Source organism: Acinetobacter geminorum, from assembly GCF_013009345.1.
GTDB classification, from domain to species: Bacteria; Pseudomonadota; Gammaproteobacteria; order Pseudomonadales; family Moraxellaceae; genus Acinetobacter; species Acinetobacter geminorum.
In genome coordinates, this window is sequence record NZ_JABELE010000003.1 from 173,014 (window position 1) to 230,684 (window position 57,671).

General features: G+C 39.6%; 55 protein-coding genes and 2 tRNA genes (2 of these 57 only partly in view). 34 read left to right on the plus strand and 23 right to left on the minus strand.

Annotation, left to right across the window (positions count from 1 at the left end):
- Positions 1–70, minus strand: the beginning of a protein-coding gene (locus HJG58_RS04165; RefSeq protein ID WP_170248023.1) for a cysteine hydrolase family protein. Its footprint begins 473 nt before the window's first position; only the first 70 of its 543 coding nucleotides appear in the window; its start codon is at positions 68–70; its stop codon lies off the left edge, out of view.
- A gap of 105 nt (positions 71–175) precedes the next feature.
- On the opposite strand from HJG58_RS04165, the gene HJG58_RS04170 reads away from it, so the two are divergent.
- The gene (locus HJG58_RS04170) at positions 176–589 is read left to right on the plus strand and encodes an Lrp/AsnC family transcriptional regulator (RefSeq protein WP_170248024.1); all 414 of its coding nucleotides are present in this window, start codon (positions 176–178) and stop codon (positions 587–589) included.
- Between the two features lie 95 nt (positions 590–684).
- On the opposite strand, the gene sfnG is transcribed toward HJG58_RS04170, so the two are convergent.
- A complete protein-coding gene (sfnG, locus tag HJG58_RS04175; RefSeq protein ID WP_170248025.1) occupies positions 685–1,797 on the minus strand; it encodes a dimethylsulfone monooxygenase SfnG in 1,113 nt (370 codons plus the stop codon).
- A 44-nt stretch (positions 1,798–1,841) separates the two neighbouring features.
- Complete coding sequence (gene msuE, locus HJG58_RS04180; protein WP_016142782.1) at positions 1,842–2,579, minus strand: FMN reductase; 738 nt, start codon at positions 2,577–2,579, stop codon at positions 1,842–1,844.
- Positions 2,580–2,955: 376 nt separating this feature from the next.
- Between msuE and HJG58_RS04185 the strand changes: the two genes are divergently transcribed.
- Positions 2,956–3,606, plus strand: a complete 651-nt coding sequence (locus HJG58_RS04185; RefSeq protein WP_170248026.1) for a response regulator — start codon at positions 2,956–2,958, stop codon at positions 3,604–3,606.
- Positions 3,607–3,648: 42 nt separating this feature from the next.
- Here HJG58_RS04185 and HJG58_RS04190 read toward each other — a convergent pair whose 3' ends face one another.
- Positions 3,649–4,416 (minus strand): hypothetical protein, encoded by a 768-nt coding sequence (locus tag HJG58_RS04190; protein WP_216076502.1) that lies wholly within the window; start codon positions 4,414–4,416, stop codon positions 3,649–3,651.
- A 389-nt stretch (positions 4,417–4,805) separates the two neighbouring features.
- A complete protein-coding gene (locus HJG58_RS04195) occupies positions 4,806–8,303 on the minus strand; it encodes a hybrid sensor histidine kinase/response regulator (protein ID WP_170248028.1) in 3,498 nt (1,165 codons plus the stop codon).
- A gap of 181 nt (positions 8,304–8,484) precedes the next feature.
- Between HJG58_RS04195 and HJG58_RS04200 the strand changes: the two genes are divergently transcribed.
- The 4 genes from HJG58_RS04200 to HJG58_RS04215 all read left to right on the plus strand — a co-directional run bounded on the left by HJG58_RS04200 (position 8,485) and on the right by HJG58_RS04215 (position 13,533).
- Positions 8,485–8,817 carry a DUF485 domain-containing protein gene (locus tag HJG58_RS04200; protein WP_170248029.1) on the plus strand — a complete coding sequence of 111 codons (333 nt, stop codon included), beginning with the start codon at positions 8,485–8,487 and terminating at the stop codon, positions 8,815–8,817.
- 1 nt (position 8,818) lies between these two features.
- Positions 8,819–10,534 (plus strand): cation acetate symporter, encoded by a 1,716-nt coding sequence (locus HJG58_RS04205; protein ID WP_086264737.1) that lies wholly within the window; start codon positions 8,819–8,821, stop codon positions 10,532–10,534.
- Positions 10,535–10,705: 171 nt separating this feature from the next.
- Positions 10,706–11,398 carry an ion channel gene (locus tag HJG58_RS04210; protein WP_171545211.1) on the plus strand — a complete coding sequence of 231 codons (693 nt, stop codon included), beginning with the start codon at positions 10,706–10,708 and terminating at the stop codon, positions 11,396–11,398.
- A 167-nt stretch (positions 11,399–11,565) separates the two neighbouring features.
- On the plus strand, positions 11,566–13,533 hold the full coding sequence (locus HJG58_RS04215; RefSeq protein ID WP_170248030.1) for a BCCT family transporter: 1,968 nt from the start codon (positions 11,566–11,568) through the stop codon (positions 13,531–13,533).
- A 61-nt stretch (positions 13,534–13,594) separates the two neighbouring features.
- Here HJG58_RS04215 and omp33-36 read toward each other — a convergent pair whose 3' ends face one another.
- A complete protein-coding gene (gene omp33-36 / locus HJG58_RS04220) occupies positions 13,595–14,497 on the minus strand; it encodes a porin Omp33-36 (protein ID WP_170248031.1) in 903 nt (300 codons plus the stop codon).
- A 1,005-nt stretch (positions 14,498–15,502) separates the two neighbouring features.
- Here omp33-36 and HJG58_RS04225 point away from each other — a divergent pair.
- Complete coding sequence (locus tag HJG58_RS04225; RefSeq protein ID WP_170248032.1) at positions 15,503–17,212, plus strand: GGDEF domain-containing protein; 1,710 nt, start codon at positions 15,503–15,505, stop codon at positions 17,210–17,212.
- Positions 17,213–17,247: 35 nt separating this feature from the next.
- On the opposite strand, the gene uvrA is transcribed toward HJG58_RS04225, so the two are convergent.
- Positions 17,248–20,079, minus strand: a complete 2,832-nt coding sequence (uvrA, locus tag HJG58_RS04230) for an excinuclease ABC subunit UvrA (RefSeq protein ID WP_170248033.1) — start codon at positions 20,077–20,079, stop codon at positions 17,248–17,250.
- Between the two features lie 293 nt (positions 20,080–20,372).
- On the opposite strand from uvrA, the gene HJG58_RS04235 reads away from it, so the two are divergent.
- The 4 genes from HJG58_RS04235 to HJG58_RS04250 all read left to right on the plus strand — a co-directional run bounded on the left by HJG58_RS04235 (position 20,373) and on the right by HJG58_RS04250 (position 22,767).
- A complete protein-coding gene (locus HJG58_RS04235; RefSeq protein WP_170248034.1) occupies positions 20,373–20,975 on the plus strand; it encodes a TetR/AcrR family transcriptional regulator in 603 nt (200 codons plus the stop codon).
- A 3-nt stretch (positions 20,976–20,978) separates the two neighbouring features.
- Positions 20,979–21,956 (plus strand): zinc-binding dehydrogenase, encoded by a 978-nt coding sequence (locus tag HJG58_RS04240; protein WP_086264741.1) that lies wholly within the window; start codon positions 20,979–20,981, stop codon positions 21,954–21,956.
- Positions 21,957–22,020: 64 nt separating this feature from the next.
- On the plus strand, positions 22,021–22,374 hold the full coding sequence (locus tag HJG58_RS04245) for a DUF1304 domain-containing protein (protein WP_086264742.1): 354 nt from the start codon (positions 22,021–22,023) through the stop codon (positions 22,372–22,374).
- A 51-nt stretch (positions 22,375–22,425) separates the two neighbouring features.
- On the plus strand, positions 22,426–22,767 hold the full coding sequence (locus HJG58_RS04250; protein WP_005804458.1) for a GlpM family protein: 342 nt from the start codon (positions 22,426–22,428) through the stop codon (positions 22,765–22,767).
- 50 nt (positions 22,768–22,817) lie between these two features.
- On the opposite strand, the gene tenA is transcribed toward HJG58_RS04250, so the two are convergent.
- Positions 22,818–23,492 (minus strand): thiaminase II, encoded by a 675-nt coding sequence (gene tenA / locus HJG58_RS04255; protein WP_005066884.1) that lies wholly within the window; start codon positions 23,490–23,492, stop codon positions 22,818–22,820.
- 262 nt (positions 23,493–23,754) lie between these two features.
- Here tenA and HJG58_RS04260 point away from each other — a divergent pair, with 262 nt between their 5' ends.
- The 3 genes from HJG58_RS04260 (at position 23,755) to ssb (ending at position 26,988) form a co-directional block, all read left to right on the plus strand.
- Complete coding sequence (locus HJG58_RS04260) at positions 23,755–24,837, plus strand: DUF475 domain-containing protein (RefSeq protein ID WP_017399821.1); 1,083 nt, start codon at positions 23,755–23,757, stop codon at positions 24,835–24,837.
- Positions 24,838–24,984: 147 nt separating this feature from the next.
- Positions 24,985–26,349 carry an MFS transporter gene (locus tag HJG58_RS04265; RefSeq protein WP_005078603.1) on the plus strand — a complete coding sequence of 455 codons (1,365 nt, stop codon included), beginning with the start codon at positions 24,985–24,987 and terminating at the stop codon, positions 26,347–26,349.
- Between the two features lie 51 nt (positions 26,350–26,400).
- On the plus strand, positions 26,401–26,988 hold the full coding sequence (gene ssb / locus HJG58_RS04270; protein ID WP_005066890.1) for a single-stranded DNA-binding protein: 588 nt from the start codon (positions 26,401–26,403) through the stop codon (positions 26,986–26,988).
- A gap of 40 nt (positions 26,989–27,028) precedes the next feature.
- Here the strand turns inward: ssb and HJG58_RS04275 are convergent, their stop codons facing one another.
- A complete protein-coding gene (locus HJG58_RS04275; RefSeq protein ID WP_170248035.1) occupies positions 27,029–27,352 on the minus strand; it encodes an AzlD domain-containing protein in 324 nt (107 codons plus the stop codon).
- On the minus strand, positions 27,349–28,044 hold the full coding sequence (locus HJG58_RS04280; RefSeq protein WP_170248036.1) for an AzlC family ABC transporter permease: 696 nt from the start codon (positions 28,042–28,044) through the stop codon (positions 27,349–27,351). Before HJG58_RS04280 ends, HJG58_RS04275 begins: the two co-directional genes overlap by 4 nt.
- 68 nt (positions 28,045–28,112) lie before the next feature.
- Between HJG58_RS04280 and HJG58_RS04285 the strand changes: the two genes are divergently transcribed.
- Entirely contained in the window at positions 28,113–28,661 is a 549-nt protein-coding gene (locus HJG58_RS04285; RefSeq protein WP_002117406.1) for a helix-turn-helix domain-containing protein, read from the plus strand.
- A gap of 305 nt (positions 28,662–28,966) precedes the next feature.
- On the plus strand, positions 28,967–30,409 hold the full coding sequence (locus HJG58_RS04290) for an amino acid permease (RefSeq protein WP_170248037.1): 1,443 nt from the start codon (positions 28,967–28,969) through the stop codon (positions 30,407–30,409).
- Positions 30,410–30,473: 64 nt separating this feature from the next.
- Here HJG58_RS04290 and pdxR read toward each other — a convergent pair whose 3' ends face one another.
- The gene (gene pdxR, locus HJG58_RS04295; protein WP_022576043.1) at positions 30,474–31,973 is read right to left on the minus strand and encodes a MocR-like pyridoxine biosynthesis transcription factor PdxR; all 1,500 of its coding nucleotides are present in this window, start codon (positions 31,971–31,973) and stop codon (positions 30,474–30,476) included.
- Positions 31,974–32,129: 156 nt separating this feature from the next.
- Here pdxR and gabT point away from each other — a divergent pair, with 156 nt between their 5' ends.
- Positions 32,130–33,422: a 4-aminobutyrate--2-oxoglutarate transaminase gene (gene gabT / locus HJG58_RS04300; RefSeq protein ID WP_002117401.1), complete on the plus strand. Its 1,293-nt coding sequence runs from the start codon at positions 32,130–32,132 to the stop codon at positions 33,420–33,422.
- Positions 33,419–34,867 carry an NAD-dependent succinate-semialdehyde dehydrogenase gene (locus tag HJG58_RS04305; RefSeq protein ID WP_017402824.1) on the plus strand — a complete coding sequence of 483 codons (1,449 nt, stop codon included), beginning with the start codon at positions 33,419–33,421 and terminating at the stop codon, positions 34,865–34,867. Before gabT ends, HJG58_RS04305 begins: the two co-directional genes overlap by 4 nt.
- 104 nt (positions 34,868–34,971) lie before the next feature.
- Here the strand turns inward: HJG58_RS04305 and HJG58_RS04310 are convergent, their stop codons facing one another.
- A complete protein-coding gene (locus tag HJG58_RS04310; RefSeq protein WP_005066903.1) occupies positions 34,972–35,946 on the minus strand; it encodes a LysR substrate-binding domain-containing protein in 975 nt (324 codons plus the stop codon).
- A 20-nt stretch (positions 35,947–35,966) separates the two neighbouring features.
- Entirely contained in the window at positions 35,967–36,593 is a 627-nt protein-coding gene (ycaC, locus tag HJG58_RS04315) for an isochorismate family cysteine hydrolase YcaC (RefSeq protein WP_002052204.1), read from the minus strand.
- 277 nt (positions 36,594–36,870) lie between these two features.
- Between ycaC and HJG58_RS04320 the strand changes: the two genes are divergently transcribed.
- From HJG58_RS04320 to HJG58_RS04335, 4 genes are all read left to right on the plus strand, one after another.
- Positions 36,871–37,743, plus strand: coding sequence for a pirin family protein (locus tag HJG58_RS04320; protein ID WP_068564491.1), 873 nt, complete (start codon positions 36,871–36,873; stop codon positions 37,741–37,743).
- 439 nt (positions 37,744–38,182) lie between these two features.
- A complete protein-coding gene (locus HJG58_RS04325; RefSeq protein ID WP_171545221.1) occupies positions 38,183–39,481 on the plus strand; it encodes an FAD-dependent oxidoreductase in 1,299 nt (432 codons plus the stop codon).
- 4 nt (positions 39,482–39,485) lie between these two features.
- Positions 39,486–40,313 (plus strand): SAM-dependent methyltransferase, encoded by an 828-nt coding sequence (locus tag HJG58_RS04330; protein ID WP_078224929.1) that lies wholly within the window; start codon positions 39,486–39,488, stop codon positions 40,311–40,313.
- Positions 40,314–40,321: 8 nt separating this feature from the next.
- Positions 40,322–40,744: a GFA family protein gene (locus tag HJG58_RS04335; protein WP_004789959.1), complete on the plus strand. Its 423-nt coding sequence runs from the start codon at positions 40,322–40,324 to the stop codon at positions 40,742–40,744.
- Positions 40,745–41,384: 640 nt separating this feature from the next.
- Here the strand turns inward: HJG58_RS04335 and HJG58_RS04340 are convergent.
- Positions 41,385–41,460: transfer RNA gene (locus tag HJG58_RS04340), tRNA-Thr, on the minus strand.
- A 124-nt stretch (positions 41,461–41,584) separates the two neighbouring features.
- Positions 41,585–42,829: a multidrug efflux MFS transporter SxtP gene (gene sxtP / locus HJG58_RS04345; RefSeq protein ID WP_170248038.1), complete on the minus strand. Its 1,245-nt coding sequence runs from the start codon at positions 42,827–42,829 to the stop codon at positions 41,585–41,587.
- A 137-nt stretch (positions 42,830–42,966) separates the two neighbouring features.
- On the opposite strand from sxtP, the gene sxtR reads away from it, so the two are divergent.
- Positions 42,967–43,878, plus strand: coding sequence for a multidrug efflux pump transcriptional activator SxtR (gene sxtR, locus HJG58_RS04350; protein WP_170248039.1), 912 nt, complete (start codon positions 42,967–42,969; stop codon positions 43,876–43,878).
- A gap of 6 nt (positions 43,879–43,884) precedes the next feature.
- Here the strand turns inward: sxtR and HJG58_RS04355 are convergent, their stop codons facing one another.
- The gene (locus HJG58_RS04355) at positions 43,885–44,772 is read right to left on the minus strand and encodes a DMT family transporter (protein WP_170248040.1); all 888 of its coding nucleotides are present in this window, start codon (positions 44,770–44,772) and stop codon (positions 43,885–43,887) included.
- 228 nt (positions 44,773–45,000) lie between these two features.
- Here HJG58_RS04355 and HJG58_RS04360 point away from each other — a divergent pair, with 228 nt between their 5' ends.
- From HJG58_RS04360 to HJG58_RS04375, 4 genes are all read left to right on the plus strand, one after another.
- A complete protein-coding gene (locus HJG58_RS04360; protein WP_170248041.1) occupies positions 45,001–45,744 on the plus strand; it encodes a hypothetical protein in 744 nt (247 codons plus the stop codon).
- Between the two features lie 46 nt (positions 45,745–45,790).
- Complete coding sequence (locus HJG58_RS04365) at positions 45,791–45,988, plus strand: hypothetical protein (protein ID WP_170248042.1); 198 nt, start codon at positions 45,791–45,793, stop codon at positions 45,986–45,988.
- A gap of 41 nt (positions 45,989–46,029) precedes the next feature.
- Positions 46,030–46,449, plus strand: a complete 420-nt coding sequence (locus HJG58_RS04370; RefSeq protein WP_170248043.1) for a hypothetical protein — start codon at positions 46,030–46,032, stop codon at positions 46,447–46,449.
- Between the two features lie 82 nt (positions 46,450–46,531).
- Complete coding sequence (locus tag HJG58_RS04375) at positions 46,532–46,924, plus strand: hypothetical protein (protein WP_000789146.1); 393 nt, start codon at positions 46,532–46,534, stop codon at positions 46,922–46,924.
- 46 nt (positions 46,925–46,970) lie between these two features.
- Here the strand turns inward: HJG58_RS04375 and HJG58_RS04380 are convergent, their stop codons facing one another.
- The 3 genes from HJG58_RS04380 to HJG58_RS04390 all read right to left on the minus strand — a co-directional run bounded on the left by HJG58_RS04380 (position 46,971) and on the right by HJG58_RS04390 (position 49,911).
- Complete coding sequence (locus tag HJG58_RS04380) at positions 46,971–47,972, minus strand: aldo/keto reductase (protein WP_170248044.1); 1,002 nt, start codon at positions 47,970–47,972, stop codon at positions 46,971–46,973.
- 112 nt (positions 47,973–48,084) lie between these two features.
- Positions 48,085–48,987 carry a helix-turn-helix domain-containing protein gene (locus HJG58_RS04385; protein WP_170248045.1) on the minus strand — a complete coding sequence of 301 codons (903 nt, stop codon included), beginning with the start codon at positions 48,985–48,987 and terminating at the stop codon, positions 48,085–48,087.
- 123 nt (positions 48,988–49,110) lie between these two features.
- Positions 49,111–49,911, minus strand: coding sequence for a GNAT family N-acetyltransferase (locus tag HJG58_RS04390; protein WP_170248046.1), 801 nt, complete (start codon positions 49,909–49,911; stop codon positions 49,111–49,113).
- A 693-nt stretch (positions 49,912–50,604) separates the two neighbouring features.
- On the opposite strand from HJG58_RS04390, the gene HJG58_RS04395 reads away from it, so the two are divergent.
- The gene (locus tag HJG58_RS04395; protein WP_170248047.1) at positions 50,605–51,153 is read left to right on the plus strand and encodes a TetR/AcrR family transcriptional regulator; all 549 of its coding nucleotides are present in this window, start codon (positions 50,605–50,607) and stop codon (positions 51,151–51,153) included.
- 34 nt (positions 51,154–51,187) lie between these two features.
- On the opposite strand, the gene HJG58_RS04400 is transcribed toward HJG58_RS04395, so the two are convergent.
- Positions 51,188–51,862: an Ntn hydrolase family protein gene (locus HJG58_RS04400; RefSeq protein ID WP_170248048.1), complete on the minus strand. Its 675-nt coding sequence runs from the start codon at positions 51,860–51,862 to the stop codon at positions 51,188–51,190.
- Positions 51,863–51,942: 80 nt separating this feature from the next.
- Here HJG58_RS04400 and HJG58_RS04405 point away from each other — a divergent pair, with 80 nt between their 5' ends.
- The 3 genes from HJG58_RS04405 to HJG58_RS04415 are packed head-to-tail and all read left to right on the plus strand — an operon-like array spanning position 51,943 to position 54,318.
- Positions 51,943–52,305 (plus strand): hypothetical protein, encoded by a 363-nt coding sequence (locus HJG58_RS04405; protein WP_032038659.1) that lies wholly within the window; start codon positions 51,943–51,945, stop codon positions 52,303–52,305.
- Positions 52,302–53,453: a DUF2515 family protein gene (locus HJG58_RS04410; protein WP_170248049.1), complete on the plus strand. Its 1,152-nt coding sequence runs from the start codon at positions 52,302–52,304 to the stop codon at positions 53,451–53,453. The genes HJG58_RS04405 and HJG58_RS04410 overlap by 4 nt, the downstream gene beginning before the upstream one ends.
- Positions 53,437–54,318 carry a hypothetical protein gene (locus HJG58_RS04415; protein WP_170248050.1) on the plus strand — a complete coding sequence of 294 codons (882 nt, stop codon included), beginning with the start codon at positions 53,437–53,439 and terminating at the stop codon, positions 54,316–54,318. Before HJG58_RS04410 ends, HJG58_RS04415 begins: the two co-directional genes overlap by 17 nt.
- 61 nt (positions 54,319–54,379) lie before the next feature.
- Here the strand turns inward: HJG58_RS04415 and HJG58_RS04420 are convergent, their stop codons facing one another.
- Both HJG58_RS04420 and HJG58_RS04425 read right to left on the minus strand, forming a co-directional pair.
- A complete protein-coding gene (locus HJG58_RS04420; RefSeq protein WP_086264758.1) occupies positions 54,380–54,598 on the minus strand; it encodes a DUF6500 family protein in 219 nt (72 codons plus the stop codon).
- A 27-nt stretch (positions 54,599–54,625) separates the two neighbouring features.
- Positions 54,626–54,961 carry a winged helix-turn-helix transcriptional regulator gene (locus tag HJG58_RS04425; protein WP_170248051.1) on the minus strand — a complete coding sequence of 112 codons (336 nt, stop codon included), beginning with the start codon at positions 54,959–54,961 and terminating at the stop codon, positions 54,626–54,628.
- Positions 54,962–55,077: 116 nt separating this feature from the next.
- Between HJG58_RS04425 and HJG58_RS04430 the strand changes: the two genes are divergently transcribed.
- Together HJG58_RS04430 and HJG58_RS04435 are read left to right on the plus strand one after the other, a co-directional pair.
- Positions 55,078–55,635: an NAD(P)H-dependent oxidoreductase gene (locus HJG58_RS04430; RefSeq protein WP_170248052.1), complete on the plus strand. Its 558-nt coding sequence runs from the start codon at positions 55,078–55,080 to the stop codon at positions 55,633–55,635.
- A 150-nt stretch (positions 55,636–55,785) separates the two neighbouring features.
- Entirely contained in the window at positions 55,786–56,127 is a 342-nt protein-coding gene (locus HJG58_RS04435) for a DHCW motif cupin fold protein (RefSeq protein ID WP_170248053.1), read from the plus strand.
- A gap of 62 nt (positions 56,128–56,189) precedes the next feature.
- Here the strand turns inward: HJG58_RS04435 and HJG58_RS04440 are convergent.
- Positions 56,190–56,279, minus strand: a tRNA-Ser gene (locus HJG58_RS04440).
- 118 nt (positions 56,280–56,397) lie between these two features.
- On the opposite strand from HJG58_RS04440, the gene HJG58_RS04445 reads away from it, so the two are divergent.
- Positions 56,398–57,671 carry the 5' portion of a potassium transporter Kup gene (locus HJG58_RS04445; RefSeq protein ID WP_170248054.1) on the plus strand. It continues 604 nt past the right edge of the window, so the window shows 1,274 of its 1,878 coding nt (coding positions 1–1,274); it begins with the start codon at positions 56,398–56,400; its stop codon lies beyond the right edge, outside the window.

Sequence of the window (57,671 nt, forward strand, 5' to 3'; positions counted from 1 at the left end):
CGACTAATTCCATTTTGCCATTTTTAAAATAATCATTTTGTACATCGATAACTAGTAGTGCTTGTTTCATGAGGTCACTCTTGTTGATATGAGATAAAACAAGATTATTCTCTGCTTGAAAAATCGGCTATAGTCAGATGAAAGCATTACCGCCAGTTTTCTTTCGCTATGAAAAATGAATATTGAATTAGACCCGATTGATCTAAAAATTATTGCATTGCTTAAACAAGATTCCCGTCTGACAAATAAAGAAATTGGGCAACGCGTGCACCGGACAGGGCAGGCGGTGGGTGCACGAATTGCTCAATTAATGGATGCTGGTGTTATCAAAAACTACACCATTGCCGTTCAATATTCGCATAAACAATTTATTCATTTGCATTTAAATGAACAACGCGCATTTGAAGAAATTGAAAATTTAGTGAAGCAATACGAACAAATCGATGAATGTTTTAAAGTCATGGGTAATGCTTGCTATATGATTGTCAGCCATTTTGAACCCGCAGCATTAAATAAATTTATCGAAAAACTTTCAAAATGGTGCCGTTACTCAGTTGAAACTGTGATTCGAGAAGTCGAGAAATCCTAAAAAATAAAAGCTCCAAGCCGAGTCTTGGAGCCAATAAATTCTTTATTTTTAATTTATTGTTTTTATTATCTTGCGCTGTTTTAACTGTGGGGTGTTTAGGCTGATTTAGCTTGAATTTCTACCTCCTTTTCCTGTTGAAGTTCTAACTGGCGAACGAGTGGTAGAACCTTTTCTCCAAAATATTCCACCTCTTCAATAAAATGTAAGAATCCGGACAGAATCAAATCAACACCTACATTTTTGAGTGCCACAATACGCTCTGCAATTTGCTGCGGCGTACCAATTAAATTGGTTTTAAAGCCATCATTGTATTGCACTAGATCTTCAAAAGTTGATTTTGCCCAGTTACCTTGTTGCTCTGGTGAGGCTGCTCCAGCTTCACGAGTTGCATCGCCAAATGCATTTACGGCTTCAGTGTTGGCTTTATCAATAATTTCTTGAAGTACTGCTTTTGCTTCTTCTTCAGTATCTCTAGCAATAATGAAAGCATTTACCCCAATTTTGACATAGTGATTATTTACTTTTGCTTTAGTACGAATGTCTTCTACTTGTTTTTGAATTTCTTCGACCGTATTGCCGTTGGTAAAGTACCAGTCAGAAACACGAGACGCCATGTCACGTGCAGCACGTGAACTACCACCTTGGAAAACTTCTATATAAGGCTTTTGCAGAGGTTTTGGTTTAAGTGTGTAGTTTTGGAACTGATAGTATTTACCATCGAAACTAAAGTTATCGGTGGTCCAGATTCCTTTTAGAGTGCGAATAAATTCTTCAGAGCGAACATAACGTTCATCATGCTCAGGCCACTCTTCACCAATGGCATCAAACTCGCCTCTGAACCAGCCACTAACAACATTAATAGCAATACGACCTTGTGTTAGATAATCAATCGTTGCAAGTTGTTTAGCGGCAAGCGCCGGTTTCCAAGGGCCGGGTAGAATAGCCGCAATGACCTTTAATTTTTCAGTTTTTGCTAGTAATGCATGACTGAAACTTACCGATTCATGTTGGTTTTCTGCCCCGTACCCCGCCGTAAAACGAATTTGGGTGAGCGCATATTCAAACCCATTGTTTTCGGCAGCCTGTGCAAGACGGACATTGTAGTCATAACTCCAGTCTGTACGCTGTTCGATGTTACTTACTACAAGGCCACCGCTTACGTTTGGTACCCAATAAGCAAATTTAATAGGTTGTTGTAATTGCGTCATGGTTCACTCTCCCCATTCGTTATTTTTATTTAGCGATATTGCATTTAGGCAACATGCGTTAATGATTTGCCAGACTTGTGGTGCAAGCGAGATTCTGCCGCATCAAGGTCTGGTACAGCCGCTGAAGGCAATACTTCTTCTTGCTCAATTTGCTTGTTAATACCAAGCTCTTGATTTGCTTGTTGAGATTTAGGTTTAACTACTTCAGCACGTTTACCTTTCGCTGGTGCCCATTCTAAAATCGGTAATGCGCGTGCTACTGCTAACGTAATACGGTCTGATAATTGCTCACTTTTCACCGTATATTCAGGGGTAAAGTCACGATCAGTCGCATATACGCCAATTGGTAAAGTTTGTGCTTGGAAGAAACTGAACAGTGGACGAAGTTGATGCTCAAGTACGAGTGCATGACGATCACTACCGCCCGATGCTGCTAAAAGTACTGGTACATCGACCAACGCAGTTTGTTCAACAAAATCGAAGAAATGTTTGAAAAGACCTGTAAAAGAAGCACGGTAAACGGGTGTACCTACAATTAAAGCATCTGCTGCTTCAACTGCTGCAAGGTCATCTTGCACGCGCTGTGGAAGTTGGTTGCGATAAAATGCGCCGCCTAATAGAGGCCCGATTTCGCTTAATTTAATAAAGTGAACTTTAATATCGATTGCTTCTGATAATTCATCAAGAATGGCTTGAACCAGACTTTCCGTTTTAGATGGGGTATTTAATCCACCAGAAACAGCAACGATATTTAAAGGTTTTGGTGATGTGATACCAGTCATAATTTGGTTCCTAAGCCTAAAACAAGAGATTGGACTTATTAATCAACAATGACGGTGAACTGTAAAATAACGAAATTGATCAACCTTATCAGTTTTAAATATAAAAGATAAATAGTGGATTTTTATACTTTGCTTTTTTATTAAGTTGCTGTTTTTATTTTATATAATTATAGGTGATATATTTTTTATAATAAAAAAGAAGCTTATATAAAAAACAGATTAATTTTGATTAAAAGTTAAAAAACATCTGAAAATATGGGCTAAGTTCTGCATTTATCAACATTTTACATAAAAATGGATAAGATGAACGTATCTTTCATCTAAATAGTATGGTTACAATAGGCCATACTTATGCTCAAGATTACTTTAATCGCTTATGAATATTTTAATCGTTGATGATCATCCTTTGTTTCGTCATGCTTTAATTCAAGCAGTACGTTATAGCCTGCCACAGGCACAAATTCATGAAACAGCCTCGGTTGATGAGTTTTATGAGCGTTTGGAAAATGGGGCAGAACCTGATCTAGTATTACTCGATTTAAATTTACCGGGTGCTTCAGGCTTTTCGGCTCTGGTTTATGTAAGAGCACAGTATCCATCTATTCCGATTATTGTGGTTTCTGCACATGAAGAAACTTCAATTATTCAGCGTGCAATTGCACATGGTGCAATGGGTTATATTCCTAAGTCGGCTCATCCAAGCCATATTGGTGAAGCGATTCGTCAAGTCTTAGAAGGCGATATCTGGTTACCACCTAACTTGCCATCTAATCTTAACCTTGACCCAAGAGCAGCAGATGAAACTGCTTTAGTCGAACGTATTCAATCGTTAACACCTCAGCAATTCCGTGTTTTGATGATGGTTGCGGAAGGCTTGTTAAACAAACAGATCGCATACGAGCTCGATGTTTCAGAAGCAACGATTAAAGCTCACGTAACGGCTATCTTTAGAAAATTAGGTGTGCAAAACCGTACACAAGCCGTATTGGCAATTAGTGCACTCAATATTGAAGATAAGAAAATTTAAAAGAAAAAAGACCTCGATTGAGGTCTTTTTTATGGGTACCACTTAAGCAAGGCAATCTTGCTTTGGTGTTAAGCTGTCGCAGTACAATGGATTAAGCGCGCATTGCAAATCATCAATTTGTTCCTGAGTCACATAGCGTTTCATTTTTAAATATTCAGCCACGCGGTCATCACGCAAGCTTAAGAACGCCGCATCATAAACACCTAAATCAACAAATAGAGCAGCTGTTTTTAGGCTGTTGAATCGATCAAGGAAAATATCGTTGCCATACATTAAGAAGATGTGGTCGAGTTTTGCTTTTTCATCAACATGTAGACGTTCAGCAAGTTGATCTGGGTGCGTTTTAATAAAGAGTAAATCAGACAATTCATCAAACTGCGTCATATCTAACTGATTCTCGCCGAGTTTGACATGACCAAGCCAAGCTTTGAAAACGAGTACAGCACCGCCACGAAGTAGCATACTCCAGATTTGATGGCGTGTGTCATGGTCAAGATTTTCACTTTCAGCACTAAGAACTTTTAAGAAATTTTCTTCTTGTTGTGCCAATTTATCAAATAAACCTAGACCTTGAGGATGATAAGCTGCAGGTGCAAATACATCAAAATTTAGATTATGAAATACATTAAGTGCGAGGGGGACAGCACACTGATAAATTGTATTTAACGCTTTGATATGTGCTTCATTGAGTTTGCTGTGGGGAAAAATACTTTGCCAATCTAGTTCAGGAAGTAAAGCATTGGCACTGTATTGACGATAAAACTGTTGAGACGAAAGTTGGCCTTGCGGGCTGTTATCAGAAATATTCATGGCAATTGTCCTTTGCATTAATTCATGAGCATGGGTGCTTAATATGGAAATGGCTTATAAAAATAGGTGCACATTTGATAAATAGGTTTTGAATATTTATGTGTCATCAAGAATGCAAGTAGAATACGACTAAAGTCTTATATGGTTGTTTTTTGTTAATTATATTTTTAAAAAACAGTAATTTATGAAATTGTAACTAAGTATACAAGTGTTCACTTACAAAAAAGGTGAGCTTTGCCATAGAAAAAGAGTCATTGGAAATTTTGGTCAATGATTTAGTGGGTAAAAGTAGACTTTTTGAGCAGTTCTGCCTATTGGCTTAAATTAGACCAATAATTTTTGCCAAAAATCTCTCCCAAACTTATCAAAAGGTTTGGGAGAGAAAATATTTAATCTACCTCACTGGCAATTTTAAGCCCCGATAACCATGCTCTTAGAGATGCCGGTTTAAGCGGTTTTTTGAGTAAAACAATATTCAGTTCTTTCAATTGTTGAGGTAACTCAGGATGAGAGTCCGCCGTAATTAAAGCAACTGGAACATCATGCTGTCGATTTTGCATAATAAAATCGACACCGAGTTGGTTGTTATTTAAATGCTGATCGATAAGCCAGACCTGAATATTCTCTTTTTGAATAATCTCAAGTGCTTGTTCAGGTTCCGTGGCTTTAAAAACCTCATATCCCCATCGACCTAATAAGCTACTCATGCCCTCAAGAATAGTTTCATCATTGTCTAAACATAAAATCCGATAGGCTTTTGTTTTTAAAGGTACTGCTTGTACGGTTGGGGTTACCACTTTTGGAGCCTCTACCACCGGAACCTCAATCATAAAGCAGGAGCCTTTATCAAGCTTTGAGTACACATGGACTGGATAATTCAACAAACCTGTCATGCGTTGCACAATCGCGAGACCTAAACCAAGACCTTGCTCACCCCAAGGTGATAAATGCCCACAGCGTTCGAATTCTTGAAATAGTTTAATACGTTGTTCTTCGGCAATTCCGGGACCTGTATCCCAGACCCCAATTCGAATATGACCAGGTTTTTGAGCCGAACGTAATACTCCCACAATCACTCGGCCTTTGGCTGTATAACGCAGTGCATTACTGACAAAGTTTTGAATAATGCGTCGAATCCACTGTGGATCTGTGTCAATCCAGAACGATACATCGTGAACTTTGAGTGAAATATTTCGCTGAGCAGCAATCGATTTAAATTGTAGTTCAAGATCGCTTAATAAATCGTGTAGAGGATAAGGCTGTCTTTTTGGCTGTATGGTACCGCCTTCCAAACGCGCAATATCGAGTAGGGCGGAGAGCATACTTTCTGCACCATATAGAGCGCGGTCAAGTTGTTGTAGAGTTTGACGGTCTTCTTCCGTGGCAATGCTTTGCTCAAGAACCGTACTAAACAGACGAGCAGCATGCATGGGTTGCAATAAGTCATGACTGGCTGCTGCAATAAATCGGCTTTTAGACATATTGGCCATATCGGCTTGCTCGCGCGCAAGCTGTTGTTCGGTTAAAGCATCGGCAAGTTGTTGGGTTCGATCTTTTACTCGGGCTTCGAGTATTGCCTCATTCGCGCGGAAAGCCGTGATGTCGGCAAAAGTAGTCACAAAGCCCCCACCTGAAATAGGATTACCGCGCATTTGAATAACGCGTCCATCTTTACGGATTCGTTCAAACTCATGTGCACTTCCGACTTTCATCCAGTGCAAACGTTTGCGGACGTGCTCTTCGACTGAACCAGGACCGCATTCGCCACGTTCAGCGTTATAACGAATCAGATCAGCAATTGGACAACCCACATAGACTAAATCTTTAGGGTAGCCAAACAGTTTTAAATATTGGTTATTCCAAGCCACTAAACACATATTTTTATCGACCACACTCACACCTTGGGTCATGTGGTCAATCATGGTCATCAGCAAGTTTTGATTGAAACGTTGCCATTGCGAGGCTTGGTCTAAAATATTGGCGACTTGGCCTAAAGCGAGGCCGTTGTTAATCATTGCCGTAGTCAGCAACGTACGTGCAGAAGCGGCCCCGATAATGCCAGCTAGATATTGTTCGGTGAATCGCCACCACATGCCATTGGCGATACTATTCGGGTTGAGTGTGAGATGATTTTGCTCGCAAAAGTTTTCGAATGCTTGAGTTGTGGGTTGCTCACCTGTAATTCTTTTAGCAAGCGCAAATAAATCGCCTACTTTTAAACGTGCAGCATCGTGCGGTAAATAAGTTAAATCGGTAGAGGTATGTGGTGATGGCAAAGGCTTAGTTTCATAGTAGAAAAAGCTTTCTGCCTGAATTTGTTCTGCCACACTTGGGCGGTAAAGTTTAGAAATCCAAATATATAAAAGAATATTTAAACCAAGCGACCAAATAACGCCGTGGGTTAAAGGTGCAAATGACTCAAAACCAAAAAGTGACTCTGGCCGTAATGCATTAATTCCCAAAGGGCCAAAAAGCAAAATACTTTGGGCAGTTTCCTGATAGCCTTCCGGCAAACTACGTAAGATGGTTGGAAATAGTAATGTGTAACTCCACATTAAAAATCCAACGATGAGACCAGCATAGACACCTTGACGGCTTCCGCCTCGCCAATACAATCCTCCAATCAGTGCAGGAGCGAATTGAGCAACCGCACTAAACGCTAGTAAACCAAATACTGAAAGCTGGTTAATATCATTAAAGAAATGGAAGAATAAAAAGCCAAGTAGCATCACTGCGACAATACTAATTCGGCGGCTAAATTTAAGAACTTTAGGTAAGTGTTTATCGTGTCGTGAAAGCAACTTAAAACGCCACAGTGCGGGCATAATCAAGTCATTACTGAGCATGATAGATAAGGCAACAGATGAAACCAGTAACATGCCTGTTGATGCAGAGAACCCGCCTAAAAAGGCCAGTAGGGCTAACCACTCTTGATTATAACTTAGTGGTAATGAGAGCACCGCAACATCGGGCACGGTTAGGAATTTTGGCGCAGCATGCAAGGCCCAGCTTGCAATTGGGATAATAGCTAAAATCGTTAAAATCAGATAAGCCGCAAACCATTTACGTGCACCACGAATGTGCTTTTCATCGCGTAATTCGACAACAGCGACATGAAATTGGCGGGGTAAACAAATAATTGCTAGTCCGGCCAATAATGTCTGAATCCAGAAAGTTTCAGGCACCCCAAACAATTGTACCTCTTGAAAGGTTTGGTTTACGTCGGCTGAGACTTGTACCAAGTTTGCAGGTGCTTCAAAAATAAAAAATAAAGCGACGCAGATCAGTGCGAATAGTTTGACAAAAGATTCAAATGCCACCGCTAACATGAGGCCACCATGCTGCTCGGTGTTTGCAATCTGCCTTGTACCAAAAATCATGGCTAAGATTGCAAGTACACTGGTCAAAAGCAAAACACTATTGGTGGTCGTATGAATATGAGCATTTTGCTCCAATATGACTGAGGTACTTAAGGCAATTGCACGTAACTGTAGGGCGAGGTAGGGAATAATCGCAATAACTGCCAAGATCGTAACCAGCGAAGCCAATACACCGCTTTTGCCATAACGTGCGGCAACAAAGTCGGCAATTGAGGAAATCGCGTGGTGTTGACGTACTCGGCCTAAACGTCGCCAGATGTCATAACCAAACCAGACAAATAAGAGCGGACCTAAATAAATAGGTAGGAAAATAACGCCTTCTCGGACGGCAGCTCCGGTTGCGCCATAAAATGTCCAAGATGAACAGTAAACACCTAAGGTCAAACTAAACAGGAACATGCGGCCACGAGTACTCAGACGACTAGCATGCTTTTCGCCAAAAAAAGCACAAATAAATAAGAGTGCTATATAAAGAGCGAGTACCCCAATAATCAGCCAGCTGTTCATATGACCTACATGATTAAAACCTTGCGCCTATCATACCGCAAGCAGAAACAAAGCTATAAATTGATTAAATTTTAACGACCAAAGTCTAAGTTACGAATTACACGTTATTTTGCTAATTTGAATAATGAGAAACTACTATTAAAAAAGTGACCAAGGTTGGGCACAGGCAAGGAGTTTGGTTATGGATCAAAGCCAAGTAGAACAGATTCTACACAATCCAAAGTTTCAAAAGATGGTCAAGAAAAAAAGTGCATTAAGCTGGACGCTCACAATCATTATGTTAGTGCTTTATGTGGGCTTTATGCTACTTGTTGGCTACAACAAAGAATTTTTGATGAGTTCATTTAGTGGTGGTGTAACGACATGGGGTATTCCACTAGGCTTAGGAATTATTGTTTTATCTTTCCTACTGTGTGGCGTGTATTCCTATATCGCAAACAATACCCTTGACCAGTTGAGTGAAGAAGCGTTGAAGGAAGTTGAAGCCATCACGCATGAGAAAGGATTACACTAATATGAAATGGAATTCATTAAAAGCGAAAGCCTTATTGGCAGCAGCATCGCTATATTCAACTGTTGCTATGGCTGGTCCAGATTTGGGTGAAGCCGAACAGCAAGCCACCAACTGGCATGCCATTATTATGTTCTTGATCTTTGTTGGTTTCACTTTGTTTATTACTAAGTGGGCTGCAAAGCAAACTCAATCAGCACAAGATTTCTATACTGCAGGGGGCGGAATCAGCGGTTTCCAGAACGGATTGGCAATTGCCGGTGACTATATGTCAGCAGCATCTTTCCTTGGTATTTCCGCGATGGTGTTTAGTTCGGGTTTTGATGGCTTACTTTATTCTCTTGGGTTTATGGTAGGTTGGCCAATCGTTTTATTCTTGATTGCGGAGCGTTTACGTAACCTTGGTAAATACAACCTTTCAGATGTAGTGTCATTCCGTCTTGAAGAAAAACCGGTCCGTACCTTAGCTGCCTTGAGCTCGCTTGTTGTTGTCGCATTTTACTTGATCGCTCAAATGGTAGGAGCTGGCCAGCTCATCAAATTACTATTTGGTTTGAACTACAACATCGCTGTTGTCATCGTTGGTCTATTAATGATGGCATACGTAATTTTTGGTGGCATGTTGGCAACCACGTGGGTACAGATCATTAAAGCAGTGATGTTACTCAGTGGTGCGACTTTCATGGCATTCATGGTGATGAAAGCGGTTGGTTTCAGCTTCAGCAACATGTTTACTCAATCAATTGAAGTATTCAGTAAAGTTCACAGTATAAGCTTTGAAGAAGCTGCAAAAATTATGGGTCCGGGTAAACTTGCCGCAAACCCGATTGATGCATTGTCTCTTGGTTTAGCACTCATGTTTGGTACAGCGGGTCTTCCACATATTCTTATGCGTTTCTTCACAGTAAAAGATGCAAAAGAAGCGCGTAAATCGGTTGTAGTTGCAACAGGTTTCATTGGTTACTTCTATCTTTTAACTTTCATTATTGGTTTCGGTGCGATCCTTTTTGTATCAAACAACCCACAATTCCTTGATGTTGCGAAAATGGCTATGACAGGCAAGCTTGAGCTTGTTGGTGGTAACAACATGGCAGCTGTGCATTTAAGTGACGCTTTAGGCGGTGACTTATTCATGGGCTTCATTTCAGCAGTGGCATTCGCAACGATTCTTGCTGTTGTGGCTGGTTTAACACTCTCAGGTGCATCTGCAATCTCACACGACTTATACGCTAACGTATTTAAGAAAGGTCAAACGACTCCAGCTTCAGAACTTCGCATGTCAAAAATTGCAACACTCGGTTTAGCAATCTTTGCCATGATTTTGGGTATTTTGTTTGAAAAGCAAAACGTAGCATTCATGGTGGGCTTAGCGTTCTCTGTGGCATGTTGTGCAAACTTCCCGATTCTTGTTCTTTCAATGTTCTGGAAAGGTTTAACCACCCGTGGTGCAGTTATTGGTGGTGTAGTTGGTCTTGTAACAGCGGTAGTACTTATTGTTCTATCTAAAGCGGTTTGGGTAGATACTTTAAAAATCTCTGATACACCAATTAACCCATTCAATGGTCCTGCATTATTTGCGATGCCATTATCATTCCTGTGCTGTTGGTTCTTCTCGGTGACTGATAACTCTGCACGAGCTAAAAAAGAGCGAGCTGCATTCGATGCCCAATACGTTCGCTCAATGACAGGTATCGGGGCTTCAGGTGCTTCAGATCACTAAAATCAAAATGGATTAAATATCTATTTCATTAAAAGCCCTGCGGGGCTTTTTTTGTTTATCTCATACCTAAAGTCAAAGAAGCTCTTTAATAAAGAACAACTTGTTTGTGCTATTTTCTGTACAGTATGATTTCCTATAATCCAAAATATAATGAAAAAGGAAAATAATTAAATGCGTTCTATCATCGAGTTCTGGGCGAGCTTTCGATTGCTACCTTCTGCATGGTTGCTGCTTGTGCAATTCATCCTACTCATTTTGGCCATGCTGACTTTTCATGATGTATTTTACCGGACCATAACGTGGGCTTTGGGGGTGCTTGCCTTACTGATTATTGCTAAAGTGATTCGCCAAACCCCAATGTTTACTTTTTGGGGATTAACGTTTGTTAGTGGAGCGATAATATCTTCAGTCTTTATTTTATTAGGTTATAGCAATTTAACGATCCAGATTTTTGCTCATAGCTGTGAAGCATTAGCTTATTTTTCGGCAGCTTATGGCTTATTTCGTTATATGTTCGCTGATCGATATTTAACAAGAGATGAATTGTTTGCCGCCGCCGCGGTTTTTACCTTGCTTGCATGGGGCTTTGCATTCCTCTACAACATTTGTCAGCTATTGATTCCGACTAGCTTCCAAAATCCAAACAATGTTCATCATTTGCAGACTTGGTTAGATCTACTGTTCCTGAGCTTTAGCTTACAATCAGCAACAGGCTTATCTGATTTAATGCCGCTTAGTCCACCAGCACGCGTTTTAGCCATGCTACAAATGTTTTGTGGTGTGATGTATCTCGCTTTGATCGTCACGCGTTTAATTGCTTTACAGTATATTGCCCATCCCACAAAAGAGGAGTCTGACAAATAAAGAAGAGGGTGTTTCAATTTGTTTACACCTTTGTAACTGCAATATTATTTAAGTTTATTTAAAGTATTATCGGCTTTCTCTATTGAAAGATTTAACTTTGTTCATTCCATGAATGTCTTTATTGGCTTTATGCCTATCACTTTTCATTAAAATAACATGGAGGAGTTATGCCTTCCAAACAACCGGGTTGGTTCGCAAACGTTAATCCTAACGTATTTTTTGGTACGGTCATTATTATTGCTTTGTTTTTGGCAGTTGTTGTGATCGCCCCGAGTTCTTTTGAACTTCTAACGCAGCAATTAAAACAATGGATTACAGATTCATTTAGCTGGTTTTATGTTTTATCTGTTGCTTTCTTTCTCATTTTATTGATTTATATCGCCTGTTCTTCAATAGGCCGAATTAAATTAGGGCCTGACCATAGTCAGCCTGAATATAATAATGGGTCTTGGTTTGCCATGCTGTTTACAGCAGGGATGGGGATCGGTCTCATGTTCTTTGGAGTTGCCGAACCTGTCATGCATTATGTTAATCCACCGAGTGGAGATGCGCAGACTATTGAGGCAGCACAGCAAGCATTAAGGGTGACCTTCTTCCACTGGGGGGTGCATGCGTGGGCTATTTACGCAGTGGTCGGATTGGCATTGGCTTATTTTGCTTATCGACATAATTTACCGTTAAAGACTCGTTCAGCCCTCTATCCACTGATTGGTAAAAAGATTTATGGGCCTTGGGGCGACAGCATCGATATATTCGCGACCATTGGTACGGTATTTGGTGTAGCGACTTCTCTCGGCTTTGGCGTTACCCAGATTAACTCTGGTTTACATTATTTGTTCGGTGTCGAGCAAAGCACCCATATTCAAGTATTACTCATTATTTTTGTGAGCATTTTAGCTTCCTTGTCTGTGTTCTTAGGTCTAGATAAAGGGGTGAAACGCTTATCAGAGCTAAACTTAGTCTTAGCCTTAATATTATTAGTCTTTGTTTTTATTGCTGGTCCTAGTATTTATTTACTCCAGACTACTATTCAAAACACTGGGCAATATATCTCTAACCTTTTTACCATGACATTCAATTTATACGCTTATCAGCCGAATGGATGGATTGGTGGTTGGACAATTTTATATTGGGCTTGGTGGATTTCTTGGTCGCCATTTGTGGGTATGTTTATCGCAAGGGTTTCACGTGGTCGTACCATTCGAGAGTTTATTGTAGGGGTTCTCCTCATCCCGACAGGCTTTACCATTATCTGGATGGGCTTTTTAGGAAACGCTGCATTATTTAGCATTATCCATGAACATCAAACGACATTACTTCAAGCCGTACAACAAGATTCCTCTGTCGCATTATTTGAATTCTTAGGGCACTTGCCATGGTCTGGTGTCATGAATGTTATTGCCACAACGCTAATTATTCTTTTCTTTGTGACTTCAGCTGACTCGGGAGCACTGGTAACAGACTACTTAACAGCAAAAACTGAAAACTCGCCTACTTGGCAGCGTTTGTTTTGGACAGTACTGATGGCTTTGCTCGCCATTATCTTGTTGCTAGTTGGTGGTTTGGCTGCGCTTCAATCTTCAATCATTATGAGTGCATTGCCATTTACTGTGGTTATGCTTTTAATGAGTTGGGGATTAATCAAAGCATTGCATCTTGATGTCACCAAAATGACAGCTATTCAAGAAGCACGTATTACACCACGTGCTATTCATAATCCACGAAGCTGGCAACAACGTCTCGGATTGATCATGCACTATCCTCATAGTGAAGAAGAGGTAAGGGAATATATCGAAAAACAAGTGGCTCGTGCATTTGAAAATATCAAACATGAATTTAGACGCCGTCATCTAGAAGTCTCAATTACTCAACTTGATGATGGGATGCAACTTCGAGTCGATCATCACAATGAAATTAATTTTATTTATAAAGTTGTTTCACGTGAAACAGTGCCACCAAGTTTTTTAATTGGGCGCACTGAAGCCGAAGATGGGCAATATTTCCAAGCCGAAGTGTTTTTAAGAGAGGGTGGGCAGAACTATGATGTAATGGATTGGACGCAAGAAGATTTAATTCAGGACATTATCGATCAGTATGAACGCCATTTATATTTCTTAAATATTGTACGAAGTTAATATTTAGCTGTAAAAAAAGGACTCAAATGAGTCCTTTTTTTAATTCGATTTCTAATTTAAATTAGAAGCGAACTTTAGCATTTAAACCGATAGTTTGTGTATCGTAGCTAGACTTTTTAACGTCAGCTTTCATGTAAGATGCACCAACTGCTACAGCTGGAGTAATGAAGTAGTTTACGTTACCACCCCAAGCTTGACGGAATTCACCAAGGTCGTTGCCTTTGATGTCAGCTGAACCATCGTTACCAACGAAAGATGCACCAACGCTTAACTTAGGAGTTAAGTAAAGGTCAGTTTTCAAACCGTATTGGTTTTCTTGACCGAAAGCACCAGCAGCTTCAAAACCAATTGCCATGTTAGTTCCATCGATTGGACCTACATATTTAGCACGTGCTGTAACAGCATCTTGGTCGTCTTGAATCGCAGCAGTTTGGTTCGCAGCAGTGTAGATGCCGTTGCTGATGATACCGAAGTTATCTAAAGCGAATTGGTTAGCAACGCTTGTATAACCAACGGTCATCAAGAAGTTAGGTAGCAACATAGCACCAACTTCTAATGCATAACGGTCGCCGTTGTCATCATGAGAGAAGTTGTTTTTACCATCAACATCAGTGTGGTTATAAGTTGCGCTAGCGTATACAGGAAGGTAAGGAGTAGGAACGTAAGCCTCACCTTTAACACCGTATGTACCAACGTGGTAGTTTAAACCGTTGTTTTGGTCATACTGTTGGTAGCTATAACCTAAAGATACGCTAGAAGCTTGGTTCAAGAAAGCTGCTTCAGCTAAAGGACCCTTAGCGGTATCAACATTTTTTAAATAGAATGTACCAGCAACGTCACCAGTGAAGTTTTTATCGTTTGCAGTTGTGTCAACATATTCAGATTGACCTTGAACTTCAAATTGATAAGCATGAGCACCGGTCATGGCTAATAATACAGCAGTGGCTAAACCAAGTTTTTTCATAATCATTTCCAGCATTAACAAGAGATAAAGCTGGAGTCATTGTATTGTAACAATTTATGAAGTCAATAATGTCAAAAAGCTAATGTTAAGCATATTTGGGACTTATGTTAAAAAAGGTGAAAAACTAATCAAATGAAAAGTGACTTGTCAACCTGATAAAAAAATGAACATTTACAATAAGCTAATAATTATATCTCATCAGTAATTAAGTATTAAATGTTAAAAAGATATTACAATAATAATTGAAAAAATCGATTATATTAATCGGTTTTAACATTAACAAAAATATAGCTGTGTCTATAATGTGAATAAAAAATAGCCATTTTATTAGCAAATTCTTTCTATTTTGAGGAATAGTTAACAATATTTAGATTAGTTTAACTAAAAAATTTAACTATTCTTAATTATTATATAAGTGAATAAAGTAAAAGAAATCTCTATTTTAAGTCAAAAAAACGATTAAAAATTCAATTCTGATTAATTTAATCAACTTTACAAAAGTAGAGATAAATCACATAATTTAATTGCAAAGTTCACTACCTAACGTTTTTTAGGATTTAAAGTGCTTGCCCAGATACGATGTGTATAGCACATCAGACTTTACGAGCTCAGCTTTCCCCAAGGTTGAGCTTTTTTTTATCTGTAAGAAAATCTTAAAATTATAATAAAAGTTATGTGAAATTTATTAAAAAATCGTAGATCAAAAAAAATCCAGTATAGAGCTGGGCAGAAAGTGTTGGAAGAGGCATTCGAGAGTACAAGTAAATATGTTTTATTATCATGATGAAAAAACTTTGATCTTTAAAGTAAGGTTTTTATAAAATCATTCAATTTTTCGATTCATTTTATTATTTAAGCTTACTAAAATGTAGGAATCGTATAATTATTAAAAGATAAATGAAGGATCTAATGATGAAATTCTAGTTATTAAAATGCTAGGATGGATTTAAGCCTAATTTATATCGTATTAAAAATGGCAGGACATTTACGGAGTACCAGCTAGAAATGTCAGGATTACGTTCAGAGCATATTAGTAATCGACTGTTCTTTTTTATGCTGGTTATTATTTTATCCTTATTATTCATGGCAGTACCTCTTATTTTGGGAAGCTATCAGGATTATATAAAAACTAGACAAGCCCTAGTGGAAATAAAAAGTTTAAGAGCAGTAGCCGATATTGCCTATAAAGTTTCTAAGGAACGCGCTCCTGCCAATAAAATGATGTCGAGTGGTCCTAGTGATTTATTAAAGAATCAACAAGAATTAAATAAATTTCGCATAATTGTCGACAAACAAATTGATGAAAGCATTTTTATTTTAAAACAAGCAGGTTATGTTTCATTAGCAAATGAGCTGCAAACCAGTTTCAAAGAAAATCTTAGACAAGCCCGACGAGTTGTTGATTATTATGGTGAAACTCCATATGGGGCGAGAACTTCCATTCAAATGGATAATGCCATTTTAGGGATGTTTGGAGTATGGGATAACTGCAGGGAAATACTGCAAAAATTGATGTTGCAGTTAAAAAGTAAAGATAGCCGTATTTCTAATTACTTTACGCTCATTATAGTACTAACCGATATGCGCGATCAGGCGGGACGGATGGCGTCTAATATTATTGCCCCAGTAAGCTTTAAGGAAGAGATTCCAAGTAATAATCGGGCGCGTTCTCTACAAACTCAGCATCAGTCTAGATATTTATGGATTTTGGTTGATACCTTGCAGCCTGAACAGGCAAAGACCCCAGAATACCGTCGGTTATATTCCCGAGTGAAATCAGAATTTATAGACAAAGGTATTCCGATTGTAGAAAAGTTATTAGAAGAAAGCCAAAAGGGGGAGCCATATTATTTAAATGGCACTCAATTGACAGAAGCAATTGTAGGTAAATTCACTACTGTGGTTGATTTACAAAGTTATATTCTTGATAAAAGTATCATAATTGCCACTCAAGAGAGTGTAATTGCTCGAAATAATTTCTTTTTAACTTTATTAATTTCTTTAATTTCTTTAGTTACAGCCTTACTTACCTTGATATATGCGCAAAGAAGGGTTTTTTCTCCATTAATAAAAGCGAGGACTTTAATTTTAGATTTATCGCATAGTTCTGATCATTGTAAAGATGAGATGAATATTACCACCAAAGGTGAATTTTTTTCCCTGTTTGAAGCAATTGACCGATTACAACGTATGTTGCAACAACGAGATGCTTTTGAATTTCAGTTAAAGAACATTGCCAATACTGATCCACTTACCGGAGTTTCCAATCGTTTAGCTTTATCTGAATATTTAAAAATTGTTGAAAGTTACCCTCAAAAATTTACGCAAACCTGTTTAATGATTATTGATATTGATCGTTTTAAACAGGTGAACGACCAATATGGGCATATTGTAGGTGATCGCGTCATTGTCAGTATTGCCGAGCAATTAAAGCAAAATATTCGAAGTTCGGATTTAATTGTTCGTTATGGGGGAGATGAATTTTTAATATTATTAGAACAGGTGCAATTTATAGATGCTCGTCTTTTAGCAGAGAAAATTCGGATCGCGATTTCGTTAGAAGAAATTTGTTTATCTGGTTCAGATGAAAAATTGCATGTGTCTGTCAGTATTGGTTTTGCTATCGGAGCAGCGAGTTGGATCGAACTCTTGGAGAAAGCGGACCGTTCACTCTTAAGGGCTAAAGCCCGAGGCCGGAATGTAGTTGAGGGATAAAAAAAGCCGGAAATGATGTCCGGCTTTTTATTTTATTACTTCAACATCGGTTTTAAGAAGCGTCCAGTATGAGAAATTTCAACCTCAGCCACGTGTTCAGGTGTGCCTTCGGCAATGATCATCCCACCGCCTGAACCACCTTCAGGACCTAAGTCGACAACCCAGTCTGCTGTTTTAATCACATCAAGGTTATGTTCAATCACCACAATGGTATTACCCTTGTTGCGTAGCTCATGCAAAATGTCGAGTAACTTGGCAATATCGTGGAAATGCAAACCTGTTGTTGGTTCATCCAAGATATATAAAGTTTTACCCGTATCTCGTTTTGCTAACTCACGTGCAAGTTTTACACGTTGCGCTTCACCACCAGAGAGTGTAGTCGCAGCCTGACCTAAACGAATATAGCCTAAGCCCACCTGAGTTAAGGTTTCTAAACGGCGGTGGATGACCGGAATTGCGCTAAAGAACTCAGCAGCATCTTCAACAGTCATTTCTAAAACATCAGAAATGTTTTTGCCTTTATAGCCCACTTCAAGTGTTTCACGGTTATAACGTTTGCCATGACACGCATCGCAAGGCACATACATATCTGGTAAGAAGTGCATTGCGACTTTAATCATGCCATCGCCTTCACACGCTTCACAGCGTCCGCCTTTTACGTTAAACGAGAAACGGCCAGCGCTATAACCGCGGGCTTTTGCCTCTGGTGTTTGTGCAAATAACTCACGGATTGGCGTAAATAACCCAGTATAAGTTGCAGGGTTAGAACGTGGTGTGCGTCCAATTGGGCTTTGGTCAATATCAACAACTTTATCCAGATGTTGTAGACCATCAATTGAGTCAAACTTTTCAGCTGTTAAGGTCGTTGCACCATTGAGCTGTGTAGCTGCTAATGGAAGCAAAGTACGGTTAATCAGTGTTGATTTACCCGAACCTGAAACGCCAGTGACGCAGGTCATAATACCAAGTGGAATAATTAAATCGACATTTTTTAAGTTATGACCTGCTGCACCTGAAAGCTTGATGACTTCATCTGGACGTGGTGATTCAGTACGTTTTTTTGGCACTTCAATTTTGAGTTTGCCAGAAAGATACTGTCCTGTAAGAGAATCAGCATGTTTAGCCAATTCATCATATGTACCTTCAGCAATAATTACACCGCCGTGTACACCAGCACCAGGACCGATATCAATAATATGGTCAGCAGCACGGATTGCATCTTCATCGTGTTCAACGACTAATACTGTGTTACCTAAATCACGTAAGCGAATGAGTGTTTGTAATAAACGATCGTTATCACGTTGATGTAGACCAATTGAAGGTTCATCAAGGACATACATGACGCCCATTAAACCTGCACCAATTTGTGAGGCTAAACGGATCCGCTGTGCTTCACCACCAGATAAGGTTTCGGCAGAGCGAGCCAGACTTAAATAATTCAGTCCAACACTCACCAAGAAATGTAAACGCTCTCGAATCTCTTTAAAGATTTTATCTGCAATTTCACCTTTAGCACCTTCAAGGTTTAAGCCTTGATAATAGCTTTCGGCGTCACCAATCGACATACGAGTAATGTCAGCAATGGTTTTGTCTTTCACACGAACATGACGTGAAATTTCATTTAGACGTGAACCATCACATGCATCACACGCTGCATTGGAAAGATATTGAGCTAAATCATCTCGTACATAGTTACTTTCAGTTTCACGGTAACGACGTTCAAGGTGCGGCAAAATTCCTTCAAACGGTTGTACGCGAGTATGTTTACGGCCACGCTCATCGATATAGCTTAAATCGACTTTTTCTTTACCCGTACCTTGTAAGAATTTCTTCTGAGTATCTTTATCAAGCTGGTTCCAAGGCGTATCAAGTTGAAAACCAAAATGATCGGCAACTTTTTGCAGCATTGAATAATAATATGGACGCTGACGATCCCATCCACGAATAGCGCCCTCACTAATTGCAAGATCAGGATTTGGAATCAGCTTTTCAGAGCTAAAATGACTGCGTGTACCTAAACCATCACAAACAGGGCAGGCACCAAATGGGTTGTTAAATGAAAACAAACGTGGCTCAAGCTCTGCGACTGCGCGATCACATTCAGGACAAGAGTGCTTTGCAGAAAAAACGCGATCAGGATGTTCACCATTCATCCATGATAAAACAGCAATATCACCACCTAAACGCAGTGCAGTTTCAAATGATTCGGCAATACGGTTACCTAAATCTTCACGCACTTTGAAACGGTCAACCACAACCTCGATGGTATGTTTTTTCTTTTTGTCGAGTTCTGGTGGCGTATCAATATCAATGATTTCACCATCCACACGGGCACGAACAAAACCTTGACCTTGTAGCTGCTCGAACAAGTTACTGTATTCACCTTTACGTTCACGAACCACTGGGGCAAGCAACATAAGTGCTGTACCTTCCTCAAGGTTTTTTACCGCATCGACCATTTCAGAAACAGTTTGCGCGACCATCGGCAAATCATGTTCAGGGCAGTAGGGCGTGCCGACACGTGCATAAAGCAAACGCAAATAGTCATAAATTTCGGTAATCGTACCGACGGTTGAACGTGGGTTATGACTGGTAGATTTTTGCTCAATGGCAATCGCTGGTGATAAACCCTCAATCGAGTCGACTTCAGGCTTTTCCATTTGCGATAAAAACTGGCGGGCATAGGCCGAAAGTGATTCGACGTAACGGCGTTGTCCTTCGGCGTATAGGGTATCGAAGGCAAGAGAAGATTTTCCTGAACCTGATAACCCCGTAATTACCACAAATTTGTCGCGTGGAATATCGAGGGACACATTTTTTAAATTATGGGTGCGTGCGCCTCGAATACGGATATGACTTTGGCTCATAAAACATCTCAATTATGTATTGATGAAAATTTAGGTGTTGGTTGATCAGTCACGAGGGGTGGCTGGTTATAAACAACAGACCCTATATATGATAACGATTTAAAATTGTTCAAGTGGTACAAAATGATTTAAAGCGACAAATTGTGACGGTTAAACGACAATCGACAAAATTTGTTTAATTAAGCAGGTTGTATTTTTAACATTCCTCACTTCAGATTTCTACTCTAAGCAAATTTTAACCAGCAACATAACTTTACTAGACGACTGGTCTAATAGTTGTTTATGATGTATGCATGAAACGATTAAATAAAAGTGAAACCACACGACAGCACATTTTAGATACCAGCTTTGAGTTGGTGCTACGAAAAGGGTTTGTCGGTGTTGGTTTGCAAGAAATTTTAAAGGCTTGTGACGTACCTAAAGGTTCGTTCTATCACTACTTTGCTTCGAAAGAGGCATTTGGCTGTGCATTGCTAGAGCAATATATGGCTGACTATAAAGTGCGTATGGAACAACTTTGGCAACATAGCGAGCAAAGTGCTCATGCCCGTTTAATGGCTCTATGGCAGGCATGGATTGATGATCCGGTAAACGGTAGCTGGGCTGAGAACTGCCTGATTGTGAAACTGGCAGCCGAGGTTTCGGACTTATCAGAAGATATGCGTCAAATTCTCAATGACGGTGTGCACAAACTAACGCAGCGTTTGGCTCTACTACTCAAAGAAGGGCAACAAGAAGGATCAATTCCAAAACACGTTGAGCCTTTAAAAACTGCGCAAGTCATGTATCAGTTATGGTTAGGTGCTGCTTTACTCACAAAATTGTCGCAAGACAAAGCACATCTACATCTAGCTTTAGAAACCACCCAACAACTCTTAAAACCGATAGAGAAATAAAGCATGCGAAGTATTATCCATCGTAATTTTGGCGAACCTGTAGACGTTTTAGAGCAGGCGGATATGCCAAAGCCGGAACCGAAAGCAGGCGAAGTACGTATTAAAACCATCATGTCTCCGATCCATAACCATGATGTATGGACAGTACGCGGAAGCTATGGCTACAAGCCAACCTTACCTGCGATTGGTGGTAGTGAAGCAGTTGGTATTGTTGATGCGTTGGGCGAAGGCGTTACTCATGTACAAGTCGGGCAACGTATTGCAGTTGCAGCTGTGCATGGCAGTTGGGCTGAATACTTTACTGCACCAGCACAAGGGCTTATTCCGCTCAATGATGAAATTGATGATGAGACAGCAGCGCAGCTGATTGGTATGCCAATTAGTGCTCTCATGCTATTGGACTTTGTAAATGTTCAACCGGGTCAATGGCTCATTCAAAACACGGCGAATGGCGCAGTAGGTAAAACGGTTGCCATGATTGCGCAGGCACGTGGTTTACCTGTCATTAATTTAGTTCGTCGTACTGACGCAATTGCAGAGATGCAAGCATTAGGTATTCAGCATATTGTTGCAACTGATCAACCTAACTGGAAAGAGCAAGTTAAACAAATTCACGGCGACCAACCTCTGATTGCTGGTGTGGACTCGATTGGTGGCAGCGCAAGTGGTGAAATGCTTAATCTGCTCAGTGAAAATAGCTTGCTTGTTTCGTTTGGCAGTATGACTGGTGAAACTATGCAGATTTCATCGGGTGATTTGATTTTTAAACAAGCGACAGTAAAAGGTTTCTGGGCGAGTGTGGTCAACAAAGAAATGCCAGCAGCGCGTAAAAAGGAACTGATTGTTGAACTATTAACGCTAGCGACTCAGAAAAAATTAATCCTACCTGTAGAAGGGGTGTTTAGTTTTGATGAGATTAAAACAGCTGCTCAAAGAGCAACGCAAGGTGCTCGTCAAGGCAAAGTGTTGTTAAAGCCCTAACACATAAAAGATCAGTCGAGAGACTGATCTTTTTTCATATCTTTAAAATAAAAAGGAAAATTGTATGATCGGACAAATTTTAATTGCGCTTATCGCAATATTACATGTCTATATTTTAGTACTAGAGATGTTTTTGTGGGACAAGCCTTATGGCATGAAAGCCTTTGGAAATAATGCAGAAAAAGCAAAACTCACCAAAGTCATGGCACAGAACCAAGGTCTTTATAATGGCTTTTTAGCGGCGGGTTTATTTTGGTCTTTATTGGTAGATGCACCATTTGCCACATCACTTGCCAATTTCTTTTTAGGCTGTGTATTCATTGCAGGTATTTATGGTGGTCTAACTGCCAGCAAAAAGATTATTTATATTCAGGCAGTTCCAGCTTTGATTGCATTGGTTGCTGTTAATTTTCTTTAAAAAGCGCAAAATACAGCGTTTTGGGCTGGAATGACCAGATAGGATCAGCGCATGTGGGCGTTATTTTTAAAATGTATGTTGGGGGCTGGGGTTGTCCTCATTATTTCGATTTTATCGAAAAGTAAGGCATTTTATATTGCAGGCTTAGTCCCGCTTTTTCCTACATTTGCTTTGATTGCTCACGTGATTGTTTTTCAGCAAAAAGGGGCGGAGGCGTTACAAAAAACAGCTCTGTTTGGTCTATGGTCACTTATTCCCTATGCCATTTATTTAATTGCTGTTTATGTGCTGGCAACGCGTATGTCGATGTGGTCTTGTCTAGGACTGGCAACTTTATGTTGGGTTGTGGCCGCGGCAGGTTTGATTTACGGTTGGCAGTTGTTTCAAAGTTAAATTTAAGGCTGACCATTTAAATAATTAAATGGTCAAAGCCTCATCTTGATTTAGATATGATCTAAACCTAACCATTGTCTTTGATGGTAGGCGCTATCCCAAAACAACCATTCAAGTTTTGCACCCATGGTGTAAGCAGCATGCATTTTTTCTAAAGTGTCTGCATCACAACGTGCAGCAACTTTATCTACTGTCGCAATCACATTACGAACGGCGGTATGGAACTCTTCACCTGCGTAAGTATCAATCCATGCTTGGTAAGGGTTATTAGGAATTGATTTGTTCACAATATCTTTACCGACTTCGGCGTAAATCCAGAAGCAAGGTAAAAGCGCAGCGAGTACAACAGGGTAGCTTTCAGACCAAGCAGTGGCTGTCAAAAATGAAGTGTAATGGTGGCCTGCTAATGTTAATGGGGTATTTTTAAATTCTTCTTTAGTTACACCAAAATTTTTCATGAAGTCATCATGCAAACTACGCTCCACGACAATTGCAATTTTAGCTGCATCTGAAAATTGCATAATATCGTCGGCCTCGAAAGCTTTTGCAGCTGCAACGGCAAGCACACGGCCATAGGCCACTAAATATTGAGCATCTTGAATAACATAATGACAAAATGCTTCTTTATCTAAAGTACCGTTAGCAAGTTCCTGATTAAAAGGCAGGTCGAGAATTTTTTGATATAAATTTAAATTACGTTGCCAGAGTTCTTGAGAAAAAAGCATAAAATCATTCCATTTAAAATTAGACAACTAAACTGGATTTTAAATCAATTTTAAAATACAAAAATAAGAATGATAGATATATCGAAAGAAAATATTTAATCCGATTAATAAGTTAATTGAATATTACAAATTTCTTTATTAAACAGAGAGATAAAGTAAAGGGAATAACGGCACAAAACAACATCGTTTTGTGGTTAATTATCGATATAATAGCGGCGGTTTTAAGAAAGATTAAATTTAGTTCTTGGTATAGGTCTGATCCATGAAGCATTTCCGATTTTCGATATTTTTTACGGTGGTGTGTTTAGCACTGTCCGCGTATTGGGGTTTTACCCACGGACCTGAAGCGGGCGTGTCTACCATGCTTAAAGCTTTAACAATTACAGCCATTTTAGCTGTAATGGAGGTCTCTTTATCTTTTGACAATGCTGTCGTAAATGCATCGGTTCTACGTAACTGGGATCCGTTCTGGAAAATGCTCTTTTTAACGGTTGGTATTTTAATCGCCGTTTTTGGTATGCGTTTAATTTTCCCAGTAGCGATTGTTGCCGTGACTGCGGATATGGGAATGATTGAAGTGGCTAAATTGGCACTCAATGATCCGAAAACTTACTCTGAACGTTTAATGGCACACCACGCAGAAATTTCAGCATTTGGTGGAACATTCTTATTATTGGTATTCTTAAACTTCTTCTTTGATGAAGAGAAAGAAACCCATTGGTTTAGATGGCTTGAAGCTAAACTTTCTAGCTTGGCCAGCGTACCGGCAATGTCTGTTTTTATTGCTTTAATTGCGATGTTAATTATGGCAGCAAATGTTGATGAATCGCAGCGCCTTGCTGTGACTATGGCCGGTATTTGGGGCATTGTAGTTTATATTGGCGTTGAAGTTTTAAGTCATATGTTAGGTGGCGAACCTGAAATTGATGAAGATGGTAATGCCATTATGAAAGATGGATCAGGTGCTGCTTCTGGTGTAGTTAAAGCTGGTATAGGTGGTTTCTTGTATCTTGAAGTATTAGATGCATCATTCAGTTTTGACGGTGTGATTGGTGCTTTTGCAATCACTAGCGATGTTGTCGTGATTATGCTGGGTCTTGCAATCGGTGCTATTTTTGTCCGTTCAATGACAGTTTATCTTGTAGAAAAAGGCACGCTAGATGCTTATGTGTTCTTAGAACATGGCGCACATTATGCAATTGGTGCTTTAGCATTCATTATGATTGCAAGTGGTACAGGCGTACATGTGCCTGAAGTGGTAACAGGTTTAATTGGTGTAGCGTTTATTGTTTGGGCTGTCATTGCTTCAATTCAATATTCGAAGCGCGAGCATCAGTCGCCTTAAGCTAATTTTCAGTAAAGTTCGATAGAATGAAGAGGCTAAATGCCTCTTTATTTTTTTTAAGCCCAAATCGTTATTTTAAATAAGGTGTTCCGTATTTTTAGAAACGAATCGGCTTATAATTTACCTAGTTTGATAACGTGTATTGATATGATGAATGCTTTGGAACGTCGCTCAACTTTTGCCTTAAGTAGTATTTTCGCACTACGCATGTTGGGCTTGTTCATGATTATTCCTGTCTTTTCTGTAGTTGGACAGTCATATCAATATGCGACTCCAGCACTCATTGGTTTGGCTGTAGGTGTCTACGGCTTAAGCCAGGCGATTTTGCAAATTCCATTTAGCTTATTGGCAGACCGTTTTAGCCGTAAACCGCTTGTAGTATTTGGTCTATTACTGTTTGCGATTGGTGGTGCAATTGCAGGTTTATCCGACACCATTTATGGCGTAATTATTGGCCGTGCTATCGCTGGTGCTGGTGCAGTTTCAGCTGTAGTCATGGCGCTTTTAGCCGATGTGACGCGCGAAGAGCAGCGTACTAAAGCCATGGCTGCTATGGGCATGAGTATTGGCCTGTCTTTTGTGGTGGCTTTTAGCCTTGGGCCTTGGCTCACAAGCCTTGTCGGTATTTCGGGCTTATTCTTTGTCACGACCATTATGGGCTTGATTGCGATTGCGATGTTATTGCTTGTACCTAAAGTGACTCGCCACCATCGTAATTATCAGCAAGGCTATATGGCACAGCTTAAGCAAGTCATTCAAATGGGTGATTTAAACCGTTTGCACGTTTCGGTTTTTGCACTGCATTTATTGCTGACCGCCATGTTTATTTATGTACCTTCACAACTCATCGAGTTTGCGCATATTCCTTTGGCGAGCCATGGTTTGGTGTATTTACCGCTGTTAGTCATTAGCCTGTTCTTTGCATTTCCAAGCATCATCATTGCTGAAAAATATCGCAAAATGCGCGGGATTTTCTTAACAGCAATTACAGGCATTATTGCAGGTTTGCTGCTGCTCATATTTGGTTATCAATCCAAATATGTATTACTTGCAGGTCTAGGTATTTTCTTTATTGCATTTAATGTGATGGAGGCTTTATTGCCTTCTTGGTTGTCGAAGTCTGCTCCAATTCAGTCAAAAGCGACGGCTATGGGCGTAAATGCCAGTAGTCAGTTTTTAGGCGCTTTTTTTGGTGGCACACTAGGTGGTCAATTATTGATGTTACATAATACTGCGATTGGATGGAGTGTCTTAGCAGGGATTGCTATAATATGGTTGCTAATTAGTTTTGGTTTAGCTCAGCCGCGGTATTTGTCATCAATTGTGTTGCCATTGCCGCAAGTGCAACAGGTGAATGAGTGGACCACACAGCTATTGGCAATTCGTGGTATCGAAGAAGTTGTGGTGATGCCTGACCAGCAAGTTGCTTATATTAAAGTCGATAAACAGTCTCTAGATGATGCTGCGCGACGTGATTTAACGCAGTTGTTCGGTAAAGAGGTAGCCATTTAAGCATAACTCTTATAAAGTAAAACATAGAAATGTATAGGATGAAGACAGCTAATGCGTGGTGTAAATAAGGTTATTTTGGTTGGTACTTTGGGTCGTGATCCTGAAACAAAAACTTTTCCAAATGGGGGCTCGTTGACCCAATTTTCAATCGCGACAAGTGAAGCTTGGACTGATAAAAATACCGGTGAACGTAAAGAACAAACAGAATGGCACCGTATTGTTTTGCATAACCGTTTAGGGGAAATTGCTCAGCAGTTCTTGCGTAAAGGTTCTAAGGTTTATATTGAAGGTTCACTACGTACACGTCAGTGGACAGACCAAAATGGCCAAGAGCGTTACACTACAGAAATCCGTGGCGACCAGATGCAAATGTTAGATGCTCGTCAACAAGGTGAACAAGGTTTCGCTGGCGGTAATGATTTTAACCAACCACGTTTTAACGCACCTCAACAAGGTGGTAATGGTTATCAAAATAATAACAACCAAGGTGGCGGCTATGGCCAAAACAGCGGTGGTTATGGTAACCAAGGTGGTTTCGGTAATGGTGGAAGCAACCCTCAAGCGGGTGGTTTTGCGCCTAAAGCGCCACAACAACCAGCTTCTGCACCAGCTGATTTAGACGACGATTTACCGTTCTAATCAAAGTTTCAAAAAAGGCGAGTTTATCTCGCCTTTTTTATTACTCAATTCCAAGCAAACGTATAAGTGCCGTGCCAGCAGCTGCCAAGCAAATCACCAATAACAGCGGTACTTTTTTCCAAACCAAGAACAGTGCTAAGCCAACACCAAATATACGCGCGAACCCCGCAAAATCTTGACCTTCAAAAAATGTAGTGGTCACTGCAATCGCACAGAGCAAAACAGTCGCACCGTTTGAGAGTAAAACTTGGTATTTTTCAGAAAATGAGAACTTGGCACCCAAATGAAAACCAGCGAAACGAATCCCATAGGTTCCAAGTGCTAGTAAGCCGATACCTAAAATAATTAGTAATTGTTGACTCATTTCTTTCTACCAAATATCAAGCCAAAAAGTGAAATCAAAATTGGAAGTCCTGAGGCCAAAAAGGGTGTGGTGATCAGTGCTAAAGTTGATCCAGCAAATGCAGCTTTTCGAGTAAATTTATTCTTTAAAGCATTAAGAGTAAGTGCAATTAAAATCGCTGGGAAAATGGCATCTAAGCCGAATGTTTTTGGGTCTGGAATAGCACTTCCAATAAAATAACCCGCCGTTACACCAAGTGGCCAACTGAGCATGATGCCTATACCACATAGCCAGTAAGCAGCTTTTTTCGTCTCAAAATTGGGCTGTGCCATACCAAACAAAACGCTTTCATCGTTCATGATATGGGCCCCGAAATATCGAGAGAATTTACCTCTGATTAATTCATTGACCGCAATCCCAAAAGGTAAATGCCGTAAATTGACGAGTAGTCCTGCAATTGCAGCAGCAATTGGGCTACCACCTACTGCTAAAAAACCAATAAAGATAAATTCAGCAGTTCCTGCGAGCACAAAAACGGATAGGCAAAGCGGGATCCAGAGTGCTAAGCCATAACTTGCAGCAAGTGAACCTAAAGACATACCAACGACACTCGTCGCTAGGCACACAAAGAAAATCGAGCGGGTAGTGTCTTTATTAAGTTTCTTAATGAGAGAGTATGTGGTCATAGCATGATATAACGAACGATTTTCCATTATAATGAATAAGTCTGATTGTTTTGTCAAAACGAACGATCGTTTTTTTTATAGAACGGATGTGGTGAATGTCTCAGCCAATTGAAATTATTGCCAAAGGTTTAACGCGTGAACGTCAAAGAGCAGGGCTTTCATTGGCAGAGGTTGCTCGTCGTGCAGGTGTTGCCAAATCTACACTTTCTCAATTAGAGGCAGGGCAAGGTAATCCTAGCATTGAAACCTTATGGGCGCTTTGTGTCGCACTCAATATTCCATTTGCACGTTTGATGGAAGAACCGAGTAATCAGGTACAAGTGATTCGCTGTGGCGATGGGCCAACAGTGAGTTCTGAGATTGCCAACTACAAAGCAATTTTGTTAGCGACTTGTCCGCCACATGCGCGCCGAGATGTTTATTTACTAATTGTTGAACCAGGCGAAGATCGTCTTTCAGAACCACATCCAGTTGGCTCTGTGGAGCATATTATTGTGGTTGAAGGTAAAGCTTTGGTAGGCTTAATTGATGAAGCTGTTGAGCTTGGAGTTGGAGACTATATTTGTTATCCAGCTGACCAGAAACATATATTTAGAGCATTAGAAACAGGCACAAAGGCACTATTAATTTCTGAACAAAATTAAAGAATTTGAAGCTGATTAAAATAAAAACTAAAAGCCATTTACCAGCATCCCCTACAAAAAGGGCCAATTTTGCGTATAAATTTTGCAATTGGCTCTCTCTTTTATTACAAAAATGGCTCTCGTTTCTTGAGTGCCGAAACGACAAATTAAAGCTATTGGAAGTATGCATACGGAAACGCCGGATAAGCTCAGTGAATTTTCTGTTTTAGGAATTGGGCAGAACGGCTAAATTTTTAGGGGATATTTTTTGGCTTCGGAGGATTTCCGAGACTAGCCGATATCCTCCATATATTAAGGAAAATGATATGGCAGCTCATCAAAATGGTTCTGAAGCCAATCACTCCCAAAGTTTAAAACATGGACTCAAATCACGCCACTTAACGATGATCTCGATTGCAGGGGTTATTGGTGGTTCTCTATTCGTGGGCTCAGGCAGTATTATTTACAATACCGGACCTGTAGTTTTCTTAACTTACGCTTTAGGTGGTCTACTCGTTTGGTTCATCATGCGTATGTTAGGCGAGATGGCTGTTTTAAACCCTGATAGTGGCTCTTTTTCAACTTATGCTGACCGTGCGATTGGCCGTTGGGCAGGGTTTTCAATTGGCTGGTTGTACTGGTGTACTCTGGCCATGCTCATGGGGTGGGAAGCCTATGTGGCAGGAAAAATTCTAAACAATTGGTTCCCGTTTATACCGATCTGGGTCTATATGGTCGTGGTGATTGGTGCATTGGTTGTTGTTAATTTACAAAACGTGAAAAACTATGGTGAATTTGAGTTTTGGTTCGCCCTCATCAAAGTCATCGCGATTGTTATTTTCCTTGTGATTGGTAGTTTAGCCATCATGCATTTGTGGCCTTGGGGTAATCCGGCTGCTTCTGGTATTAGTAATTTAACCGCTCAAGGCTTTATGCCAAATGGCGGCTCATCCGTTATCACAGCCTTGCTTGGAGTCATGTTTGCCTACATTGGTGCTGAAATTGTTACGGTAGCGGCAGCAGAGTCGGCAAATCCATCGAAAGAAATTCGTAAAGCATCAAACTCGGTGGTTTGGCGAATTATTTTATTCTACGTAGGCTCTATGTTTGTTGCGGTATGTTTGATTCCTCACAACAATGAACTTTTGAAAGATTCAACTTGGGGAACCTATAGCGTAACTCTGTCTGCACTAGGTATTCCAGGGGCGCGCCATATCGTAAACTTTGTGGTTCTAACCTCAGTATGTAGCTGTTTTAACTCAGCACTTTATACGTGTTCACGTATGTTGTTCTCTTTAGCTAAACGTGGTGATGCACCGAAAAGTTTTGGCTCTGTAAACAGTAAAAGCAGTCCTTGGGTGGGCGTGATTGTGTCATGCTTCTTCTCTGTAATTGCCGTGATTTTAACTGCAACCGAGAGTATGAATGTTTATGACTTTTTCATGCTAACAACAGGTGCGGCAACACTGTATGTTTACCTGACTATTGCTTATTCTCAGCTTCGTATGCGTAAAAAATTAGAAGCTGAAGGCGTGAAAATTGACTTTAAAATGTGGATGTTCCCTTATCTAACTTACGTGGTGATTTTTGCAATTATTGGTGCAATTCTTACCATGTTGATTGAAGGCACCTATTTTAAAGAAGTGATTTACACTACAGCGCTGTTCGGCATTATTGTGTTCTTCGGATTGTTGTCTGAAAAACTGGGTTGGGGTAAAGAGCGTAGAGCGACTCATTTAACTCATAGCCATGAAGAAAAGTTAGTTTAAATTTTTAAATAAAAAAGAGCCTCACTGTGAGGCTCTTTTTGTTTGTTTTGATACGAGAGAATAGTTAATTTAGCGTAGGTACACCTGCTTCACGTAAGCATTGAAGCAAGACACCAAAAGCCATCACCATATCTTTTTCATTTACACAGGCAAAGCCCATGAGCAGTCCACGCTCTGCATGTGCATGTGACTGCATGTAATACTGTGAAAGTGGACGAACCTTGACACCACGTTCAAGCGCTGTGGCTGCAATCGCGACATCATCGCAAGAGTTCGGTAGTTTTAAAACCAGATGTAATCCTGCCGCTTCGTCATATTCATGAATAAATTCGGGGCCAAGATAACGTTGAATTAAGCTCACCAAGTAGTCGCGGCGCTTGCCATAAAGTAGGCGCATACGGCGAATATGCGCTTCATAATGGCCTTCACGAATAAATTCAGCTAGGGCTTTTTGCTCAAGCAAGTGCCCACCACGATAAAGCTCGGCTGCAACAATACGTAATGGTGAAAATAACGGCTTAGGCACCACTAGATAGCCAATTCTTAAGGATGGATAAATGGTTTTACTAAACGTGCCCATGTACAGCACAGGCGCATCATTTTCTAAACCTTGTAAAGAAGGATAAGGCTGCCCCGAGAAACGGAACTCACTGTCATAGTCATCCTCGACAATCCAGCTATTATGCTGACGGGCAATCTCAATCAGTTTACGTCGGCGGTTTAGGCTTAAGTGAGAGCCAAGCGGATATTGGTGTGAAGGCGTGACAAAAATGAGTTTAGGCGGCTTGGTCGGATTTTCCTCAGGAATAATGCCTTCAGCATCGACAGGCATCGGCTGAATATCTAGACCATTAATACGCAATGTATTACGCATTCCCCAATAAGCAGGATCTTCAATCCAGATTTTATCTCCCATATCACTGAGCGCACGTGAGACTAAATCAATCGCTTGGTGAATGCCTTCGGTAATAATAATTTGGTCAGCATCGCACTGGACTGAACGCGCAACACGTAAGTAATCTGCCAATGCACTTCGAAGCTCAATACAGCCACCTGCATTGCTATAAATCAGGCGATTAATATCGGGTTCTCGGCTTAAGCGTGCTTGAATACGACTAAAAATATGATGTGGGAACTCAGTCACATCCGGTGCTCCCGGCACAAAAGCGCCCCATTGGTGTGGCGACGCTGCGGCATAGCCTAATAAGTTGGAACCACGCTGCGATAGCTCATAGGAGCTTTGAGCTTTCGGGCTAGAAACCACTTTTTTCTTGTTTTGTGTATTTAAAAAACTCTCTGGTAATTTTTCGGCAACCCATGTGCCATGTCCCGTACGGGCTTCTAAGTAGCCTTCAGCTTGTAGTTGTTCATAGGCACTAAGCACCGTATTTCTTGAAACATGAATTTCACTGGCTAAGTCGCGTGATGCAGGTAGACGAGTCTTGGGCTGGATGACTCCATCAATAATGGCACCACGCAGGCAACGGAAAAGGCGTTGATGTAGTTTCCCTTCAGTGTCCTGTTGGAGTCGTTGCAGCAAATGATCTCCAAGTAAACTACGCAATTGGCTCTCTCCTACAGTTAAAAAGTGGCTCTCGTCAGTTGGCATCAGACGAGCGAAATTACATGCATAGGCAGTCGTTGTAAAGCACCCTGAAAATTAAGCACAGGATGCAAGAAACCAAAGCTGCAACTGATGATGAAAATATGAGGGAATCAAATGGATAATCAACATTCTGCACTTAACGCACGTAAACAGCAAGCAACTCCACGTGGTGTAGGCGTGATGTGTCAGTGGTATGCGGAAAAAGCTGAAAATGCCACGCTTTGGGACAAGGAAGGCAACCAATTTATCGACTTTGCTGGTGGTATCGCGGTTTTAAATACAGGCCATCGCCACCCTAAAGTTATTGCAGCAGTGACTGAACAACTTACTAAATTTACGCATACTGCCTATCAAGTAACACCATATGAAAGCTATGTCGCTTTAGCTGAGCGTATTAATGAACGCGCGCCAATTGCTGGTCCTGCAAAGTCAGCTTTTTTCACAACAGGTGCAGAAGCAGTTGAAAATGCGGTGAAGATTGCTCGTTCTTACACAGGTCGTCACGGCATTATCACTTTTGGTAACGGTTTCCACGGTCGTTCATTCATGACCATGGCAATGACAGGTAAAACTGCACCTTACAAACGTGATTTCGGTGTAATGCCAGCGGGTGTGTTCCATGCGCGTTACCCAGTGCCTGCTAAAGGTATTTCAGTAGACGCGGCAATTGAAAGCGTTGAAGATATTTTCAGTGAAGATATTGCACCACATGATGTTGCGGCAATCGTACTTGAGCCAGTACAAGGTGAGGGCGGTTTCAATGTTGTGCCAGCTGAGTTCCTAAAACGTTTACGTTCAATTTGCGACAAGCACGGTATTTTATTGGTTGCTGACGAAGTGCAATCTGGTTTTGCTCGTACTGGTAAATTATTTGCAATGAACTATTACGAGACTAAAGCAGATCTCATCACGATGGCGAAAAGCTTGGGCGGTGGTTTCCCTATTTCAGGTGTTGTTGGCCGTGCAGAAGTGATGGATGCGCCTAACCCAGGTGGATTAGGTGGTACTTACGCAGGTAGCCCGATTGCAGTTGCTGCTGCGCACGCGGTTATTGATGCGATTGAAGAAGAAAACCTATGCGACCGTGCAAATGAATTAGGTGCAGAGTTAGTCGCTACCCTTAAAGATATTCAACAAGCAACAGGCGACGTCGTAACTGATATTCGTGCATTAGGTTCAATGGTTGCAGTAGAGCTTGAAACAGCTGAACAAGCAAAAGTTGTACAAAACTATGCAATGGAAAACGGGTTGTTACTTCTTACTTGTGGTAAATACGGTAATGTAATTCGTTTCTTATATCCATTAACCATTCCTGCTGAACAATTCCGTCAAGGCCTTGATATCTTGAAACAAGGTTTTGCAACTCTAAAAGCAGGTAGTGCAAAAGCAATGGAGCAATCTGCATGATTCAAAATAATTTGCAGTATTTATTAAAACATCCTGATATTTCATTAGAAGCACCTGCATCAAATGACTATATCGAAGTTAATGATGCTGCTACAGGTGAAACTTTGGCATGGGTAAAAACCTATGACCGTGCAGGAGTTGAAGCCGCAATTAACCGTTCAGCAAAAGCGCAGGCTACTTGGAAAAAGCAAACTGCCTTGGCTCGTGCTGATGTGCTATTGGCATGGTACAACCTCATGCTTGAGCACAAAGAAAATCTGGCTCAAATCTTAACAGCTGAGCAAGGTAAGCCATTAGCAGAAGCACGTGGTGAAATTGGTTATGCAGCATCTTTCATACGATGGTTTGCCGAGCAAGCGCGCCGTATTGATGGAGAAGTCTTAACTCCTACGTTGCCAAACCAACGTCTGCTCGTGATTAAGCAAGCAATTGGCGTTACCGCTGCCATTACGCCGTGGAACTTCCCGGCTGCCATGATTACGCGTAAAGCAGGTCCAGCCATTGCTGCGGGTTGTTCAATGTTGGTTAAACCAGCAGAACAAACGCCGTTAACCGCTTATGCACTTGAAGTATTGGCGTTACAGGCAGGTTTACCAGCTGATGTTTTAATTAACATTAGTGGTGATGCGGTTGAAGTGGGTAAAACCCTATGTGAAAGCGATATTGTTCGTAAGTTAAGCTTCACAGGTTCAACTCAAGTTGGCCGTATCTTGATGCAACAATGTGCGCCAACCATTAAAAAGCTTTCACTTGAACTCGGTGGTAATGCACCAGTTGTGGTATTTGACGATGCTAACCTTGAGCAAGCAGTTCAGGGCATTATGGCAAGTAAATATCGTAACAGCGGTCAAACCTGTGTATGTGCTAACCGTATTTATGTTCAAGACGGTATTTACGATGCATTGGCAGAGCGTTTGGTTGAAGCTGTGTCTAAGCTTAAAGTTGGCGATGGCCGTCAAGAAGGTTCAACTCAAGGGCCTTTAATTGATGAAGATGCGATTGCAAAAGTGCAGTCTCACATTGCAGATGCAACTGAGAAAGGCGCAACAGTTCGTATTGGTGGTCAGCGTTCGGCACTTGGTGGTACATTCTTTGAGCCAACAGTTTTAACTGGCGTAACGCAAGACATGAAAGTGTCTAAAGAAGAAACTTTTGGTCCGCTTGCACCACTATTCCGCTTTAAAACTGAAGATGAAGCAGTGGCAATGGCGAACGATACCGAGTTTGGTTTAGCTGCTTATTTGTTTACGCAAAGCACAGCTCGTCAATGGCGAGTAGGTGAAGCACTCGAATACGGTATGGTCGGCATTAACACGGGCGCGATTTCAAATGAAGTTGCTCCGTTTGGTGGCGTAAAACAATCAGGTCTAGGTCGTGAAGGTTCAAAATTCGGCATCGAAGAATATGTCGAAATGAAATACCTCTGCGTAGACTTATCTGAGTAAGGAATAAAGCGAGTTCGTTTTGTTCTGAACGAAAACATACAGTTATGCTGTATGTGATGTTTCACAAAAAACCGGTCATGCCCATTCATGACCGGTTTTTTATTTTAAGTCGATAGATAGCCATCACGACTTTCAGGCAAACGCCTGAGTTCATCAATCAGCGTTTCAATGAGTTTTTCAACCACCAGACGCTGACCTTTTCTTGAAACATATACCAATTGCAGCGTACCAATATTCGACTTCCAGTCAGGAAGAATATGAATAAGCGTACCTTTACGAATTTCAGATTCGACGGTTAAAAAAGGAAGGTCGGCAATGCCTAAACCATCCATCACGGCATAATACACACCAGCCAAATCATTACTTTTTATTCGTGGTTGATAAGGTACATCAACCGATTCGCCGTTACGAATATTGCATAAATGCCAAATAGGATTTTGCTTTTGAGTACCTAAGCTAATACTCGGAAAGTCCTGTAATTCAGAATAATGTTCAATGATGCGACCTTGAAGTAATTCAGGCGAAGCCACCAGACAATGATCGGTTTTAATCACATCACGAACAATTAAATTCGAATCTTCATTGGGTTCAAAATTGGTACGAATCGCGAGGTCGATGTCATCATGCAAGATATCTACTCGACGGCTGGTTAGCTCGAGTGCGATTTCAACTTTGGGGTAGGTTTTTAAAAACTGATTTAAAATTTTTCTAATTTGAAAATGCATCATTAAAGGTGGGCAACTTACTTTTACCAGACCTTGAGGCTCACTTTTTTGCTTTAATAACACGTTTTCTGCACATTCAACTTGAGTAATAACTTTGCAGCATTCCTCATAAAACTCTTGGCCTAAATCGGTCACTTTAAAATGACGTGTTGTTCTTTGAATCAGGCTGACATTAAATTTATTTTCAAGGTCAATAATGCGTCGGCTGAGCTTAGATTTACTAATATTTTCAGCATCACTGGCCGCACTAAAGCCGCCGTGTTTTACGACCAAATAGAAATAATAAAAATCATCAAAAGAGCTTATCAATGTCCGATCAATCCATTTAAATTTAAGATTAGAGCGCTTAAGCACTCTAATCTTGGCAATAGAACTTATTTTTGTGAGGTATTAAAGCTATAGCTTGTCATCAGGTTGCGGTAATCAGGGATATGATTTGAGAACAACGCACCTAGACCTTCCACATCATTACGCCAGTCGCGGTGTAACTCACACGCCATACCAAACCACGTCATAAGCTGAGCACCTGCTTTTGACATACGGTCCCAAGCAGCATCACGTGTTAATTCATTGAAAGTACCAGAAGCATCGGTAATCACAAATACTTCAAAGCCTTCAGCGAGTGCAGATAAAGCTGGGAATGCCACACAAACCTCAGTCACTACCCCTGCAATAATCAGTTGTTTTTTACCTGTCGCTTTGACAGCTTTTACAAAGTCTTCATTGTCCCATGCATTGATTTGACCAGGACGTGGAATAAATGGTGCATCTGGGAAAAGTTCTTTTAATTCTGGAACTAAAGGACCATTTGGACCATTTTCAAAACTAGTGGTAAGAATAGTTGGTAAATTAAAATATTTAGCAGCATCTGCAAGTGCTAATACATTGTTTTTAAATTTATCTGGATCGATATCTCGAACTAAAGAAAGCAAACCTGCTTGGTGGTCAACTAAAAGAACCGCAGCATTATCCTTGTCTAAACGCACGTAATCTTGAGCCATTTTTTATGTCCTCATGTTATCAAAATAAATAATCAAAAATTATTGAGTAGGTCGTTATTGCCTAAAATTATGCTAGTTGAGTTTTATGTCGTGATTAAGTCTAAAAAATAGGATTAAGAATTTTAAAAATAGGACGATCTTAAAAAGAGCACATTAAATTCTTAGATTGTCTCATAGATGAAATAATGTGTTGCTAATCCTGATCTATAAACTGCAATTATTGAGGCGTAAAATCAATACCAGTTCAAGAAAATCCTACATATATAGGAGAGATCAGATGAAGAAATTTCTTGGTGCATATCAAAATAACCACATGCATTGGGTGGGTGATGGTTTCCCTGTATATAACCTATTCTCTTATGACCGTTTAGGCCAAACCTTAAGCCCATTTTTGCTACTCGATTATGCAGCGCCTTATACATTCTCGCCAACGACTGAACAGCAAGGCGTAGGTTCGCATCCTCATCGTGGCTTTGAAACTGTGACCATCGCCTACCAAGGTGAGGTGACCCATAAAGACTCAAGTGGCGGCGGCGGAACCATTAAAACTGGTGATGTACAGTGGATGACTGCGGGTGCAGGCGTGTTGCATGAAGAGTTCCATTCTCCTGAATTTGCAGAGCACGGTGGTCTTTTTGAAATGGTGCAATTGTGGGTAAATTTACCTGCTCATTCAAAAATGACGCCTGGAAAATACCAAGCGATTGAAGCGAAAGATATTCCAGACATTGCACTAGACGAAGAAGGCAGTCATTTGCGGGTTATTGCAGGTGAATATGCAGATGCAAAAGGTGCTGCAACTACATTTAGTCCATTAAATGTATGGGATGGTAAATTGGTTAAAGGCCAAAAACATACCCTCTATGTACCTGAAGGTCACACCACGCTTGTTGTGATATTAGATGGCGCGGTTGTGGTTAATGATGCAAATCGTCTTGAAGGTAAAACCGTTGCGATTTTGTCTCGTGAGGGCGTTGAGTTTAGCTTAAATGCTGAAGAAGACACTAAATTCTTGGTGTTGACTGGCCAACCACTCAATGAACCAATCGAAGGTTATGGTCCATTCGTCATGAATACCAAAGCCGAGATTATGGAAGCGATTAATGATTTTAATCGTGGAAAATTCGGTTCACTCATGCAAGAAGGTTAAATTGTTTAATTGTGCTTAATTGGCTATTAAAGCAAAGTAATAAAAAGCCCGCTATCAAGTGTGAATAGCGGGCTTTTTCGCTGTAAAGATTCTATTTTTATGATGGTTTTCATTATTCTCTCGGCATTGTTTTCTGTGATTTGCTTCTCATTATTATGGGCTAATGATATCTTAAAAAAAGATAGTTGTAAAACAAATGATATAAATATAGTTAAATTATCTTATTTTATTTAAAAGATTTTTTTTAAATTTTTAAAAAATATAGATTTTTATACACTCATCCTCTTTTGTAAAATTTTATGAAAAACTTTTGGGCGGATCTGTTAAATTTTTTCTATATAAATTGATGCAAAAAATAAAAATCTGGTAGTTTTTAATACGGTGTTTTTTTGGGGTATGAGTGATAATCAAAAAAATTCTCGAAAAATGGGACATCATTTTGAATATCGCAATTATTGGCAGTGGAATGGCAGGGCTTGCGGCAGCAAGAATTCTGAAAGATGCAGGGCATACGATCACGATATTTGAAGCACTTCCTGGCCGGGGAATGGATAGCCATAGCATTGAGTTCGATGGCGGAATTATTGATGCACCGCTACGTGTGATGAATCCTCACTTATGGAAAAATACACTCAGCCTTGCTGCTCATTTAGGTATTAAGACCTTCCCGGTTCGTACTTATATGTCATGTAGCTGGTTATTCGAAGATCGTACGGAAACATGGTTAACGACATCTCGTAGCCGTATTGGTAATTTCCCGATTATTAATAACCGTAAAGGCATTCAGCAATATGGCTGGCGTCTTGTGAAAGGGATGTTGCAATTAAAAACTGCGATTCACCAGTTTTTCAAATCTAAAAATCAAGATATTACCCTCGCTGAATTTATTAATCAGAACGATATTGAAGAAGTATTCTGGCACGGTGTGGTCATGCCAGTGCTCTATACAATCTGTACGTGTAATCCAAAAACAATTGGCGATTGGCCTGCAAAAAACTTACTTGAGTTTTTACGTCATTTAACTGATGGCGACATGTTATTGCGCATGAAAGGTGGCACACCTGCATTTGTAGATAGCTTGATTAAAGGCATCGATATCCATAGCGGATCGGCAATTAAGAAAGTTGAATTACAAGGCGAAAAAGTACTGGTTGAAAACAGCCAAGGTGAACAGAACTTATTTGATCGAGTCATTGTTGCAACGCCAACATCTAAAATCGATGAGTTTTTAAATCCTGAACAATTTGCAGAAGATATGAACCTGCTTAAGCAATTCCGCTTTGAGCAAGGTGATCTTGTCATTCATACCGATGCGACCGTCATGCCGCCACGCCGTAAAGACTGGTCAGTGCTGAGCTACATGATGGACCGTAAGTTTACGCGTCAGCAATTTACAGTTTGGATGAATGCGGTTGAACCAACACTCGTGGGTAAAAATCCTATATTCCAAACTTGGCGTCCAGTGGTTGATATTGACCCTAAAAAAGTTATTTCAAAAGTGACTTTAACGCGTGCGGTTGTAGACTCACAAACGGTTGCTTTAAACAAAGAATTGCAACAACGCCATTTAGACCCAAGCCGTAAAGTATTCTACTGTGGTTCATGGTCATGCGATGGCTTGCCAATTTTAGAGTCAGCAGTTACTTCTGCCATGCATATTGCTGAAATTTTAGGTGCACCTTTACCATTTGTAGGTTTAAAACCTAAGGTGGAAGTCGCCCCAGAACTCGGCTACTAAAATTGTGAAAACAAAAGTTCGAGCAGCTCTCTCTCGATTCATTCCCCATAAATATGCAATTGATGCATCAAGCTTAGGGGATGATGAAGAGCTTGCTTGGACAAATTTGGGTTTTTGGAAAAATACCCAAAACTACCGTGAAGCTTGTCGCCAATTGGCTGACCATTTGGCACAAGCTGTTAATTTAAATTCAAAAGATCATCTCTTAGATTTAGGCTGCGGACAGGGTGCAAGTTTGTTGCACTGGTTACAGCATTATCAGCCTAAAAGCCTCAGTGCAGTTGAATTGCAAACCCAATGTGTTCATAAAATTCAAAAGCTTATTCCCGAAATAAGCCAGATTTTTTGCGGTTCATTTTTAAATTTAAAACAATTTGAATTTAAACAATACTTCGATGTGGTGATGTGTATTGATGCCGCTTATCACAGTCATTTAAATTCATTTCTAGATTCCATCGCGCCAGTTTTGAATTCAAAAGGCCGATTAGGTTTTCACTACCTAATGCGTGCTGACTCATGTCAAAACATGACCGCTCTACAAGAACAAAAGCATCGTTATTTACTCAAAGCAGCAAATGTCGCTTGGGATGCTGTGCCAAATGAAAAAATGCTCAGAGCTACCTTGGAGCAGCAAGGTTTTGTCGATATTCAAATTGAAGATTTATCTCAGCAAGTATTACTCGGTTTTTCGCAATATATTCAAAATCAACAAGGACAAAAACAAAGCCGAGGATTGGCAAATTTTAAAATTCAAATGACTGCAAAGTTATGCCAAAAACTCTACCAAAATGGATATGTACGTTATATTCAAATCACAGCAATAAAAAAATAGGATGAGCTATGTCAGCCAAATATCAAGGATCGTGTTTATGTGGAGCTGTGAGCTACCAAAGTGAAGCAGAGCCACGTTATAGCTTTAATTGCCACTGTCGGGATTGCCAAAAGGCCACAGGTTCAGCATATGCACCAATCGCTTTTTTTCACCAGTCTGAATTAAAAGTGAATGGTGAGCTTAAATATTTTGAGACTTTGGGATCTTCTGGCCGACCTATTAAAAGAGCGTTTTGCCCGACGTGTGGTTCTCAGCTTTTTGGCTTACCTGAAATTGCGCCTGAAATGATTTCAATACGTGCAGGTACTTTGGATGACCCGAGTCTCTATCAGCCTAGAGCAGAGGTGTTTGTAAGCCAAGCCTATGCATGGGATACACTGAACCCAAACCTTAAACACTTTGAAAAAATGATAGAAAAGAGCAAGAAATAAGGCTTAATTAAAGAAGCCAAATATTGCCAAAGCACAGATTAAAGTAAGACTGCCAAGAGCTAAAAATAATATGGTTTTTCTAAATTTTAGCTGAGGCATTTTACTTACAATGAAAATAAGGCATGTAAGTATGGTCACTAAAGGTTGAAAAAGATTTGATGGCAAAGTAAACATCTCGTTCATTGTTGTTTTTAAATTTATTTTAGAAATAAAGTAATAAACTTATTATATCGTTTTCTTATTTAATTGACGAACAGAACTTGTTTATAAATTCATATTTTTATTTCAATGATAGTAAATCAAGTTTTAAATTTAAAAGAACCATGTACGCTTTTTCTTACATATATTCGGGAAATTGACCTCTTTTTATGACGTGATAAATTGCCTATGATGAACTCATCAGGAACAGGAAGTTCCGAAACGTAAAACAACAATAATAAGTTTAAGCATCAGGACGTGAGGTATTACAGGAAGTGTACCTAGTAACGAAATACGAAAAAAGCCCAACATCCTGTTGGGCTTTTTTCATTTCTTATTAACGAATTTCTTTGCCACCTAAGACAATAGAGTCACAAGGTAGATTGTAAAATCTACAGACAACAAAAAACCCCATAAATCAAATATTCATGAGGTTTAATGATGGTGCCGGCACACGGATTCGAACTGTGGACCTACTGATTACAAGTCAGTTGCTCTACCAACTGAGCTATGCCGGCGATGTGGAGTGAATTTTACAGTTTCTTAAAAAAATTACAAGCCAAAAAATGAGCATTTAAATTTTTTCATATCATTTTTAAATGCTCATAGGGGCTAGCCTGAAAAAGTTAGAGTTTTACTACATTAATGTGCTTTGGCATGTGAAGTATAAACCGCTAAAAATATTCCAAGTAATGACAGTACAACTGTTAAACCTACAATGGCACTCCAACCACCGTGCAACCAGAACCATCCGCCCGCCGAGCCGACAATACTTGAACCCATATAGTAAAAAAGTAAGTAGAGCGAACTAGCATGTGCTTTAGCTTGTTTGCTTTCAGCGCCCACAGAACTACTGGTAAGTGAGTGGGTAATAAAGAAACCTGTGGTAATAAATGCAATACCAATAATAATGCCGAAAAGCGAGCTGAGTAGGGTCATGAGGCTCCCTACAATCATTAAGGCAAAACCACCCATCATCATGGTTTTTTTACCAAAGCGATCCGCTAAGCTACCTGCCAACGATGAAGACACCATGCCAAAGCTATACGACAAGAAAATAAGGCTAATTTGTGTCTGACTGAGAGAATAAGGCGCGCCGCTTAAACGGAAAGTGGCATAGTTAAACAAAGTCACAAAAACACTAGTCAACAAGAAACCAATCGCAAATAGGCGTAATAATTTTGTATTGCTTAAATGAGCGCACCACATTTGCATGTGAAAGCCTAAATTCAGCCCTTTTTTCTGCACAAAATTACGCGATGCGGGAAGTAATTTTAAAAAGGCAATTGAGCAAACAAAACAGATTGCCCCAAGTAAGCCTAAGGCGGTGCGCCATGAAAAATATTCAACCAAAATACCCATGCCGACACGGCCCATCATGCCACCAAAAGCCGTACCTGCAATATATAAACCCATAGTTTTACCTAAGTGCTCAGGTGCGATTTCTTCGGCAATCCAAGCCATCGTCACTGCGGGTACACCACCAAGTAGTAAACCTTCTAAAGCGCGCACTATCAGTAAACTGTGCCAGTTCGGTGTGAACATAGAGACAATATTAAGAATTGCTGCACACAGCATTGACGTAAAGATTACACCACGACGGCCAAGGGCTTGTGAAAAGGCGCTTGATAGCACAATCGAAATTGCTAAAAAGGCAGTCGTTAATGACAGTGCCAAAGAGCTACTCGCAGGGCTAATCTGGAAGCTTTGGCTAAATGCGGGCAGGAGTGGTTGTACACAATAAATCAGTGAGAAACTGGCAAAACCTACGAGGAATAAAGCAAATCCTGCGTGTTTATAGGCTTTAGTCCCTTTGTGAATCCACTCACGGGAAAGAATAGAAGTTGCCTCAGTACTTAAGGTACTGGGTGTAGATGAAGAGTTCATATCATGACCATGACAGAAAAAGAGCAGTGCCTAAAGGCATGCTGCATCGAGAAAATTCGATAAATTAAAATTAGCAATTTGAGAGGTATTTTTCTAATATATTTAACAATGGATCATGATATGTTTTATATATAGCAATGGAACTCAGGCATATACGCTACTTTTTAGCGGTAGCAGAAGAAAAAAACTTTACCAAAGCTGCGCAACGTTTAAACATGAGCCAGCCGCCTTTAAGCATGCAAATACGAGACTTAGAAGAAGAGCTAGGTGCAGATTTATTTATTCGTTCGCCACATGGGGTGGAGCTGACCGAAGCAGGGCTTGCCTTTTTAAATGCGATTCAGCCTGTACAGCAGCGTGTAGAAGATGCAGCGAGCTTAGTTAAACAAGTAGCAAATGGCGAAGTGGGCCAATTGCGATTAGGCTTTACAGGCACTTCAATGTTGAACCCTTTAATTCCTAAATGCGTTCGTTATTTTCAGCAGCAATATCCGAAAGTGAATTTAAAACTTGAAGAAGCCAACACTTTACTGCTCATCGATTTATTACTTGAAGACCGCTTAGATGTCGCGATTATTCGTTCACCACGAAATATTCCAGATAGTTTAATTATTCAAGAATTATTAGCAGAGCCGCTCATTGCTGCTTTACCTTCAGAGTCTTTTAATCTGGACGATTCATCACAAGAAATTGATTTAACGGCACTACGAGAGCTTGATTTTATTGTCTCGCCACCATCCATTAGCGCAGGGCTTTTCGATGCGATTAAACAAGCCTGTCATGAGCGTGGTTTTGAACCGAAAATTGGACAAAATGCTCCGCAAATTGTGTCGATTTTATCGTTAGTGTCTGCAAATTTGGGGGTATCTTTGGTTCCCGAGTCGACCAAACAATTGCAAATACAGGGTGTGGCTTATCGCTCTTTGAAAGCGCCTGTTCCTACGGTGGGTTTAGGGCTTGCTTATAAGAAACATGCCCCTTCACAAATGGCGATTAACTTTGCCAGTGTGGTGCAAGTCGCTTGTCACCATGCAGAGGAATATCAATAAAATCGACTAGCTTGATTTCGGTGCTTTGTTCATCAATAAGATGCCTAAAATAATAAAAATCGCGCCATATAAAAATGATAAAGTCGGCTGTTCATGAATGAAAACCCAAGCCATGAGCGCTGCAAAAATGGGTTCTGAAAGCTCGGTCACTTGTACCTTTGCGGCACTCATGTAAGACAATGCTTTAGTGGTACAGAAAAAGCCGAGGATGGTTGGCAGAACAGCTAAACCAATCAAGCCTAAAACAATGTCACTATTAAAATTAATACTGTGAAAATTAATTAAAAACGGAACGGCAAGATAAACACTGCCAAATAACAATAAATACTTGGTAAGAAACAGCCCGCCGTTTAATTTGAATTTTTTCACTAAAACCGAAAATAGGCCATAACCCGTACCGGCAATAGAAGCATTGATCAGCATTAAAAGGCTATTTTCACCTTTCCATGAAATAATACTAATCCCCGCAACCGCCAATAATGTTCCAATAAGTGAATGAATGTAGATGCTTTCTTTTAAAATGAACCGACCAAAAAATAGGGCAGAGATGGCAGCCGAAGCCATGAGTACCACTACCACATTCGCCGCAGCGCCGTGGTTGTAGGCAATGGTCTCGAAAAAGAATAAAGAGAAGATTCCTAGAAAAGCACATATGGCAATTTGAGTAAAAACGCTGAGTTTACTTGGCGTGCTGCTAATAAAAGCAATCTTTTGGCTCACAGGAACTTTACATAAAAACACACTTAAAAAGAAAAAGGCGATAATGGTTTTTAAAAAGGCAATGTCTTGTGGGTTTAAACCACTGTGCATGAGTAATTTGCTAATCACACCAATAGAGGCATTGAGTGCTGCTGCACAAAGTGCAAATAGGGTTCCAATAATTAAATTATTCACTCTTATAATTCTTCCTAAGTTTTACACATGCAGTCTACATTATTTTTTAGATGAATATTCAATTAAAATAAGCAGTTAAGGTTTAATATTTTCGATGGGTTATTCTGTATGGATTTAACCAGTTTTATAAAAACATAAACTCTTCTAAGAGACTTTTGTTTCAGGGAATTGTGATTTATGGAGCTTACTCATATTATATAATTAGTTAATTATTAAAGAATTTTAAAAATGATTAAATCGATTATTTCAGGTTGCGCGGTTCTCACACTTTCGGCTTTGGCGGTCACGCATGCAGAATTTTCTTTTGAACAAGAATTACAACAAAGCTGTAATAAAGTGAAGCAATACGCGAGCTTAGGTAAGAAATTCTACGACCAAAAACAATATAAAAAAGCGCTCGAAAATTTCCAAAACCAAGCCTCTTGGACTGCTTTTTGTAAAGCCAATGCAGACGAAACCACAGTTAAATTTACCGACCGAGATATTGAAGTTGCCAACAATAATGTGGGATTAGCCTATGCCAAATTGGGTCAACCACTCTGGGCGAGAGCATGGTTTATGCTTGATGAAAAATCAAAATCTAGCCAGTTTAATCTTAAACAGTTACCTGTACCTAAAACCTCAAATGATTTGTCTGGTGAATATGTGCGTTATTCAGGTTTTGGTGAGTGGGATCACATCACGGTAAGTCGTAAGCAGGGCCAATATGCAATTAGCTATGCCGGTTTATATATGGGACTTAGAAGCTTGATCTATGGCCCAAATATGGGTGAGTTTGACACCAAAATGCCGAGCAATAAAAAGCAAACGGTTTATAAAAATGAAGACTGCCGCATTCAACTCGATTTTAAATCTAACGCAAAATTAGGTAACTATATTCAGGTCAAACAAAGCGAAGGCGAGTCGGGTTGTGGCTTTGGACATAACGTCTATGCAGATGGAACGTATTTAAAAGTTGAGTCTGGAAAATAGTAAATTTCTTACTGTTCTTTTCTAAGATTTAAAAAAGGAAACTTGAATGTTAAGTTCGGCAAATATTGGCCATGGCATTATGATGGGCTTTGTAATGCTTGCTAGTATCTTGATAATTATAATTGCTGTAATTATTGGGCTATACGGTAAAAAACGTAAAAACAAGTCTGAGACAGAAAACATAACTTTTATCATTCTATTATGTATTGGTGTAGTTGGTCTGATTTATGGTTATGTTGGATAGTAGTAATTGAATGATGAGATATAGTAGATAAGAGAGAAAACATGGGTATTGAATACTTTATTTTTTCAATGGATGATTCTGCAACTAAAGAGGAAATATTAGATATTTTTAGTCCTTATTGGACAGAAATAGATGACAATTATTACTTCCTAGACTATGGCGTAGAGGTATATGAAGGCAGGATGGCTGGCGTACACTGTCATTTTTCCATAACTTTCGGTAAGGATAACTCAAGTGTAGAAGGCTTAACTATTTTCAGGCCATGCGGATCAGAAAAAATGGAGAGAGCAGTTTTTAAACTCATTAGTGATTTCCCCATGTTTGTTACCTATCCGAGTGATCCATTGGTTGTAGTAACCGCAAGTCCGAAATGTGTTGAGTTACTAAGAGAAAAGTACCCTGATTTCCTAGCAAAAGATGTAACAGTAGTCACTTCTTATGAAGAATATATAAAAACCTAAGAATCCCATTTGCCTGCTCTCTAAGATAGGGATGGATAAAGCTAACTAACAATTTGATTAAAAAATTTATAGGAACTAAATAATGAAAAATATATTTGCACCTTTACTGCTTGTTTCTACGGTTATTTTTTCTGCTCACATTTATGCAGAGCCGACTAGTACCTGTAAGGAAGTGAAATTCCAAAAGGCTGATCAGGCTTGGAGTGGACACTATTATTTACATGGTGTAATGGAAGTCGGTTCAGAGCTTTTACTTCAGCCAGACGGTAAGTTTCAATGGATGCTCGCTGTAGGTGCTTTAGACCAATATGCAGAAGGCACATGGTGGAAAAATGGAGACTGTATTGGCTTAAAACCAGAGGCTAAATTTAAAAAGGATTTAAGTATTTTCCCTGAAAGCCTAACGATTTCGGATAAATCCTTAGATGCGATCTGGGAAGGTGGACGCCAGCAAGGCACATATAGCAAAGACTAAACTAAAAAAGTCCGACACTGAGTCGGACTTTTTTATGGCTTGTATTTTAGTGGTTCACCGCAGCAAGTTGCTGAGCGTTATAGCGTGCGCCCATGTTTGGGTATCTCGCAATAATCGCTTGAATTTCTGCCAAGTCTGCCGCTGTTAAATGAAGGTCTACAGCACCCGCATTTTCTACAAGTCGCTCGATTTTACGCGTACCCGGAATTGGAATAATGTCGTCACCTTGCGCCAAAATCCAAGCCAAAGCCAGTTGAGCCGCTGTCGCATTTTTGCTTTGAGCAAACTCGCTAAATGCTTGCGCCAAGCTTTGGTTATTTTTCCAGTTATCGCCCTGATAACGTGGTAACTGGCGACGGAAATCATTTTCTTCTAAGTTATTTAGATCAAGCGTATTGGTAATTAAACCGCGTGATAACGGTGAATACGGCACAAGGCTAATACCTAATTCGCGAATGGTTTGAAAGTGAGTATCTTCCAGTTCACGGGTAAGCAATGAATATTCATGTTGAACCGCTGCAATCGGGTGAATCGCATGTGCTTTACGAATGGTTTCAGCCGACGCTTCACTGAGTCCTAGGTAACGAACTTTACCTTGCTTGACCAAGTCCGCCATTGCGCCAATGGTATCTTCAACCGGAACATTCGGGTCTATACGGTGCGCATAATACAAATCAATCACGTCTGTATTTAAGCGTCTTAAGCTGTTTTCGACCGCAACTTTAATCCACTCAGGTGAGCCGTCGATATAAGACTCTAAAGAGTTTTTCGGGTTGAGGTTATCTTCTTTATAGCGAAAGCCAAATTTGGTCGCCAAGAATACTTTGTCGCGATGTTTTTCTAAAACTTTTGAGAGCAAAACTTCGTTTGCGCCGTTGCCGTACATGTCGGCGGTGTCCCAAAAGTTAATGCCGAGGTCTAATGCCTTTTCTAGGGTTGCAATGCTTTGTGTGTCGTCTGAGGCCCCATAGGCAAAGCTCATTCCCATGCAACCTAAACCAAGTGCTGATACTTTTTCGCCTGTTTGTCCTAAAGTTCTATATTTCATTTTTCACACTCTTTTTTGCAAAATCACTTGAGTAGAAAAACTATAAAATCCTTTGGCTCAAACTGACGTATAACATTCAAACCAATAATTATAAAATTCAAACAATCTGTTTTTAGGCCACACAGTCTTCGCGGAACTTTTTAGGTGAAAAGCCAGTATTTTTCTTAAAGAAATTGGTGAAATACGCTGAATATTCAAAGCCTAAGCTATAAGCAATTTCAGAAATATTCCAACTGGTGTGCTGTAGCAGCGCTTTGGCTTCTTGCGTAATGCGCGAGCTAATATGCTCAGAGGTGGTTTTACCTGTGGCTTCTTTTACAGCTCGGTTTAAATGGTTCACATGCACCGACAAGCCATAGGCATAGTCATTTGCTGTTTTGAGTTTCAGCTGAAAATGGGGCGAGTCAATTGGGAACTGGCGTTCTAATAATTCAAAGAATAAATGGCAAATCCGAACAGCAGCATTGCTATGTTTTTCAAACTGTTGGGTCGGTTGCATTTTCATGGCTTCATGCACAATTAGGTGCAAATAATTTCTTAAAACGTTGTATTTATAAATATAGTCTGAATTTATTTCAGTCATCATCTTTTCGAAAATAAATGAAATTTCTTCAACTTGTTGGTCATTTAAAAAATATAGCGGATCGCCGTCGACTTTAAACAATGGTGAGTCTTTTAAAAAGCTTTGTCTTGATTCTTGGTTTACAAACTCTTCGGTAAATAGACAAAACCAGCCTGCCTGTTCGGGCGAATTAATTTCCCATGCATATGGCACCATTGGGTTTGAAAACAGTAAAGCAGGGCGGTCGACTCGTATCCAGCGGTTAGCGTAGTGAAGCTCGCCTGTGCCTAAAACCAGTGAAATTTTATAATAATCGCGGCGGCTATAAGGCGTGAGAAACGAGCAGGCATCGCGTTGGAACACGTTAAAATGTCCAAACGAGGTCGATGGAACCGAGTAATCGCTATCTCTGGTTAAAGAAAAGCGGCGATAAAAATCATGTATGGTTTCCATGTTTTTGCCTGCATACCTTATTAATTTACTTAAAGTTATAAAATTCAAACTTTATTTACTGTAGCTTTTATTTATAGCGCGATCAATCAGTACATTTAAGCAGTTTTGAAAATGAATGATTTTTTATAAATATTCGGGGTAAGCAATGTAAGAAGATTCTACACATTCGAAGCCCATTTGCCGATAAAGACTAACCGCTGGGATGTTATCAACGTCAACAATTAAGTGGGCAATCCGACCAGTTGCAACAATCCGATTAACCGCGAATTGTAAGACGCGTTCGGCAAAACCTTTTCGGCGATAAGCAGGGAAAGTATATGTGCCGCCAATAGAAACCAGACGATCGGTTTCTATGCCTAAACGCACAATAGAAACGATTTGTTGATCTGCTTCAAGCACAATAATTTTTTGTTGTTGAATTAGAGATACCCAGTCAGGTGTTTCATTTACGGATCGCTCTTTATTGTATTGATGTTGATATTCATCAAGACGGGCAATATCCGAAAGTTCAGCCAAGCGGCCTTGAGCTTCAGAAAATTGGCCTGAGCAAACCATGATCCATTGATCATATTCTCGTAAAATGCGTCCTTTTTGTTTTATCTCGACATGTAATAAGTCTCGCCCGATTGCGGTCGTTACAATCCGACGCGGTTGAAGCTGTAAAATTGAGGTACAGAGCAATGAACCAGATGATGCCTCTGACGGAACCCAGAAACAGGTGCCACCAGCAACGATGACCGCGACTCCTAGCAGTTGCTCGGCGTTTTGTGAGTCATACAACCGCAAGAGTTGCCACTCTGCATTGGTAGCTTGTGTTTGAGCAAGAAAGGCCATCGCCCCAATAGAATAATTGGACCGTTCATCAAGCCATTGAAAGATAAGTTGGTATTTTTCTGAACTGGTGGGAGGTCCCTTTATTATCATTATTAATTACCTATTCAAATCATGAACTCAATCATAATTCACTATCCTATATTTTTATTATCATGACATCGTTAAATTTAAATTGAAGGTCTTTTTAGCTTAAATATCTAATTGAATAAACAACAATAATTATTTAACCAATTTCTATTCAACCTTACATTGACACTCAAAAACTCGCGGATTATCCTTTGCCTGCTGGTCACATTGCCAGTGGGTTTTAGCAGACCCTTTTACACAAGAGTACTAAAAGCTTGCTTTTTAGTACTGGATCCTTACGTCCCCCTTTTTTCTATGGTAGGACGGAGGTGGACGCGCTTGCGCGTGCTGGGTCCTTGTGTACCAGTCTGCTAACCCCCTTCGTTCTGCCACCATTATTTAGCAGTAATCGTGGTAGTTCTTCTTTAATACACAAGGAGTTCGCCATTATGCGTACTATTTCATCTCTCTCATTGGCAACCTTTGCCAAAATCTTTGACTCGATACCTAACTGGTCTTTAAAACGGTTTAACCGACTCTAGGTTTTAAGCCATAGGTCATTACGACTAAAAAATCATAGCAACAATAAAACCAGAGATAGGCGAGCACACCATTTTTGTGCTGCTTTTGCATGCCTGTTTTTAGCGCTCAATTTAAGAGTGACGGCATTTCTATCTCTTTTACATACAACAAAAAATTATTTTAAACGGTATAAAAATGCCAAATTTAGAAGCATCATTTAGAGCATTACGCGTGCTCCACGCGGCAAAAGATTTATTTACTCAACATGGGTTTTACATTGGGATCGATCGAATTGTTAGCGAGGCCAAAATTCCCAAAGCTACTTTTTATAACTACTTTCACTCCAAAGAAAGACTCATTCAGATGAGCTTAACTTTTCAAATAGATGCATTAAAACATGAGGTGCTTTCAATTATTCATTCGTACCGCGAACTCATGGCATTCGATAAACTCAAGAAAATTTACCTCTTACATGCGAACTTAGATGGCTTTTATCGGTTGCCATTTAAAGCCATTTTTGAAATTGAAAAGCTTTATTCAACTGCCTATAAACTCGTTATTGACTACCGAAACTGGTTCATTAAAGAAATTCATAAACTGCTTTTAACTGTAAAAGCGACTGCTACAGTTGAAGATGCACACATGTTTTTGTTTGTGATTGATGGAGCCATGGTTCAGCTTTCGGGAACCAATAACACTGATGAAAGGGATGCATTACTTGAGTATTTTTTAAGTCGAGTTTGATAGGAGGAAGGCCCGACGGGAGTTGGGTCAGCTTTTAAAGATTACTTATTTTATTATTCAGTGTATTAGACTCATTATTTAAATATTCTCCAAAAAAATATTCATCTTTGGTTTGAAAAAAGAAGTTAAATTCTTTGCTCATCATAGAATCATGTTGGGCTTGTTTATGAAAGATAGGAGATATTTGGTTTAAATAGTAATAAATACAGTCAGCCGTATTACTAAATACATTTAATGGTTTTAAGCTGGAATATAACTCTGTAAGTGCATTAATAATAGGTCGAATATCTGGGTTAAATGTCCATAGTAAAATTTCATTTTCCTCACATCTAATTACTTCATATTCTTCTAGTTTGTTAGGTTGAATTGAGTAAAGTTGTGCTCCATTTTCACTATAAGTCGAATATAATAATTTTGTGATTTCTAATTGTGAATGTGTGATTTCTTGTTCACGCATTAATTTAGATGTCTTCAATAAATTTGGTAGCTCATGAATGTTCTGTTTCGTAAACTTATCGAAAGAATGCATAACATTTTGGATAAGGTTTAATTCACCAGTTCCTGTAATAATACCGTTTTCCCATGGAAAGAGCTTTTGAATACCATCTTGATATAAATATGAACCATTATCCTGATACGGTATAGTACTGCGAGTATCTGCCGCAATCACAATACTATCCTCAAGTTGAATAGCAAGAATAAAGGTCATAATATTAAGAGAGTTAAGTTGATTTTCATGGAATCTATTTTAGGAAGACAAATAAAATTTTACTAGATAAGGTTTTGTATATGGCTGGTGGTTCTCAGATCATTATTAATAAAAACGGTATTACATTAATTACTCCCGCAAAATTTGAGGTCAAAGCTGGACAACATCTATTTAAAGGTGGAGCTGAAGTCGGGGTAAATATTCAAGGATTACCCGCTTATGAGGCATATAACGAGAAGTTCCAAATGTTATTACCTTCGGGTGAACCTATGAAAAAAGTAGATTATAAAATTTCTACCGATGGAAATGAGTACATCTCTCAAGCAGATGACAAGGGTAGATCTAAACGTATTCATTCTTCTAAGGAAGAAAATTTAAAGTTAGATTTAAATTGGATAAGTTTCGAGGCTGATTCTGCTGACAATGATGGTGATGCTAAATGAGTGGAAGTCTTGATTGGGATAGTAATACCAATACTACGGAAAATAGCTGTAAAACCGTTCAATGTGATTGCTTAACTTTCTGGGAAATTTATCAGCAAGAGGCCATAAAAAGAGTTTCTAACCTTAAAAGTGCAAATCATTACAAACTTGAACCTGGATATGAGGCTAGAGCAAGGCGTATTGCTTCTGTCTATGCCAGAATTTATTTAGAACAAGAAATTTCAGGAACGAAATTATTTAGAGGTCGTTACTATTGGATGGGGCTTGGGGCATTTGCCTCTAAAACCGTAGCTGCTATTTTTAAGCATGGATTAACTGCATGGGGATATAAGTGGGCACCTGTGATTTCTGGTGCCGTAGGCGGTGTTTTAACAGCCCCTGTAATTAATTCTATGATTCGAGACCCAGTACATTCTTTTGCTAAGGGCAATTTATGGTTATTTATGGATATTGCACCATGGCATTATGCATGGAGTGCTTCATCTGCCTCCTTTAAAAGTTGTATGAAAGCCCGAAAAGTATCAGGTTTTAAACATATTAAAAAAGAAGTTGAGAATTTGCCGTGGTCTAACTCCTTATCAGTTATTAAACAATTAGGATGGACTGACCAGATAGAAGAGGGTTTTGGGTATTTACCTGATATTGAAAGTACTTTTAAGCGAGCAGGGAAAACTCGAAACGATAATTTTAAAACGGCCGCTAAAAATCTTTTTGACCATTTGATGGCGATTGCAGTTCAAGAACAATTTAATATTTTACAGGAGCTTGTGTGGAAGGAGTGGAAAGTCCAGAAACAGGCTTCTTTACAACGATTTACTGGTTTACCAGATAGTACTCTTGTTTTAACTAGCGATTATGGGGCCGATGCAGTTAAACCTAATAAACAAGGACAGTATAAAGGGCGTCATGCAGGGGTTCTATCCCAATTACCTGAAACGGTTTATAGCGAACCATTAGAAGGTACACAAGTTGAAGTTTATGATAGTCGTATGAAATGGATTAAAGTTGCAGCAGCTAAGTATCATCGATTAATGCAAAGCGATAAAGGAAGAGACTTTTTAGAAAAAGAATTAGAAACTATTGCAGGATGGGGAAATAGCAAAGCAGAGTTTAAAGTAGGGAAAGATAGTAATGATGGCAAAATTTAAACAATATTTCCTAATCTTTATTTTTGGATTATTACTTTCCGCTTGTCAGCCAACATCAGAACATAATGAGAATTTGACTATGAATCAGCAAGCCTACACTTTGCATATGGGTGAACAAGGTGTTCAAGATTTTTCAAAATATAGTGATGGAAATGTCGATAATCATCCAGCTGGCGTTAGCTTTAGAGAACTTCAATTTTCTCCTCCTAACTTAGGAAAAATAACTATAGAGAATGGTTCTAATACTTTATCGATTGAGCATGTTTTCTCTGTATTAGGAACTCAATATGATAAAAATGAAGGGATCCAAGTTTTAGATATTGATGCTGGCCTCACAAAAGAAGAATTTGCTACCCCAGAGCAGGTTTATCAAAGCTATGTAGCTTTAATGAAACGTATTAATCAGGCTGGTTGGAAAAACTATTTCTTTACAGATGCTCCGCGTATCGCTAAAGAAGATAATATTAAGCATCTATCGAAAAGTCGTGATGTCATTGACCCGAGTTATATTTTTAGCTTTGAGGAGTGGAAAAATATAATAAACAACAGCCCGACAAAATCATTGGGTTATAGGTTGTATGCTAATGGGGTTATTTTAGATATCAGTTTAAAAAGAACAGCTAAGAATGAGCGGAATGAAGAACAATATATGCTTAGATTTAGCTTTCAGAGTGTGCGATACAATGAAAGAGACTCAATTCCTGACTCTGATAAAATGACACCTAGTGAATTCGAGCAAGCGTTTAAAAAAAGATTAATTGAAAATAAAAAATATCGGGAAAAGGAAGAAAGAAAAGCTAAGGCTGAGGGTTATCATATCGATGAAGAATATATAGATCCTGATGTTTGGCCTTATGTTAAGTAATTAATTTTTAAGTTTAAAATAATGAAAAGGCTTAAATTTAAGCCTTTTCGAATAACTCTAATTACCGCTCATTTAAAACCAACTGTTTAATCTTAACTGCCTTCTCGAAGTGATCTAGCTTGTGTACCATAATCCACCAATGCGCTGCTTCCATCAGTAACTCAGGGTTATCATTCTTATTTTTAAAAAAAGCATAAAAAGATAGACCGACATTGTCTCCCTTCTTTTCAATTTTCTCGTCGCATCCCTTAATAAAAATTTCTCTTAATTCATTTCTCATATTTAGTATCACTTCAAGTCTATAAAATTAAGAATTCATATTCCGCTCGCCCCAATCACACATCATATCTAACAAAGGAATTAAAGATTGTCCTTTTTCTGAAAGTCGATACTCAACCTTTGGCGGAATTTGAGGATATTCCTTGCGAGTAATAAGCTCGTCTCTTTCTAATTCTTTAAGTGTATTGCTGAGCGTTCTAAACGAAATATTGCCAATGCAGCGTTGCATTTCATTAAAACGCATGACATTTTTTTCATAAAGCCAATACATAATAATCATTTTATATTTGCCATTAATCAAAGAAAGGGTATAGCCAAAACCTGTCTCTTCTAATGGCGTATGTGATGGAACGCATTCAGTCATTTTTAAAATCTACACTATCTTTTAGTATAGTATATAACACAAATTACCGTACTTATATTTAGGAAAGCACACTCCTATAATCGATTTATCTACTTTTCGATAAGAGTGTTTTCATAATGAAAAAGACATTAGTCATTATTACCCACCCTCACATAGACCAATCAGTCGTAAATAAAAGATGGGTAGAGGAATTAGAAAAATATCCAGACCAATTTACGGTTCATCAAATTTATCAAGCCTATCCAGATGGCGTAATTGATGTTGCCAAAGAGCAAGCATTGGTAGAAGAACACGAAAATTTAGTCTTTCAATTTCCAGTGTATTGGTTTAATTGCCCACCGCTTTTGAAACAATGGCTTGATGAAGTTTTGACTTATGGTTGGGCTTACGGCTCAAAGGGTGACAAGCTTAAAAATAAGAAGTTTATGTTGGCTGTGTCTGCGGGTGTGAAAGAAAAGGTTTATTCAGAGTATGGTGAATACAAGCTTTCTTTAGAGCAGATTTTTACTCCATTTAAGCTAACGGCTTTATATGTTGGGGCTGTCTATCAACCACTTCATGCATTTTATGGTTTAGACACAAACCCTTCAGAAGATGACGATGTACCGACTCAACAAGACATAGAAAATAATGCGGTTCAGTATGTTCAGAAGTTATTAGCGCTGTCTGAGTAGGTTTAAAAAGGGGAAGGCCTGAACGTGAGGTTTGGGTCTCTTAAAAGTGAAAATAGTTTTGTTATCTTTATGATTATCTTAATAAAAAGTTTGCAAAAATTAAATTTGTCTATAAGTTGAAAATACAATAATACGTCTTTGGAAAAAATTATGAATATCGCGCCTTTTCCATTTCAAATTACAAACTGGGAAGAAATAGAAGTCACTGAATATAGCGGTGAAACAGGAAAAGCTTATTGGAAAACCCAATTTTTTGGTGAAGAAGGAAATAAAATACGAGTAAGACTTGTAGAGTACTCAGCAAACTATTTAGCTGACCATTGGTGTGAAAAAGGGCACATATTATTTTGCCTAGAAGGTGAGTTGGAGAGTAGATTGAAAGATGGGCGAACATTCACTTTAACTTCAGGTGTGAGTTATCAAGTCGGAGACAATTCAGAGCCACATCAGTCTTTTAGCTTGAATGGGGCGAAATTACTTATAGTTGATTAGATTGTTTTTTTTAAGCTAAAAAAAAGACCTAAATCAAAATGACTTAGGTCTTTTTTCAATTCTGGCGGTGAGAGAGGGATTCGAACCCTCGATACGCGCAAACGTATACACACTTTCCAGGCGTGCTCCTTAAGCCACTCGGACACCTCACCAAGGCGTGCGATAGTAACTAAAAAAACGAGTCCTGCCAAGATTTAAGACGAGCATTACAGAAAAAAAATAATAGAGGTGATAAGATTGCGCTAAAAATCATATTGGTTTAATTACACAATGCAAAATACGGCCAAAAAAGCGACCTTGCCTGCCACGGCTTTGGCAGCTCTTGGAGTGGTCTTTGGAGACATCGGAACAAGTCCGCTCTATGCCTTGAAAGAGTCCTTCCATGCAGCGCATGGGTTGGGAATTCAGCCTGAAAACGTATTAGGAATTTTATCTATTATTTTTTGGTGCTTAATGCTGATCATCAGCATCAAGTATGTCGCGATTGTCATGCGTGCAGACAACAATGGCGAAGGCGGGATCATGGCCTTACTCGCATTGAACTTACGTAAAGCCAAAATTGCCGACAACAAAAAAATCTACATGATTGCCATTGGATTTATCGGCGCATCGCTGTTTTTTGGTGATGGTATTATTACCCCAGCCATTTCGGTATTGTCGGCTGTCGAAGGCCTGTCTATTGCCACCGATGTATTTGACCCGTTTATCATGCCGATTGCGATTACCATTATCATCTCTTTGTTTTTGGTGCAAAAACACGGTACGGCATTTGTCGGTAAGTTTTTTGGCCCGATCACGATGGTATGGTTCTTATCTTTAGGATTATTAGGCCTTCACAGTGTTATTCAGACCCCTGTGGTGTTGGGTATGTTCAGTCCACACTGGGCCATTCAGTTTATCTATCATCATCCAGTAATGACCTTTTTCATTATGGGCGCTGTGGTGTTAACGGTAACTGGTGGTGAAGCACTTTATGCGGATATGGGCCACTTCGGACCAGTACCAATTCGTATGGCATGGTTCTTTGTGGTGTTACCATGCTTGGTTTTAAACTACGCAGGACAGGGCGCATTATTGCTCAGAGACCCAGCGGCAATTGAAAACCCATTCTATTTATTGGTGCCGCAGTGGGCACTTTACCCAATGATTATTATGGCGACCATGGCAACGGTAATTGCTTCTCAAGCCGTAATTTCTGGGGTGTTTTCACTTGCTCGCCAAGCGATTCAATTGGGTTATTTACCACGTTTAAGTATTAAACATACTTCTGAATCTGAAGAAGGCCAGATTTATATTCCTTTCTTAAACTGGTTACTTTTAATCGCAATTATTATCCTAATCTTGATCTTCAAAAGCAGTTCGAACCTTGCAAGTGCGTATGGCTTAGCTGTGACCTTAACCATGCTGTGTGACACGATTTTGGTTGCGGTGTTTATCTACTCAGCTTGGAAGTGGAGCTTGCCAAAAGTGCTGCTCCTGATTATTCCATTCTTTGTTTTAGAGTCGGTATTAGTCGGTGCAACTTCACTTAAAATCTTGTCGGG

Excerpts from the sequence above, each read along its gene's own strand:
- tenA (WP_005066884.1), bottom strand. The coding sequence starts at position 23,492 with ATGCTTTTTTCTCAAGAACTCTGGCAACGTAATTTAAATTTATATCAA.
- HJG58_RS04245 (WP_086264742.1), top strand. The coding sequence starts at position 22,021 with ATGATCGGACAAATTTTAATTGCGCTTATCGCAATATTACATGTCTAT.
- ycaC (WP_002052204.1), bottom strand. The coding sequence starts at position 36,593 with ATGGCTCAAGATTACGTGCGTTTAGACAAGGATAATGCTGCGGTTCTT.
- HJG58_RS04240 (WP_086264741.1), top strand. The coding sequence starts at position 20,979 with ATGCGAAGTATTATCCATCGTAATTTTGGCGAACCTGTAGACGTTTTA.
- HJG58_RS04280 (WP_170248036.1), bottom strand. The coding sequence starts at position 28,044 with ATGGAAAATCGTTCGTTATATCATGCTATGACCACATACTCTCTCATT.
- ssb (WP_005066890.1), top strand. The coding sequence starts at position 26,401 with ATGCGTGGTGTAAATAAGGTTATTTTGGTTGGTACTTTGGGTCGTGAT.
- msuE (WP_016142782.1), bottom strand. The coding sequence starts at position 2,579 with ATGACTGGTATCACATCACCAAAACCTTTAAATATCGTTGCTGTTTCT.
- HJG58_RS04210 (WP_171545211.1), top strand. The coding sequence starts at position 10,706 with ATGCGTTCTATCATCGAGTTCTGGGCGAGCTTTCGATTGCTACCTTCT.
- HJG58_RS04195 (WP_170248028.1), bottom strand. The coding sequence starts at position 8,303 with ATGAACAGCTGGCTGATTATTGGGGTACTCGCTCTTTATATAGCACTC.
- HJG58_RS04215 (WP_170248030.1), top strand. The coding sequence starts at position 11,566 with ATGCCTTCCAAACAACCGGGTTGGTTCGCAAACGTTAATCCTAACGTA.
- HJG58_RS04410 (WP_170248049.1), top strand. The coding sequence starts at position 52,302 with ATGAGTGGAAGTCTTGATTGGGATAGTAATACCAATACTACGGAAAAT.
- HJG58_RS04265 (WP_005078603.1), top strand. The coding sequence starts at position 24,985 with ATGATGAATGCTTTGGAACGTCGCTCAACTTTTGCCTTAAGTAGTATT.
- HJG58_RS04250 (WP_005804458.1), top strand. The coding sequence starts at position 22,426 with ATGTGGGCGTTATTTTTAAAATGTATGTTGGGGGCTGGGGTTGTCCTC.
- HJG58_RS04185 (WP_170248026.1), top strand. The coding sequence starts at position 2,956 with ATGAATATTTTAATCGTTGATGATCATCCTTTGTTTCGTCATGCTTTA.
- HJG58_RS04395 (WP_170248047.1), top strand. The coding sequence starts at position 50,605 with ATGCCAAATTTAGAAGCATCATTTAGAGCATTACGCGTGCTCCACGCG.
- HJG58_RS04430 (WP_170248052.1), top strand. The coding sequence starts at position 55,078 with ATGAAAAAGACATTAGTCATTATTACCCACCCTCACATAGACCAATCA.
- HJG58_RS04405 (WP_032038659.1), top strand. The coding sequence starts at position 51,943 with ATGGCTGGTGGTTCTCAGATCATTATTAATAAAAACGGTATTACATTA.
- HJG58_RS04415 (WP_170248050.1), top strand. The coding sequence starts at position 53,437 with ATGATGGCAAAATTTAAACAATATTTCCTAATCTTTATTTTTGGATTA.
- sxtP (WP_170248038.1), bottom strand. The coding sequence starts at position 42,829 with ATGAACTCTTCATCTACACCCAGTACCTTAAGTACTGAGGCAACTTCT.
- HJG58_RS04390 (WP_170248046.1), bottom strand. The coding sequence starts at position 49,911 with ATGATAATAAAGGGACCTCCCACCAGTTCAGAAAAATACCAACTTATC.
- sfnG (WP_170248025.1), bottom strand. The coding sequence starts at position 1,797 with ATGACGCAATTACAACAACCTATTAAATTTGCTTATTGGGTACCAAAC.
- gabT (WP_002117401.1), top strand. The coding sequence starts at position 32,130 with ATGGATAATCAACATTCTGCACTTAACGCACGTAAACAGCAAGCAACT.
- omp33-36 (WP_170248031.1), bottom strand. The coding sequence starts at position 14,497 with ATGAAAAAACTTGGTTTAGCCACTGCTGTATTATTAGCCATGACCGGT.
- HJG58_RS04225 (WP_170248032.1), top strand. The coding sequence starts at position 15,503 with ATGTCAGGATTACGTTCAGAGCATATTAGTAATCGACTGTTCTTTTTT.
- HJG58_RS04360 (WP_170248041.1), top strand. The coding sequence starts at position 45,001 with ATGATTAAATCGATTATTTCAGGTTGCGCGGTTCTCACACTTTCGGCT.
- HJG58_RS04375 (WP_000789146.1), top strand. The coding sequence starts at position 46,532 with ATGAAAAATATATTTGCACCTTTACTGCTTGTTTCTACGGTTATTTTT.
- HJG58_RS04205 (WP_086264737.1), top strand. The coding sequence starts at position 8,819 with ATGAAATGGAATTCATTAAAAGCGAAAGCCTTATTGGCAGCAGCATCG.
- sxtR (WP_170248039.1), top strand. The coding sequence starts at position 42,967 with ATGGAACTCAGGCATATACGCTACTTTTTAGCGGTAGCAGAAGAAAAA.
- HJG58_RS04420 (WP_086264758.1), bottom strand. The coding sequence starts at position 54,598 with ATGAGAAATGAATTAAGAGAAATTTTTATTAAGGGATGCGACGAGAAA.
- HJG58_RS04320 (WP_068564491.1), top strand. The coding sequence starts at position 36,871 with ATGAAGAAATTTCTTGGTGCATATCAAAATAACCACATGCATTGGGTG.
- HJG58_RS04235 (WP_170248034.1), top strand. The coding sequence starts at position 20,373 with ATGAAACGATTAAATAAAAGTGAAACCACACGACAGCACATTTTAGAT.
- HJG58_RS04370 (WP_170248043.1), top strand. The coding sequence starts at position 46,030 with ATGGGTATTGAATACTTTATTTTTTCAATGGATGATTCTGCAACTAAA.
- HJG58_RS04365 (WP_170248042.1), top strand. The coding sequence starts at position 45,791 with ATGTTAAGTTCGGCAAATATTGGCCATGGCATTATGATGGGCTTTGTA.
- HJG58_RS04285 (WP_002117406.1), top strand. The coding sequence starts at position 28,113 with ATGTCTCAGCCAATTGAAATTATTGCCAAAGGTTTAACGCGTGAACGT.
- HJG58_RS04170 (WP_170248024.1), top strand. The coding sequence starts at position 176 with ATGAATATTGAATTAGACCCGATTGATCTAAAAATTATTGCATTGCTT.
- HJG58_RS04305 (WP_017402824.1), top strand. The coding sequence starts at position 33,419 with ATGATTCAAAATAATTTGCAGTATTTATTAAAACATCCTGATATTTCA.
- HJG58_RS04290 (WP_170248037.1), top strand. The coding sequence starts at position 28,967 with ATGGCAGCTCATCAAAATGGTTCTGAAGCCAATCACTCCCAAAGTTTA.
- HJG58_RS04380 (WP_170248044.1), bottom strand. The coding sequence starts at position 47,972 with ATGAAATATAGAACTTTAGGACAAACAGGCGAAAAAGTATCAGCACTT.
- uvrA (WP_170248033.1), bottom strand. The coding sequence starts at position 20,079 with ATGAGCCAAAGTCATATCCGTATTCGAGGCGCACGCACCCATAATTTA.
- HJG58_RS04275 (WP_170248035.1), bottom strand. The coding sequence starts at position 27,352 with ATGAGTCAACAATTACTAATTATTTTAGGTATCGGCTTACTAGCACTT.
- HJG58_RS04190 (WP_216076502.1), bottom strand. The coding sequence starts at position 4,416 with ATGAATATTTCTGATAACAGCCCGCAAGGCCAACTTTCGTCTCAACAG.
- HJG58_RS04385 (WP_170248045.1), bottom strand. The coding sequence starts at position 48,987 with ATGGAAACCATACATGATTTTTATCGCCGCTTTTCTTTAACCAGAGAT.
- HJG58_RS04200 (WP_170248029.1), top strand. The coding sequence starts at position 8,485 with ATGGATCAAAGCCAAGTAGAACAGATTCTACACAATCCAAAGTTTCAA.
- HJG58_RS04400 (WP_170248048.1), bottom strand. The coding sequence starts at position 51,862 with ATGACCTTTATTCTTGCTATTCAACTTGAGGATAGTATTGTGATTGCG.
- HJG58_RS04260 (WP_017399821.1), top strand. The coding sequence starts at position 23,755 with ATGAAGCATTTCCGATTTTCGATATTTTTTACGGTGGTGTGTTTAGCA.
- HJG58_RS04335 (WP_004789959.1), top strand. The coding sequence starts at position 40,322 with ATGTCAGCCAAATATCAAGGATCGTGTTTATGTGGAGCTGTGAGCTAC.
- HJG58_RS04435 (WP_170248053.1), top strand. The coding sequence starts at position 55,786 with ATGAATATCGCGCCTTTTCCATTTCAAATTACAAACTGGGAAGAAATA.
- HJG58_RS04425 (WP_170248051.1), bottom strand. The coding sequence starts at position 54,961 with ATGACTGAATGCGTTCCATCACATACGCCATTAGAAGAGACAGGTTTT.